The sequence below is a fragment of the Streptomyces sp. NPDC097617 genome (assembly GCF_044761485.1).
GTDB lineage: Bacteria > Actinomycetota > Actinomycetes > Streptomycetales > Streptomycetaceae > Streptomyces.
Genome location: NZ_JBIWCL010000022.1, coordinates 55,732 through 112,007, shown reverse-complemented (window position 1 = coordinate 112,007; position 56,276 = coordinate 55,732). Strand labels below are relative to the sequence as shown.

The window sequence follows — 56,276 nt, the reverse complement described above, 5'->3', positions numbered from 1 at the left end:
GCCCACGCCCAGCACGCCCGCGTACGCGAGCACGCTCAGCAGCCCGAACAGGTACATCGAGTCCAGCTTCGGTCCGGCGGGCAGAGCGGCGGCCGCCGCGGCCGCGACCAGCAGCAGCAACTGCGTGCGCGTGGCCTGCGTGGATTCCCGCTGCCGGGAGATCGCCGCCTGGTCGGTGTGGTGGAAGAGGGCCGGCAGGTCCTCGTTCCGAAAGGTCATGCTGTCGGTCACAGCGCCCCCCTGCTGTCGGGTGGCGGGCGGCGGGACCCCGCGGTCGCGGAGCCCCGCCGCCCTCCGTCGGATCAGACGGCGAGAGGCTCCAGGTCGCGGTGGACCCGCCGCTCGTCGCGCGCGTAGCGGGCCAGGCTGTGGTCCTCGCCCAGCAGCCGGGTCAGCTCGGACACCGCCTCCGCCCGCAGCCGGGCCGCCTCCTCCTTGCGGCCCATCGAGTCCAGGCTGATCGCCATGTTGGAGCTGCTCGCCAGGGTCTCGGGATGGTGCGCCCCGAGCGCTTCGCGCAGCCGCATCACGGCGAGCCGCTCCAGCTCCAGGGCGCCTTCCGGATCGCCCAGATCGGCCCGCGTGTTGGCCAGGTTGAGGTGGGCGAAGACCGTGTGCGGGTGGTTGTCGCCGAGCACGTCCCGCATGCCCCGTATTGCCTGGCGCAGCATCGTCTCGGCCGTCTCGGCCGCGCCCGTGCCCCAGTGGAAGACGGCCAGGTTGTTCACCGCCGCCAGCGTGTACGGGTGCCGCTCGCCCGGCACCTTTATGTACTCGTCCACCACCTCCTGCGCCAGGTCCCGCGCCCCGCCCGGGTCCCCGGTCGCGAACAGGTCCGAGGCCAGGTTGAGCTCGCAGGACAGCAGGTCGGGATTGACGGAGGTGTACTTGGCCCGGTAGCGGGCCCGGGTGGCCGTGGTCAGCCGGAGGGCGTCCTCCAGCTGGCCGGCCCGGCGCAGCGACACGGCCAGGTTCTTCGCGGCCGACAGGGTGCCGGGGAAGGCCCGGCCCAGCGTCCGCTTGTAGGTCTCGTACGTCCGGCTCAGCAGCTGCACCGAGTCCTCGTACCGGCCCACCTCGCGCAGGTCGCGGGCCAGGTTCTGCGCGGAGGACAGGGTGTACGGGTGCTCCGGCCCGAGCACCTCCGTCCGCAGGTCGTGCACCTCCTGGTCGATCTCGCGGGCCCGGGTGTACTGGCCGACGAGCCGCAGGTTCAGCGCCAGGTTGTTCGCGGCGGCCAGGGTGCGCGGGTGCGCCTCGTGGAAGATCTGGCTGAAGCCCTCGTGCGCGTCGGTCGCCAGCTCCATCGCCTGGCCGTACTGGCCCAGCGCGCCCAGGGTGTTGGCCAGACCGCTCATGGTCATGTAGGTGTGCGGGTGCGAGGGACCGAGCACGGCGCGCTGCCGCTCCAGCGTGACCTCGTCCAGTTCCTTCGCCTCCACGAACCGCCCCTGCGAACGCAGGATGTTCGACAGGTGGAAGCGCAGGTACAGGTACTGCAGGTCGTCGTTGCCCAGCATCTCCTTCCAGGACTCCCGCAGCTCCTCGCCGAGCGAGTACGCGGCCTTGAAGTCGCCGCGCTTCCACAGGTACCGGACCCGGTCGATCAGCAGCCGGCGCGTCTCGGGCTCCTTGCAGAACCGGGCCTCGGACGGGGTCAGATGGGACCAGATGGTGTTGAACCGCGGCCAGGTCTCCGGGTTGTCGATCGGCTCGTCGTCGTCCGGCCGGGCGCCGGCCAGGATCCGGTGGACCGCGTGCCGGGCCTCCCGCTGCTCCTCCTCGGTCAGCTGGGCCCGGATCACGGCCTGCACCAGGCGGTGCACCTGGATGCTGTTGCTGACCTGGTCGACCTTGGCCAGCGCGAACCGGCCGATCTCCCGGATCACCCGGCCCAGCACCAGCTTCTCCTGGAGCGAGGAGTCGTAGGGCTTGAGGGCGTCGATCATCTCCTTGCTGTAGAGCAGGTTCGCGGAGATCGGCTCGGGTGCGAGGAAGGCGCAGAGCTGGAGCAGCCGGACCGCGGCCGGGGAACGGGACTGGAGCCGCTCGATGGAGATGTTCCAGGTGGCGGCCACCGGCTCCGGATACCCGGGCGGCTGGTTCAGGGCGAGCACACGGGCGGCCTGCTGGGCCAGCTGCTCGATGTACGCGGACACCGGCGTCGCCGTCTCCGCGATCCACGCACCCGCCTGCTCGACGGCCAGCGGCAGGTCGCCCACCGCCACCGCCACCTGCTCGGCATCGTCCTTGCTGAGCCCGGGGGCCCGGCGCTGGAGGTGCTCGATGGACTCCTCGCGCAGGAACACGTCCACCGGCAGCGCGTCACCGTACTGCGACCAGGACTGATTGCGGGAGGTCACCAGGACATGGCCCGGACCGCCCGGCGGGAAGAACCGCTTGAGCGTCTCCGGATCGTCCGCGTTGTCGAAGACCAGCAGCCAGCGGGAGGACGGAACCCCGCGCCGCAGCAGGTCGATCGCCTCCTGCGAGGCGGCCGCCATGTCCTCGCCGGTCTGCGCGCCCAGCCGGACCGCCAGCTCCGCGAGGGCCGCGACGACGTCGTCGGTCTGCTCCGAGGAGATCCACCACACCAGGTCGTAGTCGGCCATGAACCGGTGCACGTACTCCAGCGCCACCTGGGTCTTGCCCACACCGCCGAGCCCGAACAGGGTCTGCGGCTGCGGCAGCACCACGGCCACGCCCCCGCCGAGCTGGTCGCGCATCCGCTCCAGCACGATGCTGCGCCCGGTGAACCCGGGGTTGCGGGGCGGCGCGTTCCAGATCTTCGGAACCGTCCCCGGGAAGCGCGGGCCGGGCCGGGAGGCGCTGTTCACGCTGTCGGGCAGGGCCATCGGCCGCTCCACCGCCCGCAGCAGGGCGGTGGTGGCGTGCACCTCGTCGAGCCGGAAGAGGTCCACCGGATTGCGGTCGATGTACGGCGTGGAGAGCCGTACGTCACCCACCCTCAGCGGCACCAGCTGGCGCCGGCCCCCGGTCGGGTCCTCGGCAGCCGCGCGCTCCCACACGTCCACGGCCCGGGCCGACTTGAGGTAGGCCGTGGAGAGCAGCACCACGGTCCGGGCGGCGGTGTCGCTGCTGATGCCCGCGCCCCCGAGGGTGTCCCCGGCGGCCGCTCCCGGGGGCCGCTCGGCCGAGACGTCCTTGGGTACGACCCGGAAACCGGCCCGGGTGAGCACCGACTCGATCCAGTCGGCCCACATCCGGTTCTCGGCGACGTAGGACAGGAACAGGTCGGCGGGCAGTGCCGGGCGGCGCCGGGTGAAGGCGTCCCTGATCCGCAGCCGGACCTCCTCGCCGATGACCGGCATGGAGGTGATGTCGCCCCCGGTGACCACGGCGGTGAGCCGTTCGAAGGCGGAGAGCAGGGAGTTGGTGAGCCCGGCCTCGTCGCCGAAGGTGGCGAGCGTCTCCTCGTAGGCGTAGTAGGGGCGGTACGGGATCTCCACCGCGCCCCAGTAGGAGGTGAGCTCGTCCCCCACCAGCCCGTTCGGGAAGCGGTCGAACTTGATCCGGGCCAGCGCCCGGCCGGCGTCCGCCTTCTCCTTCTCGCCCTCGTCGATGCGCATCGGAACCGGGTAGATCTTGATGCCGCGGTCGTTGAACCGCTCGTCGATCTGGCGGGCGACCGACGCGGCGCCGTCGATGGACTGGTCGGACAGGGTGAAGCAGTCGACCAGGACGTCCGGGAGGTGGACCGTGCAGATGTCCGCGATGTCGGACAGGCCGGTGCGGCTGTCGATCAGGACGTAGTCGTAGTTCCGCTTCATGTCCGCGCGTAAGGCGTCGAAGAAGAGCCCGCCGCCGAGCCGGTCGTAGAAGTTGTCCCAGTCGAAGGTGGAGACGGTCGCCGAGTACTCGCGGTTCTGCCGGCCCGCCGAGACGAAGTCCAGGGTGCCGCCGTCCGGGAACTCCCAGCCGTGGGTCTCCGGGGTGAGCGAGACGGCGTGCGGCTGTATCCGCGCGTAGTCCTTGTGCCAGTCGTCCGGCCGCTGCACCGGGCTGGTCGCCGCCCACGCGTACTCGCTGATCAGATCGATGACCCCGGTGGTGGCCCCGAGCGTGGAGGGGTCCAGGAAGGGGTGGAAGAAGCGGTGCAGGCCGGGCGCCTCCAGGTCCCAGTCCACGGCGAGGACCCGCTTGCCGTTGGCGGCCAGGATCCAGGCCGTGTTGGCGAGCGCCATGGTGCGGCCCGTACCGCCCTTGTACGAATAGAAGGTGACGATGCGTCCGTCACGGCTGTCGCTGTCACTGCTCGCTGTCATCCGCGTCCCCCCGGTCGGTGTCGTTGTCGTCGTTGTCGTGGAGGCCGGCTCCCGCTGCGCCGGTCCGATGCCGGTCGGAGTCGGGCGGGAAGGGGACTCGGGGCGATGGCGGCCCGGGCGGCCCGTTCATCCCCATCGGGCCGAGCAGCCGGGGCCGTTCGATGGAGGTGTCGCCCTTCGGCGGATACGGCTGCGCGTGTCTGAGGAATTGCTGGGCGGCGGCCTCGACCACCTGCGGCAGGATCTGGCCGAGGGTCTCCACGTTGGCCACGCCGTTGGCGGCGGCCCGGCAGGCGGCCCGGCCCTGGCTCATCGTCTTCGGCATGGCGGCCTCCAGCCGGTCGGCCAGCTCGCTCTCCTTCGTCCGGCTCTGGTGGTCGTACCGGTTCCACGGCACGACCACGTTGATCCACGGCCGGGGGTCCCGGTCGAAGGCGGCCAGGCGCCGGCGCCGGTTCTCGTCCTCCACCGCCCAGCGGTCGACGATCAGGATCTCCGGCCGGGTCGGCAGCTGCTTGCCGTCGAGGTGTCCCGCGTCGTCGTCGAAGGAGGACATGCTGGTCTGGTAGTTGAGGTTCTTGACCAGGTCCTCGGCGACGTAGGCGATGGGCCGCTGGGCGACCGGGTGGTACGGGTTCCACTCCAGTGCGGTGTCCCCGTAGTACTCGGGGGTCCGGCCCTCGGGCAGTTCGTGCCGGGAGGCCGCGGCCACGGTCACGTGCAGGGTGCGGGCGGGACTGCCGCTGGAGCCGAAGGCGCTGGGAACGTTCCGGTAGTCCAGCGGGCGGATGGGTTCCAGGTGGGCGGTCTCGGCGACCTGGACGATGCGCCGGGCGAGCTCGTACACCGCCTGCTCGTACTGCTCGGCGTAGCCACGCAGTTTGATCAGCCCGTACAGGCCGTCGGTGACGTAGCGCTCCCCGAAGGTGTTGTGGTTGAACTGCAACCGCTCGGCGGGGCCGGGTAGTTGCTCCGGCGGGACCGGCACCCATAAGGCGGGCACGATGGCCTCGGCCGGTGTGTTGCGGACCGCACCGTGCTGGACGGCGCGCTGCGCGAAGGCGAACCACTCCTTCCCGCACATCTCGCTCGCGAAGTACCGCGGCGAGAACAGGGGAACGAAGACACGGCAGTTGGCGAGTGCCCGGGCGAGCCGTTCGGACCAGCCCTCGCCGCTGCGTATCTCCCGGTCCATGAACCCGACGTCGTACCCGGCACGCAGATCCGTCAGCGCCATGACATGTCCGCAGAGGTCACGGAAAAGGCGCTCGACCCACATGTCCGGGTCGGGGCCCCCGGCCCCGAACCTCGGTGTATGTGCGTAACTGAGAAAAAAGTACGGCTCCCCTGATGCGGGCACACGACCCCCGTCCCGAAGATGCGAGCGAAGAAACATCATTCCGGAGCTGCTTCGCCACATCCCCTCATCGTTCGGTCAATCAGCGTCTGTTTTCAGTCATCCACTCAAGAGCGTGATCGACGGCTTCCGGGAGGGAGAAGAGCATGGCCGACGCCCCTCCCACCCGCCCCCTGCGCACCCGGGAATCCGGGAACGCCCCGCCGATCTCCGCGAAATCGCTGTCGTCCAGCGCGACGTCCTCGTATGCGGTCCACGCCCCCTCCTGCGGGTGCCTTTGCGGCCCCGGAAAGTTCACCTTCACCACACACTCGTACATGCGCAAGGGGGGCTTCGGAATTCGGTACTCCGCGAGATGGAAAGCGGTGCAGACCGAAAACCCCACATTGATCATGAGTACCTGCCCGCCCTCCGAGCACAGTTTCCCCAGGGGTGTCTCCTCCCCCAGATGACTTTCGAGGCGGTGACCGGAACAGATCCGTTCCGCCTCCGCGCCGAGGGCGGCGAAGGAGGTCTGCGGGTGGGCGCTGCGCGCGGCGCCCGGCGCCGTGCGGACGGCCTCGGCGAGGGAGCCCATGCCCTGGCTCGGGGTGCTCGCCGGGTCGAAGGCGGGCATCCGCTCGCGGAAAGCCCGCACTCCCGCCTCGTCCAGGCCGTGGATCCGCTCCAGGTGGGCGGTGGAGGTCTTGGAGTTCGCCGGGGTGAACGCGGGCACGACCAGTGTGCCGTGCGGGCCGAGGACGCCCATCAGAGCGTCGCGCAGCAGCTCCGCGCGCAGCCCGGTGCCGCCCAGGGCGGAGTGCACCAGGAGCCGCATACCGGGGCGGACCCCGAGCAGCCGCAACCGCAGGGCGAGCTGGAGCCTGCCGGTGCCGGGCGCGGGGGCGGGGGTGGTGCTCACGCGTCGACCGTCTTCAGTTCGTAGCGCAGCTCCGCGACCAGCCGCTTGCCGGTGACGGTCAGTTCGGCCGCCTCCGACAGGCGGTCCAGGGCCTGGTGGATCCGGTCCGAGCCACCCGGCTCGGGCGCCGCCGTGGCCCGCCGGTACGCCTCCACCGCCACCCGCTCGTGCACGTCGGCCAGCAGCCGGGACACCGGGACCGGCCGCTCCCGCCACGGCGAGCGGTGCTGCCACTGCCCGTCCAGCGCGTACAGGTCGGCCACCTCGGTCAGCGCCCGCAGCCGGGTCCGCCGCCGCCCGGTCAGCAGCGCGAGCGCCGTCTCCCGCACCCCCGCCGCGTACGGCACCCCGAGCGCCCCCGGCCCGTGCCGGCCGGCCTCGCCCCAGCCGCCCGCCCGCGGGCCGCCCGCGAGCGGCGTCAGGGTGGTCAGCCCGGTGGCCGCCGCCCGGGCGAACTCCGGCACCGCCTCGTGCAGCAGCGTCCACGCCCGGTCCAGCCTGCCGCGCCACTCCTCGGCCTCGCCGGTGCCGAGGCGCAGCCTGGGCGGGCGGGCGAAGCAGTTGCGGTACGGGTCGAGGTCCTCCAGAGCCACCGGGGCCACCGGGGCCGCGTCCGGCCCGGGCGACCAGGTCCGTACGGGCTGCCAGCGGGCGTCCCCGGCCGCGGGCCCGAAGCGGTGCTCGGCGCGGCCGTCCCGTACGGCGTACCCCTCGTCGGTGACGTGCAGCGCGGCCCGGCCCTCCGTGCCGGGCTCACCGAGCCGCAGCAGGCCCAGCGTCGGCAGGTACACCTCGCCGTCCCGGTAGGCCACCTCGGCCGGCAGCTCCAGCCCGCCGCGCAGCACGGCCGCGGCGGCCAGGGCGGTCAGCCTGCGCGCCGCCTCCGGGGCGTCCCGGGTGCCGGTACGGGCGGCGTCCAGGGCGGACAGCACCCAGGTCCGGGTGAACGGGTGGTCCAGTACGGCGTCCAGCGCGTCCGCGCCCGCCGCCCCGGCCTGTTCCACGGCGCCGAGCAGCTCCCAGGCGCGCGCCCAGTCGGGGTCGGCGGCGAGGTCCGCGTGCAGCCGCGCCAGCAGGATCCGGGTCAGCTCCTCCTGGGACCGGGCGAGTTCGGCGGGGTCGGACAGCTGCGGCGCGGTCTCCCGCGGCGCCGCGCGGCCCTCGACCCCGTCCACGAGCTCGCGCAGGTCGCTGCAGTACACGGAGGGGTTGTCGAAGCCGTTGCGGTCGCGGTAGCGGTGGGTGTAGAGCCCGCCGCCGCACGAACGTACGACGGGGCACCGGCGGCACGCGTCGCTGACGCCCTCGAGGCCCAGCTGCCGGGCGCGGACCCCGGGATGGGTCGCGACCTGGTCAAACGCGTGCTCGAAGACATTGAACCCGGTGGCGGCGGCCCCCTCGAAGGCGCTCTTGAGGGAGTCCACCTGCTCCAGGGTCCCGTCGGTTTCGACGACGACGAGGTCGGTGGGCGCGAGGCCGAGCGACTCGGTGAGGCTGGGGCCGCCGCGCAGGGTGGAGCGCAGGGACTCGAAGAGCCGTACGGGTACCGGGCGTCCCAGCCGGTCCCAGTGGTCGAAGACCCGCAGGAGCCAGCGCGCATACGCGTCGGGGGCGCCGTCGGGCCGGGCCGGGGGCGTCTCCCAGGTGGCGTGCGGGAGGAGGAAGTCCACGCGCGGGGGCTCGAGTTCGACCAGCGCGTCCAGGACGGCGACGGGGTCGTTGGCCACGTCCACGGTGCAGAGCAGTCCCTGGTACAGGTGGCGGTAGGGCTCCGAGCGGAGCAGCGCGACGGCGGAGAGGACCAGCGGGTGGCTCGTGCGGCCGTCGGCGAAGCGGCGGTGGCGGTCGTTGGCGGCGCGGTCCCCGTCGAGGGAGATGCCGACCCGGACGCCGAACTCGTCGAAGAGGTCGAGGTAACGAGTGCTGAGCTGGAGCCCGTTGGTGTGGATCCGCAGGTCGAGGGCGGCGATCCCGCTGAGCGCCCGGCCGAACTCCTCGCACACGAGGCGGAGCCTGGCCGTACCCGCCAACAGGGGTTCCCCTCCATGGAGAATCACCGTGACGGAGGGGAGTGCATGGTCACGGGCATGTTCGGCGAGTCGCGACGCGGTATGCGAAATAACCTCGGGGGAGATCACTTTCGGCCGGGCCCGCCAGCTCTGATCTGCGTGTTCGTAGACATAGCAATGATCACAAGCAAGATCGCATCTGCTGTGAACTTTCAGGACGATCTCGCGAAATGGGATCAGGCCGGTCATTCCACCAGTCTAGAGCTCATACTTCGGTGTCAGAGCGCGGAGTTGAAGATCGGTGCCTGAACCGGACGAGCAGATTCGGCCGGCAGCACGCGACCGAGCGTCGTGGCCGCGGACGCGGTGTGGACGTCGATCCTGGTGAGCGGGACCCGGTGGGCCTTGACCGAGCTGGTCGCGGGGGTCGTTGAAGTGTTCACGGCACCGTCCTTGGGGAAGCCATGTGGAATGGGCATGTGAATGACAAGAGCGACATGCTGTTGTCAAGCGTGGACTTTACTCGGCCACACCCCATTCGCAACACGAGACATGACGCCTGGTCATGACTTCCCTCGAGGCGCGGTGGATTTCTCGAGGTGGCTGATTCGGTCGTTTCCCGCAAAGAAAGATCCTTTTCATCGCCGGGAGGCCGGAAGGAGCTCCGACCGGACCGGCCCGGCACCGGTTGCCGCTCGCTGACCTGGGGCGATACGGGCGTGCGTCGGGTCGGGCGGGGGTCCGGCCCGGCGGCCGCCGCAGAGGTGCGCGATCGGAGGGGCGGCCGCCGTGGTCCATGGAGACCCGAGGGGCACCCCGCGGGAGTCCGCGGGACACCCCCAGGAGAGCAACATCCCTTATGCGGGCTGCTGTTCGTTGAGGTCCGGCGCCGGGAGGTCGCGCAGCAGCCAGTTCAGTACGTCGGGCAGCGCGCGCAGAGCGGCGAAGTGCGCGGCGGCGGGGACGATATTCGTGGTGGCCCCCGGAATGCGGCGGGCCAGCCAACGGGAGTGGCCCACGGGGGAGAAGACGTCGAGCTCCCCGTGCCAGATGAGCACCGGGCAGCGGATGTCGGCCGGGTCGAAGCCCCAGGGACGGCTGAAGGCGAGGACGTCGTCGATCCATCCGTACGCCGAATGGCGCAGCCCCTCGCGGTAGTTCCGCAGGAGCATCGACCGCAGGCCGGCGTCCGAGACGATCATGCGGTCGTTGTCGGTCAGTTCCCGGCGCAGCTCGTCGAGCAGCCGGCCGGGGTCCTTGCGGATGCCGGCGGCGCGCGGGATCAGGCGGGCCGCCAGTTCCTCGGGGTCGTCGGTGGCGGTGGTGTACTCCCGTACGTTCGACGCGGCCATTCCGGCGAACCAGTCCAGGTCCTCCGCGTCCCGGGGGGCGAGGCCGACCATCGCCGCGGTCCGGGTGACCCGGTCGGGGAGGAGGGCGGCGCAGGCCAGTGCGCCGGCGGCGCCGCCGGAGCGGCCGGCGACCGCGAACGTGTCGATGCCGAGGGCGTCGGCGATGGCGGCCACGTCCTGGGCCACGTCGGCGACGGTGCGGCCCGGGTGGCGGTCGGAGCCGCCGTAGCCGGGTCTGTCATAGGCGATGAGCTGCATTCGGCGTTGGTAGAGGACCATGCCCCGGGGGGCCGGGCCGAGGCGGCTGCCGGGCATGCCGTGCAGCAGAAAGACGGGTTTACCGTCCGGATCGCCCCAGCGCTCCACAGTCAGAGCGCGCCCGTCCGCTGTGCGCACCTGATTGCGCACGCGCTCCCTCCTTCACGGTCGATGGGAGTCGTCACCGCGATTGTGCTCGCTGGGGGAGGAGTGCGGTAGGGCGCACTTCCGGCGGAATTCTCGTGAAAGCGTTCACGAGAATGAGAAGCGCCTGGATGTGCCTGCATATGCCCTGGTCAAGGGGGCGCATAAGGGGGCGTGAGCGAGCCCGGACGGCCCTTCGCGTCGCCTCGAAAGGGATTTCGGTGCGACTGCTTCCGTTTTTGGGCGGCGAATTGGGGCCGAGGTTCGAGCCGTAGGGAAAAGGCCGGTCGGTGGTTCGGGCCGGGTTCGATCCGGTTCGGTCCGTTCGGGCCGGTGGGAAAGGGAGGATTTCTGCCGTTCGGGCGACTCGGGCGGCTCGGGCGGCTCGGGTGTCGGGCCTGTTACGGCTCGGCGCGGGGGATCAGCAGGGCCGCCGCCGACCGGGCCTGCTCCAGGGCCCGGGCGCGGTCCGCGCCGCGCTGGCCCAGGACGACCCGGGTACTCAGGCCGTCGAGCAGGGCGAGCAGCTCCGAAGCCCTGGCGGGCACGTCCATCGGCGCGAAGCGGCCCTGGTCGACGCCCTTGGCCAGCAGCGCCTCCAGGTCCCGCTGCCAGCTGTCGTCGATCTCCTCCTGGGCGGCCTTCAGCGGCTGGTTGGAGGCGGTACGGGCCCACAGCTCGATCCACAGCGTCCAGCGCGGGTCCCGGGGGCCCTGGGGGAGGTACAGCTCCAGGAACTGGTCCAGCTTGCGCGCCGCGGTCACCCTGCGGCCCAGCAGCGCCCGGCGCTCCCCGGTGAGCTGCTCCTCGCTCCAGCGCAGGGCCTCCAGCAGGAGCCGGTCCTTGCTGCCGAAGTAGTACAGGATGTGGCCGCCGCTGGTGCCGAGCCGTTCGGCCAGCGCGGACATGGTGAGCGCGGCCAGTCCGTCCTCGGCGATGGCCGCCATGGCCTCTTCCAGCATCCGCTCCTGGGCGATCTGCCCGTCGCGCCGCCGTGCTGCTCCCGCCACCGCTTCCGCCCTCCGGATCTTCGTGGGCCGACCTTATCCCGGACAGGGTCTTGACGGGGTCGAGGTCCACCCTTCATCTTGAATGCCATTCAAGAAGTTAGAACGCCATTCAAGATCGTTCAAGTCAGGGGTCCACCATGGGGCAGCAGGAGACAGCCGACGTCGACGAGGTGTTCCGGGTCGAAACACACGGGATCGACCCGATTCCCGACGCCGAGCGCCACGGCAGCGCCAAGGACCTCTTCTGGCTCTGGTTCGGCTCCAACCTCACCTTCACCTACGTGATCAACGGCGCCCTCGCCGTCGCCTTCGGGCTCTCCTTCTGGCAGGCCACCGCCGTGGTCGTGATCGGCGGGCTGTCCTTCTTCGCCATCAGCGCCGCCGGACTCAGCGGCATCCGCACCGGCACCGCCACCCTGGTCATCTCCCGCGCCGCCTTCGGTGTGCGCGGAAACTTCCCGGCCGGCGTCCTCAACTGGGTGGTGAGCATCGGCTACACCATCGTCAACACCGTGGTGGGCACCCTCGCGCTGGAGGTCTTCTTCGCCGAGATCGGCTGGCAGAGCGGTACCGCGGGCCGTGCCGTCGCCCTCCTCGTCACCCTCGCGCTGACCTTCGCCGTCGCCATGTGGGGCCACGCCACCGTGCAGTTCGCCGAGCGCTGGATGGCCTACGTACTCGCCGCCGGCTTCGGTGTCCTGCTCCTCTTCGTCCTGCCCGGCACCGACACCGCCGCCCCGGCCGCCGCCGCACCCGGCCTCTCCGGCTGGAGCCTCGCCTTCGTCGTCATGCTCGCCGGCCCCTTCTCGTACCTGCCGATGCCCGCCGACTACACCCGCTACCTGCCCCGGACCACCTCGCTGAAGTCCATCACCTGGATGGGCGCCCTCGGCGGCTTCCTGTCCTCCGTGGCCCTCGGTGTCGCGGGCGTCGCCGCCGCCACCCAGACGGACATGACCGACGCCGTCGCCGGCGCCGAGAGCCTGCTCCCCGGCTGGTTCCAGCCGCTCTTCCTGGCCCTCGTACTCGGCGGCTCGGTCACCAACTCGATCATCACGCTCTACTCCTCCAGCCTGAACCTCCAGGTCCTCGGCATCCCGTGGAGCCGCTCCCGGGCCATCGTGATCAGCGCCGGCGTCACCGCCCTCGGCTCGCTCGCCGCGCTCTTCCTCACGGACTTCACCACCTCCCTGCTCTCCTTCCTCTCCCTGCTGATCATCGTGTTCGCCCCCTGGGGCGGGGTCTTCCTCGCCGACATGCTGCTGCGCCGCTGCCACTACGACGCCGACGCCCTGCACGCCGGGAGCGCGGGCGCCTACTGGTACCGCTCCGGCTACCACTCGGCGGGCATCACCGCCCTGCTCAGCGGAATGGCCTTCGCCGCCCTGACCTGCGACTCCGAGCTGTGGACCGGGCCGCTGGTCGCCCCGCTCGGCGGGGCCGACCTCACCCTGCTCGGCTCGGTCGTCTCCGGACTCACCTACTGGGCCCTCACCCGCCGCCGGGTCGCGGCGTACGCCCCGGCCGCCTGACCGACACCGCACACCGCACACGCAAGGGAGCACCCCCCGCATGGCACGCCACCCCTTCCCCACCGACCTGCTGCTCACCGGAGCCCGGATCCACACCGTCGATCCCGACCTGCCCGCCGCCGAGGCCCTCGCCGTCCACGACGGACTGATCGTCTGGGTCGGCCCGGACACCGAGGCCGCCGCCTGGGCCGGACCGGACACCGAACGGATCGACGCGGGCGGCAAGCTGGTCCTGCCCGGCTTCATCGACGCCCACAACCACGTCCGGCTCGGCTCCGACGCCGACTGCGTCCAGCTCGCCGGGGTGCGCACCCTGGAGGGCATCCACGAGCGGATCCTGGCCTGGCGGGAAGCCAACCCGGACGCCGGGTGGATCGAGGCCGAGGCCTTCGACTACTCCGCGATCCCCGGCGGGCGGATGCCGTGCGCCGCCGACCTGGACCCCGTCACCGGGGACACCCCGGCGATCGTGCTCTCGTACGACGTGCACACGGCCTGGCTGAACACGGCGGCCATGCGGCGGCTCGGGGTCTCCCGGGACCGCACCGACCTCGCCTTCGGAGCGGCCGCGGTGGACCCGGAAACCGGTGAACCCACCGGATTCATCAAGGACTTCGCCATCAAGGGACTCTCCCGCGACGGACACCGCGCCCTGCGCGAGCTGGGCGTGCCGTGGGCCTCGCCGGACCGGCAGTACGGGCGGCTCGCCAAAAGCCTCGACGACGCCATCGGCTTCGGCATCACCACGGTGGTCGAGCCGCAGAACTCCCTCGACGACCTCGAACTCTACGAACGGGCCCGGTCCGAAGGGCGGTTGCGCTCCCGGATCGTCGCGGCGCTGTTCCATCCGCGCGGCACCGGCGACGCCGACCTGGACGAATTCGCGGACACGGCCCGGCGGTTCGCCGGGGACCGGCTGCGGGTCGGCCCGCTCAAGCTCTACATCGACGACGTGGTGGAACCGCGTACGGCCGCCCTCCTGGAGCCGTACACCGGCTGCGGCGCGCACCGCGGCGAGACCTTCTACCCGGCGGAGGAGTTCGCGGACCTGCTGGCGAAACTGGACGCGCGGGGCTTCCAGTGCTTCGTGCACGCGACCGGCGACCGCGGCATCCGGACCGTCCTGGACGCGGTGGAGCACGCGCGGACGCTGAACGGCCCGCGCGACGCCCGCCACCAGGTGGTTCACGTTGAGTGCCTGGACCCGGCGGACGTACCGCGCTTCGCGCAGCTCGGCGTGATCGCGTGCATGCAGCCGAGGCACTGCGCCCCGGAGATCGCGGGACCCGGCCAGGACTGGGCGGAGAACGTGGGCGAGGACCGCTGGCACAAGGCCTGGCCGATGCGGAGCCTGCATGAGGCGGGTGCGGTGCTGGCGTTCTCCAGCGACTGGAACGTGGCCGAGATGGACCCGATGGTCGGCATCTACACGGCGGTGACGCGCCGCCCGCTGTCCGGCGGCGGCCCGGCCTGGCAGCCGGCCGAGACGGTGGACGTGGAGACGGCCGTGTACGGCTACACGATGGGCTCGGCCCACGCCAACTTCCTGGAGGAGGAGCGCGGTTCGCTGACCGTGGGCAAGGCGGCGGACTTCGTGGTCCTGTCCCGGGACATCCTCACCGTCCCGGCGGACGAGATCCCGGGCACGGTCGCCGAGACGGTCGTGGTGGCGGGCGAGGTGGTCCACCGGGCCTGACCCCGACCGGCCGGCGCTTCGGCCAGTACCTCTGGGCTTGCCCTGTCCGGGGGCGCCGGGTGCGCTGCGGGCGGGCTCTGGGGTGTGCGGCCGTGCCCTGTCCAGGGGGGCGCCTCAATCTCCGGCGAGGCTCAGGGTGGTCCGTACTCGGCGGGGTTCGGTGGGGTGGGTCGGTGCCCCGCAGGAGGGTCTCCTCGGCTCGGCACCACGCACCGACCCGGGCCGACAGGCCCGCACACATTCAGCCTCGCCGGCGTTTGAGGCGCGGGTCCGGGCAGCGCCCGGCACACCACACCGGCCACCACACCGGCCGAGCCGCCCGCAGGGCACACGGTCGAGTGGGTGATCGAACAAGTGTTTCGCACGGGTATTCGAATTGCTCTATGGTGGAGAGCGGGGGAGGTGTTCATTCGAGCGAAGCAGGAGGCCGCGGGTGCCTGGTTTCACGCATCTGCACACCGTTTCGGGGTTCTCCATACGCTACGGAGGCTCGCACCCGGAACGGCTGGCGGAACGTGCCGCAGAGCGGGGCATGGACGCCCTCGCCCTGACCGACCGCGACACCCTGGCGGGTGCGGTGCGGTTCGCGAAGGCGTGCGCGCGGGCGGGCATCCGGCCGCTGTTCGGAGTGGACATGGCCGTATCGCCGGCGGCGGGCCCGGCCGGGCCGGGGGGCTCGACCGGGGCCGGCGCGGACGGCGGGCCCGGCGGGGCCTCGTACCGGCGGCGCACCCCCGTCAAGGGAGGGGCCTTCGTGGACGAGTCCGCCGCACGGGCCGTTTTCCTGGCCCGGGACGGGGCCGCCGGGTGGGCCGAGCTGTGCCGGATGGTCACCGCCGCCCACGCGGGGGCCGCCGAGGTTCCGCTCGTACCCTGGGGTGCCCTGCGCGGGGAGGGCGTCTTCGTTCTGCTCGGGCCCGACTCCGAGGTGGGGCGGGCGCTCGCCGCGGGCCGCCCCGACCGGGCCGCCCGGCTGCTCGCACCCTGGCGGGAGGTCTACGGCGACTCCCTGCGCCTGGAGGCCGTCCACCACGGCCGCACCGGTACCGGGCCCGGGTCGCTCCGGCTGGCCGCCCGTACCGTCGGCTTCGCTGCTGAGCAAGGCGTCCCGGCCGTGCTGACCAACGCCGTCCGCTACGCCGACCCCGTTCAGGGCCCGGTCGCCGACATCCTCGACGCGGCCCGCCGCCTGGTCCCCATCGACCCGCGTAACCCGGCGTACCCGCTCGACAGCGGCGAGCGCTGGCTCAAGGACCCCGCCGCCATGGCCGAGGCCGCCGACCGGATCACGCAGGCGGCCGGCCTGCGTCCCGCCGACGCCAGACGGCTGCTCGCGGAGACCCGGCGTACCGCCGAGGCATGCTCCGTGGACCCCGAGGACGACCTCGGCATGGGTTCCGTGCACTTCCCCGAGGCCCGGCTCGTCGGCGCGGCCCACCGCAGCGCCCAGCGGGTCCTCGCCTCCCGGGCCTCGGCGGGCATGGTGCTGCGCGGGTACGCGGGCGACCGCGTGTACTGGGAGCGGATGCACCAGGAGCTCGACATCATCGCCTACCACGGGTTCGCCTCGTACTTCCTGACGGTCGCTCAAGTAGTCGACGACGTGAAGGAGATGGGTATCCGGGTGGCCGCCCGCGGCTCCGGCGCCGGCTCCCTCGTCAACCACCTGCTCGGGATCGCGCACGCCGACCCCGTCGCCCACGGCCTGCTGATGGAGCGCTTCCTCTCCAAGCGGCGGCGCGTCCTGCCCGACATCGACATCGACGTGGAGTCCGCCCGCCGGCTGGAGGTCTACCGGCGGATCATGGACCGGTTCGGCACCGCGCGCGTCGCCACCGTCTCCATGCCCGAGACCTACCGGGTCCGGCACGCCATCCGCGATGTCGGCGCCGCCCTGTCCATGGACCCCGCCGTCACCGACCGGCTCGCCAAGGCCTTCCCGCACATCCGGGCCCGCGACGCCCGCGCCGCGCTGCAGGAACTGCCCGAACTGCGTGACGTACGGGGGGAGTCGTACGGGCGGCTGTGGGAGCTCGTCGAATCGCTGGACGCGCTGCCGCGCGGGATCGCCATGCACCCGTGCGGGGTGCTGCTCTCCGACGACTCCCTGCTTGCCCGTACGCCGGTGGTGCCCACCAGCGGCGAGGGCTTCCCCATGTCCCAGTTCGACAAGGACGACGTGGAGGAGCTCGGGCTGCTCAAGCTGGACGTGCTGGGCGTGCGGATGCAGTCCGCGATGGCGCACGCGGTCGCGGAGATCCGGCGGGGCACGGGGCGGGAGCTCGACCTGGACGACCCGGCGCAGGTGCCGCCGGGCGACCGGGCGACGTACGAACTGATCCGCTCGGCCGAGACCCTGGGCTGCTTCCAGATCGAATCGCCGGGCCAGCGGGACCTGGTGGGGCGGCTGCAGCCGGCCACCTTCCACGACCTGGTCGTCGACATCTCGCTGTTCCGGCCGGGGCCGGTGGCCGCCGACATGGTGCGGCCCTTCATCGAGGCCCGGCACGGGCGGGCCCCGGTCCGCTTCCCGCATCCGGACCTGGCCGACGCGCTGCGCGAGACGTACGGGGTGGTGGTCTTCCACGAGCAGATCATCGAGATCGTGCACGTCATGACCGGCTGCGGCCGCGACGAGGCGGACCGGGTGCGGCGCGGGCTGTCCGACCCGCAGTCGCAGGCGCGGATCAAGGTCTGGTTCGCGGCGAAGGCGGCCGAGCACGGCTATCCGGTGGAGGTGATCGGCCGGACCTGGGAGATCGTGGAGGCCTTCGGCTCGTACGGCTTCTGCAAGGCGCACGCGGTGGCCTTCGCGGTGCCCACGTACCAGTCGGCCTGGCTGAAGGCGCACCACCCGGCGGCCTTCTACGCGGGCCTGCTCACCCATGACCCGGGGATGTACCCGAAGCGGCTGCTGCTGGCGGACGCGCGGCGGCGGGGCGTGCCGGTGCTGCCGCTGGACGTGAACCGGTCGGCGGCCGCCCATCGGATCGAACTGGTGTCTGATATCGGAGGGGCGTGGGGGCTGCGGCTCGGGCTGTCGGACGTCCACGGCATCAGCGGGGCCGAGGCGGACCGGATCGAGTCCGGGCAGCCCTACGCCTCCCTGCGCGACTTCTGGGACCGCGCCCACCCGGGCCGCCCGGTCGCCGAACGGCTCGCGCAGGTCGGGGCGTTGGACGCCTTCGGCGCCAACCGGCGGGACCTGCTGCTGCACGTGTCCGAACTGCACGGCGCGCAGCGGGCCGCAGGTGTGCGCGGACCCCAACTCCCGCTGGAAGGAGGCCGATCCACGGCCTCCGTGGGACTGCCCGACCTGACCGACGCGGAGCGGCTCAGCGCCGAGCTGGGCGTCCTCGGCATGGACGCCTCGCGGCACCTGATGGGCGACCACCACGCCTTCCTGGCCGAGCTGGGAGTGACCCCGGCGCGCCGGCTGCGCGACACCGAGCACGGGCAGACCGTACTCGTCGCGGGGGCCAAGGCGGCCACTCAGACCCCGCCGATCCGCTCCGGGAAGCGGGTCATCTTCACGACGCTGGACGACGGGACGGGCCTGGTCGACCTGGCCTTCTTCGACGACAGCCACGAGCGCTGCGCGCACACCGTCTTCCACTCCTTCCTGCTGCTGGTACGCGGTGTCGTGCAGCGGCGGGGCCCGCAGAGCCTGAGCGTGGTCGGGGCGGCGGCGTGGAACCTGGCGGAGCTGGTGGAATTGCGGGCGGCGGGCGGCCTGGACGCGGTCGCGGCCCGCCTCGCGGAGCCGGCCGAGCCGGCCTCCCCGGGGGACGGCACGGCCGAGGGCGGCGACGGTGGCGGCGTCGACGGGGAGCCGGGGGCGAAGGCGCCCGGCCGCAGGATCCGTATGTCCACGGGGTACGAGATGAACCCCTGGGCCGACCTCCAGCCGCCCGGTACCGGCCCCGCGACCGGCCGCAAGCTGTGGCACTCCAGCCCGGGGAGCGCGGGATGACCACCGCCGAGCGGGTCGTGATGTGCCTGCGCCCGCACTCCGCCGACGGGGGCCCGCTCGGGGCGCCGGAGTACGCCGGGGTGCTGGCGCTGCTCGGCGGGATCACCCCGGCCGTGCAGGCGCTGCCACCCGACACCGTCCTGGCCGATGTCCGGAGCGCGCTGCGCTACTTCGACTGCGACGCCACCCGGCTCGCCGCCGTGATCCGGGTCCGGGCCCTCGCCCTGTACGGCGTGGACGCCACCGTCGGCGTGGCCGGCAACCCCATGCTGGCCCGGGCCGCGGCCCGCGCGGCCCGGCCCGGGGGGACCCTGGTGATCCCCGGGGAGCCCGCCGCCGTAAGGGAGTTCCTGGCGGGCGAACCCGTCACCGTCCTCGACGGGGTCGGGCCGAAGGCCGCCCGCACCCTGTGCTCCTACGGCCTCGACTCCGTCGGCCGGGTCGCCGCCGCCCCGCCCGCCGCCCTGCGGCGGATCCTCGGCGCCCGGCTCGGCCGCGAGGTGCACGAGCGCGCCCTCGGGATCGACCGGACCCCCGTCCGGCCGGGAGCCGCCGCCCGCGCCATCGCCGCCGAGCGGCTCTTCGATCTGGACGAGCTGGATCCCGCACGGCACCGGCGGGCGCTGCTCTCGCTGACGGAGGAGCTCGGCGCGAAGCTTCGTACACAAGAACAGGGCCGCGGGCAGGTCTGCCGTGCCCTCTCGCTCACCGTCCGCTGCGCCGACCGCACCACGCTCACCCGGACGCGCACCCTGGCCGAACCCACCGCGCACTCGGCCGTCCTGACCGCCACGGCCTACGCCCTCTACACGGGCCTCGGCCTGCAGCGGGCCCGGGTCCGGGCGCTGTCCCTGCGCGCCGAGGACCTGACCTCGGCCGAACGGGCCGCGCGGCAGCTCAGTCTGGACCCCGAGGACGAGAAGGCCCGCCGCCTGGAGGCCGTCACGGACCGGGTCCGCGCGCGCTTCGGCCCGCAGGCCATCGCCCGCGGCACGCTGGCCGCCTGACGGTCCGTCGGGCCGTTTACAGGGAGTCGGCGGGGCGACGCGCGATTTTTTACCGACGCGTAACTTCCCTGTGTTCCTACTCACCCGTAATTTAGCGGCAGCAGCTCCCCTTGTGATCCGGATCACGGGACGAATCCCCACGCTCATCCCCTTGAGTCGACCCGCAAGGAGATCACACGATGCTGCCCTGGAGACGCCTGCTCCGCCCGCTCGCCGTCCTCACCCTCACCGCCGCCGCACTCGTCGCCCCCACCGGCGCGGCGCAGGCCGCGTCCGCCCCCAGCAGCGGCTGGAACAACTGGTCCTGCAAGCCGTCCGCCGCGCACCCGCGCCCCGTCGTGCTCGTGCACGGCACCTTCGGCAACTCCGTCGACAACTGGCTCGGCCTCGCGCCGTACCTCGTGCACCGCGGGTACTGCGTCTACTCCCTCGACTACGGCCAACTGCCCGGCGTGCCCTTCTTCAACGGGCTCGGCCCCATCGACAAGTCCGCCGGGCAGCTCGACGTCTTCGTCAACCGGGTGCTCGCCGCCACCGGCTCCGCGAAGACCGACATCATCGGGCACTCGCAGGGCGGCATGATGCCCCGCTACTACCTGAAGTTCCTCGGTGGCGCCTCGAAGGTCAACGCGCTGGTCGGGCTCGCCCCCGACAACCACGGCACCACGCTGCTCGGGTTCACCAAGCTCCTGCCGTACTTCCCCGGGGCCGAGGACCTGATCAGCACCGCGACCCCGGGCCTCGCCGACCAGATCGCCGGATCCCCCTTCCAGCAGAAGCTGAACGAGGGCGGGGACACCGTGCCCGGCGTCAAGTACACGGTCATCGCGACCAAGTACGACGAGGTGGTGACGCCGTACCGGAGCGCCTTCCTGGAAGGGCCGAACGTACGCAATGTCGTCCTCCAGGACCTGTGCGTCCTGGACCTCTCGGAGCACGTCACGATCGGGCTCACCGACCGGATCGCCTGGCACGAGGCGGTCAACGCCCTCGACCCGTCCCACGCCGAACGGACCACCTGCGCCTCGGTCTTCAACTGACCGAGGCACGGGCGGTCCCGACCGGCTAGCGGCCGTGGCGGCCCGTCACCGTACGCGCGGTGCGGCGGCGGGCGGCTGCGAACAGCGCCGCCGCACCGACGGCCAGGGCGGCGGCCCCGGCGATCGCGATCGTCGGGGTGGCGCTGCTGCCGCCCGTCTCCGCGAGGTTCTCCTTGGCGGCCCCGGACGGTGAGGAGGACGACCCGGCCGCGAGCGGGGCACCCGCCGCGCTGTTCGTCTTCGGGTCGTTGTCGCCGTGGCCGTTGTGCTCCACCGAGGACTTGTCGGCGCCGCCGGCGATCTGCTCGTCGGTGGGGGCCGAAGGCTTGTCGGCGGGCTTGTCGGACGGCTTGGTGCCCGTCCCGGTGCTGGGCCCGGTGCTCGGCCGGGTGCTGGGCGCCGTGGTCGCAGGCGCACCGGTACCGCTGCCGCCGTTGTCCTTGCCGAAGACCACGTCCGAGCAGGTGTAGAAGGCCTCCGGGCTGTCGGAGCGCTGCCAGATGCTGTAGATCAGGTGGCGGCCGGACTTGTTCGGGACGGTCCCGGAGAAGACGTAGTCGCCGTTCTGCATGCCGGGGTCGGTGGCCTTCGCGAACGGTGCGGGCTCCAGGTCGGACCACTTCAGCGGCTTGGCCGGGTCGTAGCCGTCCTTCGTCACGTACAGCTCGAAGGACCCCTTGTGCGGGGCGGTGCCCTTGTAGCGGAAGGTGTGCGCGCCGGCGGACATCGGGCTGGCCGGCCAGTCGGCACGGGCCAGGTCCAGGCCCCGGTACTTGTCGTTGCCGGCCGAGCAGAGCTGTCCGTTCGGGATCAACGAGCGGTGGTTCCCGGCGGCGTTGGCGATGTTCACCGCGTTCCAGTCGTAGAACGCCTGCGCCCCGCCGGCCCCGACCGCCGCCTTGCAGGCCGCCGATTTCGGGGACTCCGGCCCCTCGGCGTAGCACGCCGCCACCCGGCTGACCGGGTCCGTCATCGAGCCGTGCGCGACCGCGGGGACCGCCGCGTACGCGGCCAGCGCGAGCGGAGCGAGACCGGCGGAGGCGATACGGGTCAGGGTGACGGCGGTACGGCGGCGTGCGGGCATGGTTGATCTCCTTCGGGCACAAGGCAGGGGCGTGCCGGCGGAAGCGGACCCCGCGGTGCGCCGCCCCCCGGCGGCGCCCGGCGGGCCCTTCCTGTCCTGGCCCGGCCAAGCTAGCCCGCCGCACCACGCCTTTTGCCTCCTCGACCCCCCTGGAGCGGATCTTTAGGGTCCCCTTAAGGTCGAGGTAAGAGGGGCCTCAGGAACCGGCGCTGCGGAACCCTCGCACCCCAAGGATTCTGGCTCCCCACCGTCCATGACAGTCCAGGCAGATCCGCCCTGTGCTGCCTCCGGTGGCTCCCCGACTGGCTCCCCGCGCCCCACCTGTGGCCTTCAAGCGTCGGGGCGCTTCCACACGTCGGGCCCGCCGCCCTCCCAGGTGATCGGCCCGTCCTCGCTCAGGTCCACGTCCTCCAGGCCGGCGCGACGCAGGAACTCGGCAACATCCCTGGGGGTGTGCGCACGGCCGAGGTCCGCGTCCACCCCGAGCGCATGCACCGTGACCTTGCGGCCGCCCTGCGGTGACACCGGGTGCACGATTATCTCCGTCTCGTCCGACATGCCCCCAGCCTGCCGCTCCGCCTTCAGTCCAGCACCCCGAGCGCACTGTCCGGCGGACAGTGGATGCAGACCTCAACGCCCTTCGGCGAGGCCCGGTGGGCGGTGTCCCGCTCGACTGGCAGGCAGCGAGACCGGGCGTCCCAGCAGCTTCCTACGTGGGTGCGGATGGGCGCCCGGCAACATCGATCCCGTGCTCGATCAGCCAATCAGGCGGAGCGGGAGGCCGGATACGCATGGCCGCGGCGGTCAGACTCTGTTCCTCCGCCCGCGCCCGTGAGGCGCGGGTGCCCTCGCGCTCGGTGCGCATCTCTGGATATAAGAGCATCACCCTCTGTTATGTCCCGAGCGTGCACGGTAGGGTCGATGGCGCGCCAGGCATGGGAGGGGCTGATGGCCACGAAGAAGTGGGAGCTCTACCGGTCATCGGTGGAAGCGGATGTGGTCCAGAAAGAGATCGCCAAGTGCGGTTTGAGGCGGCACGAGCTTGTCCGTCTGCAGAAGATCATGGAGCGGGCGGCCGCGAACGAGCTGTTGCCTAAAGATCGCAAGTCGTTGGGCGAGGGGCTGTGGGAGCTGCGGCTCAACTGCGGTGAGCGCATCTTCCGTCTGTTCTACAGCGAAATCGAGGGCGCTGGGCCGCTTCTGCTGGCGCTCAAGTTCGTCAACAAGAAGTCGACGCAGGGGATCAAAACCGATCCTGGCGATATCGACACTGCGCGTAAACGGCTGTCTGAGTGGCAAACCAGACAAAGTGGTGACGACTCTGCTGTCGAAGCGTTGAAGTGATATCGGTCCTGAGCGATACTCGGTAGCCAGGGAAGGAGCGCTATGGACGAGCACCTGGCAGGGCTGCTTGGCCTCGACCTCGATGACGCACAGATGGGCGCCGCAGCCAGTGATACTGACGCGGTGATGATGCTTGTCGAGACCTTGGTCAGGCATCGCAAGGCGTGTCGGATCACTCAAAAGCAGGTCGCGCAAGCGATGGAGACAACCCAGTCCGCAGTCTCGGACTTTGAGCGGCTAGGGGGGGATCCCAGGCTGTCTACGATTATGCGCTATGCCAGAGCGGTCGGAATGGCGATTGCAACCAAGGCTCACGTGGTAGAAGAGCCGCCGCTGAGCACCTCTTCCTGGGAGCCGCTGGCGCACAGTGCCGAGTCTGTACCGGTGGCGCGCACTCAGCGTGGTGCCGCATGAGCGCAAGCTCAGTACGTGCGGTCTCCTCGTTCGAGGAGTTGCAACAGATCGCTGAGCTGATCGACATCGTCTACTACGAGGTGAGCGGACGCAGGTCCGATGGCTTTGAGCAGCCGTCGGCTGATCCAGAAGATGGGGTTGGCGATGACCAGGCGGACATCCAGCTCATGCAGCGGACGGACGGGAAGCATTTGGCGGTGCGGACACGCGCCGTAGTGGTCACGTCGGAAGGGCGGATGATTGCCGACGTGGCTGCTGTGTTCCGCACGCCAGAGCCTGTTCGCATCCCGGTTGCAATTGCGAAGCGCTTTGCTGCCGTCATCGCGACTCCAGTGATGCGCCCGTATGTGAGAGAGGCGATCCACCAATCTGCCGTGAAGCTGGGCATTGCTGCTCCTCTCCTCTCGGTCTTGGATCTTGAAGATGTGGGTCTGTCGCCCTCGGCTGGTGAGAGCAAGGCCTTGTCTTGACGGCCTCCCGCCATCCTGCTGCTAGCCCCGCTGTCATCCCGTCTGCCGTCGCCCTACGCGGGATGGCAGCTCCCCACCCCGAGCACGAGACCGGCCTGCACCCGCACGGCCGGGTCTTCGTCACTCTGAAGCCGGAGCGTCCCCGCCTGAGGCAAGGGCTCTGACCCGTTGGAGTTAGCACGGTTGGTCGCGGCGCTGCTCCCGAGGTACCGCTCGACCGGGGCTCAGACCTGGCAGGCAGAGGTGGAGCCTCAAGAGAAGTTGGTTGAGGGAGGCTCGACACGACTCCGAGCCAGAGGCTGGTGCAGCCGCAGGTGCCGACTATCGCCGGTCGCCTCTAGGGCCTCTCGACATAAGACCCGCACTGTCTGGCGCGCGGACGGCGGTCGCGGGTGGAGCGGGACGGAGGCAGGAGCAGCAGGCCCGTGCGGCGGGCGCACTCGCCCGCCCAGGTGCGGCGAGTGCCTTGATGAGTTAGGGAACTCTTGGCGTCGGGCTCGGGCGGCCTCGAACCGCCTGAGCTTCCCCGTGAGTCCATATCTTGGGCTCTGGTCTGGCAGCAGGGTGCTCAACCGAGATTCTCAGTAGCGTCGTTAGAGCTACTGCCGTTCCCCTGAAGGGTTCAGAAGCTGATGACTGTTGCACCGCCCACGCCGGCTCTGTGCGCCAGGTGCAGCACGAGGTTGAGCCGCAGCAACGCCGACACCGTGTGCAGTCCCTGCCGCCGTGCTATCGGTCCCGCAGCCTCGAGCAGCCCCTTGCGTGCCGTATCGACCGGTGCCGAGCCCCACTGGCTCGTTGGTAACACCGAGCGGAGCGCCCCCCCGGACGGCTCGAACCTGGCCGATGTGCTCAAGGCGTACCGAGCCCTCCACAAGCTCAAGCAGCAGGATCTCGCCGACTTGCTCGGCTACGACCAGTCGTACGTGTCGTTACTCGAACGCGGGAAGCGCAACATTCGGGACATGGTCGAACTTCGCAGGCTTGCCCACGCTTTGGCGTTGCCTGAAGACGAGCTGGGCCTGCTACCGCCGGCCGAGGCCGCGGTCACCATCGGGCGGTCTGCTGGTGAATCGGGCGAGCGGAGTCCGGAAGATTTCAAGTCCAGTGAGACGGTCGTGAGGCTATGAGGTTTGTGGTGTGGGTTCCCGGCGCTTGGCCGGGTCGTTGATCCATGCTTTCTGGGGTATCTCGGGTGGTCGGGGGCGTCGGCCGAAGCGTTCGGGGTGGCGTGCGTATGCCTGGGCGAGGGTGACGGCCCGCTGGTCGCGGACCTCCTCGGCTGTCCCGAAGTGGACGGATGCCGGCGTATGCCAGCCGATGCCCGAATGCCGGTGCTCGTGGTTGTAGTACGCGGTGAACGCGTCGAACCACTCGCGGGCGTGGGCCAGTGAGTCGAACCGTTCGGGATAGTCGGACATGTACTTTGTGGTCTTGAACTGGGCCTCGCTGTAGGGGTTGTCGTTGGAGACCTTCGGCCGCGAGTGTGAACGCGTGACGCCCAGGTCGATCAGCAGCTGGGAGACCTTCTTGCTGGTCATCGAGGTGCCGCGGTCGGCGTGCACGGCCTCGGGCACGATGTGGTTGCGGATGATGGCCTCCCGGATCAACTCCTCAGCCCGGTCGGCCGATTCGGCGGCCTCGACGGTGTGGCCGACGATGTAGCGGCTGAAGATGTCGATGATGACGTAGGCGTGATACCAGACGCCCTTCGCCGGTCCGGCAGCCTTGGTGATGTCCCAGGTGAACACCTGCGAGGGGGCGGTGGCGACCAGCTCGGGCACCGTTTGGGCGGGGTGGACGGCCTGGCGGCGGCGTTCGCCGGACTGGCCCCGCTCGCGCAGGATCCGGTACATCGTGGAGATCGAGCAGTGGTAACGCCCGGCGTCCAGCTCGCGGGCCCAGATCTGCGCGGGCGCAAGCTCGGCGTACTCGTCACTGTTCATCAGCTCCAGCACCGAGGCCCGCTCTGCGGCCGCGAGGGCCGAGGGCTGGGCCTGCGGCTTACGGGGTCTGCGCGGCGTGGGGGGCCGCAGCCGGCGATAGTGGGTGGCGCGGGAGCGGCCGGTCAGACGGCACGCGGACGTGATGCCCAGCTCGCCCTCGATGCCGGTGAACGCGGTGTCGACGACCGGCTCGGCGGTGTGCTTCAGTCCGCGCTCTCGGAGATCATTTCCAAGAGCGCCGAAGCTTTTCCCAGGATTTCCAGTGCGGCCTTGTTCCTGGCCAGTTCCTTCTCCAGCCGTTCCACCTGACGGCGCAGCTTCTCGTTCTCCACCTCGGTGGCGGACCGCTTCGGCCTCGCCGGGCTGGTGCGCCTGTCGACGAGGTTCTCCAGGGCGCCGGCATCCCGCGCGGCCCGCCACTCGGTGACGTGGGAGTGGTAGAGGCGCTCACGGCGCAGGACCGCACCCTTCTCGTTCTTGGGTGCGGCGTCGTACTCGGCCACGATCCGCAGCTTGTACTCGGGGCTGAAACTGCGACGCTTCGGCCTGGGTGCCGGGTCGGATCCGGCGGGCTTGGTACTGGTCATGAGGGGTGGGGTCTCCTGTCGTGCCCTCTCAGGCTAACCCGACAAAGCGGGATGTCTCACCCAAGGCTGACAGAGAGGGATGTTCGCTACCGGCTGCCGTAGGTGGTGAGCAGGGCCTTCACCTGTGGGGCCGTCCAGTGGCCGGCGGCGCCGGGGCGGTCCGCCAGGTATGCGGCGATGTCGTGGTCCTCCCAGGGGCCTGATTCCAGGAGGCCGCCGGCCAGGTAGCGCAGGTACGCGGCCGACGGGTTGCGCACCTCGACGTCCTGAAGGCTCCACGGCGCGGTGAACGTCAGCAGGGGGATGCCCTCGACCGTGCCCGGGCAGATCAGGGTCTCGTACCGCCCCGGGCCCAGCTCGGCGCGGCCGTCCCGCAGGACCGCGGTCAGGTCCAGGTCCCGGCCGGGCTGCTCGTACATCTCCTGCGCGGCGATGTCGGACATCTGGCCGACCGTCAGCAGGTGCGCCCGGCAGCGCGTTCGTCCGGGGGCCGTCGGGTCGTAGAACGCGCGGCCGCCCGTCCACACGGGGGACTCCGTGGCGAAGTACAGGCAGCCGCGCAGCTCCACCGGGATCGAGCGTTCCGGTGCCCGGTGGTCGCGGCAGCCCGGGTAGGTGCGGGTGGCTCCCGGCGGGGTTCCGCCGGCGAGGTACGCGGCGAGGCGGTCCATGTGCATGTTGGACCCGTAGGAGGCGTACCAGACCCGCTCCGGCGGGGAGACTGTGCCGGCGAGCGGTGCGATGGTGTGGACGGGCATGCTCAGATCCTAGGAAGCGAGCCGGGCGGCGGTACGGGCGACCGGGTGCAGGGCCGCGTACTCCAGGGGGGCGGACGGGTCGATCGAGACGTCGAGCGGGGCCGGCTCGGCGCCCGCCCGGACCAGCAGGTCGCCGACCGCGGCGATCATCGCCCCGTTGTCGGTGCACAGTTTCAGCGGCGGTACCCGCAGGGTGATCCCGGCGGACCGGCAGCGGGCCTCGGCGAGCGCCCGTACGCGGGAGTTGGCGGCCACCCCGCCCACCACGACCAGCGTTCCCACCCCGTGCTCGCGGCAGGCGGCGACCGCCTTGCGGGTCAGGACGTCGGCGACGGCCTCCTGGAGCGAGGCGGCGCCGTCGGCGAGCGGGAGCCGCTCACCGCGGATGCGGTGCTGCTCGGCCCAGCGGGCGGCGGCGGTCTTCAGCCCGGAGAAGGAGAAGTCGTACGGGGCGTCGCGCGGGCCGGTCAGCGGCCGGGGGAACCGCACGGCGCGCGGGTCGCCCTCCCGGGCGGTGCGGTCGATGGCCGGCCCGCCCGGGTACGGCAGCCCGAAGACCCGGGCCACCTTGTCGAAGCACTCCCCGGCGGCGTCGTCGACGGTGTCCCCGAGGTGGGTGATCGGGTCGCGCGCCAGGTCCCGTACGAGCAGGAGCGAGGTGTGCCCGCCGGAGACGATCAGCACCACGCACGGGTCGGGCAGCGGTCCGTGCTCCAGCGTGTCGGCGGCGACGTGCCCGGCCAGGTGGTGCACCCCGTAGAGCGGCACCCCGAGCGAGAACGCCAGGGTCTTCGCCCCCGCCAGCCCCACCTGGAGCGCGCCGGAGAGGCCGGGTCCGGTGGTGACGGCCACCGCGCCGATGTCCGCCATCCGCAGGCCGGCCCGGTCCAGGGCCTCCCGTACGACAGGGGTGAAGGAGTGGACGTGCGCCCGTGCGGCGATCTCGGGCACCACGCCGCCGAAGCGGGCGTGCTCGTCCATGCTCGATGCCACGGCGTGGCCGAGCAGCCGCCCGTCCCGCACCAGCCCCGCGCCCGTCTCGTCGCACGACGACTCGATCCCGAGCACCACCGGAGAGCCCACGACGGCCCCTTTCGTACCAGTCAAGTAATTGCAAGTCCTGTGCAATAAGGTACGCCGTCGCGGGCGTGCGCCGTGGCGGGGGAGCATGTGGCCGGCGATCCGGAATCCCCTCTGTCATATGCCTATCGGCCCGCCGCGGCCCGTGCGTATGGTGTGCCCCCGGACCATCCCCGGGCCCGGCGCCCTCCCGGCTCCCCACGGGAGGGCCGCCGTGCGCCCCCGTACTCCTACGCGAGGAGGGCGGACAGGCCGGCCGCCGACCGGGCCTGGTCGTCCAGCGCGTCGAGGGCCCGTACTGCCTGGCCGGCCGCCTCCGGGTCGCTCGCGGCGAGCCCGCTCTCCGCGAACTCGTCCTCGTCCAGCCGCAGCACGGAGCTCCCGTCCGCCGACACCCACAGGTCGAGGTCCAGGTCCTCCACGAGGACCTCCCCGTTCTGCACCAGGGCCGGGCGGGTGACATCGCAGTACCAGCCCTTGAGGACGCCGTCGCCGGTCCACACCTCCTTGACCGCGTACCAGCGCGTGCGCCAGAAGTGCTCGACGAACACGTCGCCCGGCTCGAAGCGCACGAAACCGAAGTCCCGTACGCCCTCCGCCGCCCACGGGGCGCGTACGGAGATCCGGTCGCCGTCGTCGGCGATCTGCGCGGCCGGATAGCGGATCTTGGTCCGGCCGGCCTTGGTCAGGACGACGGTCAACTGCGTGGTCACAGGTTCTCCAGTTTCCTCGTGAAGCGGGTCTCGGTCGCGCATATCTCGTAACCGAACCACTCGTTGATGGCGAGCATCGGGCCGTTGCCCGCGTCGTTGCCGGTGAACGCCTCCGTGTAACCGGCCGCGCGGGCCCGGTGCAGCGAGGCCGTCTTGGCGAGCTTGGCCAGCCCCCGGCCGCGGAAGGCGCGCCGGGTGCCGGTCATCGCCGAGGCGTAGCGGGTGGCGCCGTCCGTCTGCGCCGCGGCGAAGGAGGCCACCACACCGTCGACCAGGGCGACGGTGGTCAGCTCCTTGTCGAGGGACGGGCTGTTCCAGGTGTGCGCGAGCCAGTCCTCGTAGTCGTCGAACTCGGCCGCCACATCGCCCGGTTCGTCGGAGGTCGTCTCGGCGTCGGCCTCGAAGAGCGGCCGCGGGTCGGCGGCGAAGGCGGATCCGGACCGCAGCTCGACCCCGGCCGGAAGGTCCCGGTCCCGCGGCGGCTCGGGCAGCGTCGCCGCCGTGAGGTCCAGGCGAAGGAAGTGCGCCGAGCGGCTGGAGCGGTAGCCGTGCCGCTCGGCGAAGGCGCGAGGGGCGGGCTCGTCGAGGACCCAGGCGTACACGTCCACCGCGCCGTGCGCGGCGAGGTGCGCCTCGGCCGTGCGGAGCAGGAGGGCGCCGGCGCCGAGACCGCGGTGGGCGGGGTCGACGTAGGCGTTGAGGTACGCCTGGCCGGGTTCGGGGCTGTCGTGCACGATGCCGACCTGGGCGGTACCGATCACGTGGCCGTCGCCGGTCTCGGCGACGAGGATCCTGTGGTGCTTCGCCGGGTGGGCGGAGGAGAACTGGTGGGCCACGCCCTCGGCGGTTGTGATCAGGAAGGGCAGAGCGGCACGGCACACCCGTACGACGGACTCCACGTCCGAGGGGTCGCCGGGACGCAGATCACGGATCGTTGCGGTCATGCGGCAGACGCTACGGGCGCCTTCGCGCCGGGCGCCTCCCAATTAACCGCCGATGGGGGACAATCAGCCGCGTGACCTCGACAAACCTGAAGATCACCATCGACGGCACGGCCGGTTCGGCCGCCCCGTACGAACAGCTGCGCGCGCAGATCGCCGACCGGGCCCGGACGGGGAAGCTGCCGGCGGGCTTCAAGCTGCCGACCGTACGGGGCCTCGCGGAGGAGCTGGGGCTGGCCGCGAACACCGTCGCGAAGGCGTACCGGGCGCTGGAGGCGGACGCGGTGATCGAGACGCGGGGGCGCAACGGGACCTTCATCGCCGCCGCGGGGGACGCGGTGTCCCGCGAAGCGGCGGCGGCGGCGCAGGCGTATGCGGACCGGGTCCGCCGCCTCGGCCTGACGCAGGCGGAAGCCCTCGCCGCGGCCACGGACGCCCTCCGGGCCCGGTACGCAGCCGAGTAGCCCCTGCGGTTCGGCCCCGTACTCAGTCTCGCCGGCGTTGCTGAATTTTGCGCCGGAGGCTAGAGGTACAGGCCTGCCTCCGCGGTGTGCGGCTGCGGGGGGAGGATCGCCGCCGGGCCGGTGCCACGGCGCAGGGCGAAGAGTTCGGCCAGGCTGGCGCCCTCGCGGGAGACGCCCTCGTCCGTGCCCAGCCAGTCCACCGCTTCCCGGTGGGTCAGCCGGCCGACCTCGATCCGGGCCAGGCAGCGCCCCGGCCGGACGACCGCCGGGTGGAGCCGTTCCAGGTCCTCGTTGGTGGTGACGCCGACCAGGACGTTGCGGCCCTGGCCCAGCAGTCCGTCCGTCAGGTTCAGCAGCCGGGACAGCGCCTGCCCCGCCGTGTGGCGGGCCTCGCCCCGGATCAGCTCGTCGCAGTCCTCCAGCAGCAGCAGTCGCCAGCGGCCCTTCGCCGTGCCCTCGTCCTCGCCGATCGCGATGTCCATCAGGTAGCCCACGTCGTTGAACAGCCGCTCCGGGTCCAGGACGCAGTCCACCTGGCACCAGTCCCGCCAGGACCGGGCCAGCGTGCGCAGCGCGGAGGTCTTTCCGGTGCCGGGAGGCCCGTGCAGCAGGAGCAGCCGGCCCGCGATGTCGTCCGGGGTCACCTTCATCAGCCGGTCCATCGCCCCGGCCACCGGCGCCGTGTAGTTGGGCCGCACGTCCGCCCAGGTCCCGGCCGCGATCTGGCGGGTCGTCCGGTACGGGCCGCGGCGCGGGGAGACATACCAGAAGCCCATCGTGACGTTCTCCGGCTGCGGTTCGGGCTCGTCCTGGACGCCCTCCGTGGCCTTGCCGAGTACTCCGGCGGCGAGTTCGTCGCTGACCGCCGTCACGGTGACGTCCGCGCCCCGGCTCCAGCGCGAGACGAGCATGGTCCAGCCCTCGCCCTCGGCGAGGGTGGCGCTGCGGTCGCTGTCGCGCGCCGAGCGCAACACCCTGGCTTCGGGCGGCAGGAGGGTGGCATCCGCCTTGACCCGCTCGATCGACACGCTGTGCGAGTACGGCTGCTCACCGGACGCGAACCGGCCGAGGAACAGTGCGTCGACAACATCCGACGGCGAGTCGCTGTCGTCGACGTTGAGCCGGATCGGCAGCGCGTCATGCGGGTTGGCTGACATGGCGCCCATGATCCGGCACACGGTGCCCTCGTGCACCCGTGTTTCGCTGGATCGGGTGCCCAAGTTCCCTCTTCAAACGCATTCGGGGTGAAGGTTCGCTTTCCAACTCCGCCCCGAACATTCTTGGCATGGACACTTCCAACGAGTCCCGGCTCCTTGTACCACGGACTCAGGAGTAACCCCCACAAGGAGCCGCACACATGAGCATGAGACTGTCGCGCTTCGCAGCCCTGTCCTCCTCCCTGTTACTCGCCGCGGGCGCCGCCCTGTTCGGAGCCGGCCAGGCCGCCGCCGCCCAGGCCGACTTCGGCTACGTCGCCCTCGGCGACTCGTACTCCTCCGGCGTCGGCGCCGGCAACTACGACAGCGGGAGCGGCAACTGCAAGCGCACCACCCGCGCCTACCCGGCCCTGTGGGCCGCCGCCCATTCCCCCCAGACCTTCTCCTTCACCGCCTGCTCCGGCGCCCGTACGGGTGATGTCCTCGCCAACCAGCTCACCCCGCTCAACTCGGGCACCGACCTGGTCAGCATCACCATCGGCGGCAACGACGCCGGATTCTCCGACGTCATGACGACCTGTGTGCTCCAGTCCGAATCCACCTGCGTCAACCGCGTGAACCAGGCCAAGGCCTACGTGGACTCCACCCTCCCCGGCCGGCTCGACCAGGTCTACAACGCCATCGACAGCCGCGCGCCCGGCGCACACGTCGTCGTCCTCGGCTATCCCCGCTTCTACAAGCTGAACGGCACCTGCACCACCGGCCTGACCGAAGGGGAGCGGGCCGCCATCAACGGCGCCGCCGACCACCTCAACGCCGCCATCGCCAAACGCGCCGCCGACCACGGCTTCACCTTCGCCTCGGTCGCCGGCGCCTTCACGGGTCACGAGATCTGCTCCGGCAACGCGTGGCTGCACAGCGTCAACTGGCTGAACATCGGCGAGTCGTACCACCCGACCGCGGCAGGACAGTCCGGCGGCTACCTGCCGGCCTTCACGAACGCCGCCTGATCGGCCGACTCCGTCCGCTCTGTCCGATCCACCTGGTCCGTCCGGTCCGTGCGGTCCGGGTCCTCCATCTGATCAGTGCGATCAGTGCGATCAGTGCGATCCGTACGATCGGTACGTTCCGGCTCACCGCTCGCGGGCTCCGCCGGAACGCTCGCCGTCGGTGACGCACTCGGTCCGGGGGAGGGGGCCTCGCTCGTCGGGGTCTCCTTCCGGCAGGTCACCGAGGTGGCCACCCACTGGGTGGCCACCTCGGCCGGTCCCCGCACCTCCAGCCGGACCGCGTCCTCGAAGGCCGCGTCCGGCTCGTGCGTGAGCTCCGTGTGCTCCAGCCGCCGGCTCCTCGGCCCGGCCTCCTCGTACGTGACGGACTGCCAGCCCGGGCCGGAGGTCCGCCCGCTGCGTGTGGCCCAGCGGTACTCCAGTACGACCGGGGTGCGCTCCACCTCGACGGTGGCCGTGAAGGCGGGCGCGTACGCGGCGGGCGGCGGACAGCTGCCCGTGTAGGAGGTGCGCACGCTGTCCACGTACACCGAGACGTGCTGCCCCGCGGCGCCCGTGGCGGACGCCGACACCGGGGCGGACGGCGCCGTCGAAGGGGTCGTGGTGACGGTGCGGGTCGTACTCGCGGAGCCCGTCGGGGCGCCGTTCCCACCGCCCGTCCCGCCGCCGTTCCCGCGGTCCTTGAGCAGCAGCCACCCCACCGCGACCAGGGCCAGCACCATCAGCACGATCCCGACCGTCAGCACCAGCCCGGCGTTCCCGTCGCGCGCCCCCGCCGCCGATGGTGGCGTCCCGTACGGGGCCGAGTGCGCGGGCCGCGTCGGCTGCGCCCCGTACGGCTCGGGCGGCGCGTCCGTCCCCTGCCGCCCGGGGTACGCGACGGCCGTCGGCGCGTCCGGCCCCGACACCGGCCCGCCGGAGGCCCGTACGGTCCCTCCCGCGCCCACCAGCCGCAGTATCCGGGTCGCCTCCGCCGCGGGCAGCCGCTCCGCCGGGTCCTTGCGGAGCAGTCCCTCCAGGACGGGCTCCAGCGCCCCGGCCCGGCGCGGCGGCGGCAACTCCGCGTCCACCACCGCCCGCAGGGTGTCCAGCGGGGTGGCCCGCCGGAACGGCGTGACCCCCTCGACGGCGGCATAGAGCAGGACCCCGAGCGCCCACAGGTCCGACGCGGGGCCCGGGTCACGCCCCAACGCGCGCTCCGGTGCGAGGAATTCGGGGGATCCGACCACCTCGCCCGTCATGGTGATGGCCGAGGAGCCCTCCAGGCTCGCGATCCCGAAGTCGCCGAGCACCACCCGGCCGTCGTTGGCGATCAGTACGTTGGCCGGCTTCACGTCCCGGTGCAGTACTCCGGAGTCGTGCGCCGAGCGCAGCGCTGCGAGCACCTGTTCCCCGATGTGTGCGGCCCGCTGAGGGGGCATCGGCCCCTCGGCCTCCAGGATGTCCGCCAGCGAGAGGCCGCGCACCAGCTCCATGACGATCCAGGGCCGCCCGTCCTCGGACGCCACGTCGTAGACGGTGACGACCCCGCGGTGCGAGACCCTGGCCGCGGCCCACGCCTCCCGTTCCAGCCGCCGGTACAGCCGCTCCAGTTCGGCGGGCTCCAGTCCGGCCGGGGCCCGGACCTCCTTGACGGCGACATCGCGGGCGAGTACCTCGTCCCGGGCCCGCCACACGATGCCCATTCCGCCGCGGCCGATCGGTTCGAGCAGCCGGTAGCGGCCCGAGATGACACGATCGGAGTTCGATTGCTCACTCACGCGCGCCCCCGAGTGTGTTCCCGTGCGCCCACGTGTCATCGGGCGATCACTCCAAGTTAGCGCAGTGCGAGCCGTGTGACCCCTATCGTGACGGGACTCGCGCAAGGGCCTTCCGCAGCGTGACGTCTGTGCGGAGAGTAATCGTCGACTCCGTTGAGTAATCGTCAACTCCCCGCCGCCACAGGGGTAATTCACACCACCGGGATACCCGGGGGCGACGCTGGGGCGATAGGGTTAACCTGCCCGGGCCGGGTGCCCTCGTACGGGTGGGGAGAGAACATGGAACAGATAGCAATGCGCAGCAGGCCGCCTCGCGTGCCTGCCATCACCTGCGGCAGCGGTGCGACCAGCTCGCGCCTCGACCGCCACCTCTCTGTGCTGGGCGGTCCCGCCGTCCCGCACCGGGAGGCCGCCGAGGCGACGCTGCTGATGCGCGAGCTCACCTCCCGCGATCACACGCACCGTCTGCGGAGCCGGAGCGCGCGCGTCTCGCTCTTCGCGCCGCTGCGCCGTCTGCGTCGCACGCTCTTCGGCAGCCGCCGCTCGTAACCGTCCCCGTAGCGCAGCCGTCGGCCCTTCGGTCTCCGGCTACCCGGCCCTACCCGATCACACCGTCCCGGCGCAGTTCCGAGATCTGTGCGTCCGCCATCCCCAGGGCGTGCAGCAGGGACTCGGTGTGCTCGCCCAGCGCGGGCACCGCACCCATGTGCGGTGCCGCGCCGCCCGGCAGTCCGATCGGCGGCAGCAGTGCCCGTAGCGGACCGGCCGGCGTCTCCACCTCCCGCCAGCGGTCCCGGGCCGCGAGCTGCGGATGCCCGGCCAGCTGGGCCACCGAGTTCAGTCGCGCACAGGCGATGCCCGCCGCCTCCAGCCGCCCGATCGCCTCGTCCGCGTCGAGCCGGCCCAGTGCCTGTGCCACCACCGCGTCGGTCTTCTCCCGGTTCCCGGTGCGCGCCGTGTTCGTCGCGTACGCCGGATCCTCGGCCAACTCCGGCTGCTCCAGTACCTGTTGGGCGAGCCGCCGCCACTCGCGGTCGTTCTGCACCGACAGCAGCACCCGGTCCCCGTCGGCCGTCGGATAGGCGTCGTAGGGTGCGATCACCGCGTGCGCGAGGCCGGTGCGCACGAGTTGCTCGCCGCCGTGCATCGTGTGGTGCAGCGGGTGGCCCATCCACTCGGCGAGCGAGTCCAGCATGGACACCTCCACCCGGCCCCCGCGCCCGGTGATCCCACGGCGCAGCAGTGCGGCCAGCACCCCTGAGAAGGCGTACATGGCCGCCGCGATGTCCGCCGCCGGGATCCCCGCCTTGACCGGCTGCTCCGGGGTGCCCGTCACCGACACCAGGCCCGCCTCGCACTGCACGAGCATGTCGTAGGCGCGCTTGTGGGCGTACGGGCCCTCGGCGCCGTAGCCGGACACGTCCACGGCGACCAGCCGGGGGTAACGCGCGCACAGCGCGGCCGAGTCGAGCCCGAGCCGGGCCGCGGCCCCCTGCGCGAGGTTCTGCACGAAGACGTCGGCATCGGCGAGCAGCCCGTGCAGGACCTCCCGGCCGCGCGGGTCCTTCAGGTCGAGTGCGATCGACTCCTTGCCGCGGTTGGCCCAGACGAAGTGCGAGGCGAGGCCGTGCGCGGCCGTGTCGTAGGCCCGGGCGAAGTCGCCGCCGTCGGGGCGCTCGACCTTGATCACCCTGGCGCCCAGGTCGGCGAGCTGGCGGGTGGCGAAGGGGGCCGAGACGGCCTGTTCGACGGCGACGACGGTGATGCCGTCGAGGGGGAGTGGTTCGGTAGCCATGACCCCTGCCTACCGGGTCGGACGGGCGGCTGTCACTACCGGCCGCGCGCGAACCTGCGCGTGGCCAGCGGTACGAACAGCGCGAGCAGCAGCCCCGACCACAGCAGCGCCCCGGCCACCGGGTGCGCGGCCGGCCAGGCGGCGCCCGCCGCGGCCTCGCCCCCGGCGTTCCCGCACAGCTCGCGCACCGCGGTGGCGACGGCGCTGATCGGGTTCCACTCGGCGACCGCCCGCAGCCACCCGGGCAGCCCCGCGGTCGGCAGGTACGCGCTGGAGAGCATCGGCAGGATGAAGGTGGCACTGCCGAGTTGGCCGGCCGCCTCCTCGCTGCGGCTCAGCAGGCCGAGGTACGTGCCCACCCACGCGGTGGCGAAGCGGAACAGCAGCAGCACACCCAGGGCGCCGAGCGCGCCGGGCAGGCCGTTCTCGATGCGCCAGCCCATCGCCAGCCCCACCAGCATCAGCGGCACCATCGACAAGCCGGTGGTCAGCAGGTCGGCGGCCGTCTGCCCGAGCGGTACGGCGGTGCGGCTCATCGGCAGGGTCCGGAAGCGGTCCATCACGCCGCGGTGGGCGTCCTGCGCGGCCGTGAACATGCCGGTCATCAGACCGTTCGCGGCGGTGGCGGCCAGCAGCCCGGGGACCAGGAACTCCCGGTACTCCGTGCCCGGCATGGCGAGCGCGCTGCCGAAGACGTAGCCGAAGAACAGCAGCATGGTGATGGGCATGGTCTGGGTGAGGATCAGCAGCGCCGGGGCGTGCCGGGCCTTCTGGAGCTGGCGGGTGAAGACGGCTCCGCCGTCGTACAGCAGGGTGCTCATGCGGCGTACTCCTGATCGGCGGTGGCGGCCTCGACGGCGGTGCCGTGGGCCTTGGTGAGGCGGAGGAAGACCTCGTCGAGGGTGGGCGGGCGCAGGCTCGCGTCCGTGACCGGGACCCCGGCGGTGTCGAGTTCCCGGATGATCCGCGGCAGGGTCAGGGCGCCGTCCAGCACGGTGACGCCGACGGCCAGCCTCTCCTCGTCGAGCAAGGGGCGGCCGCCGGTGAGCTGGTCGAGTACGGCGGCGGCGCGCGCGAGCGCCCCGCGCTCCGCGACCGTGACCTCGGCGCGGGCGCCGATCCGGGCCTTCAGCCGGTCCGGAGCACCGGTGGCGGCGACCCGGCCGCGATCGACGACCACGATCTCGTCGGCCAGCCGGTCGGCCTCCTCCAGGTACTGGGTGGTGAGCAGCACCGTGGTGCCCGCTTCGGAGAGCGCGCGCACCGCCGTCCAGATCTGCTCGCGGGCCGCCGGGTCCAGGCCGGTGGTGGGCTCGTCGAGGAACAGCACCCGGGGGTGGGTGACCAGGCCCGCGGCCAGGTCCAGGCGCCGCTTCATACCGCCGGACCATGTGCCGGTCACCCGGTCGGCGGCCTCGGTGAGCCCGAACTGCTCCAGCAACTCGTCGGCGCGGGCCCGGCCGGCGCGGCCGCGCAGTCCGGCCAGCCGGGCGAAGAGCCGGAGGTTCTCGCGGCCGGTCAGGTCCCCGTCGACGGAGGCGTACTGGCCGGTGACGCCGATCGCGCGGCGGACGGCCGCGGGATCCCGGGTGACGTCGTGACCGGCGACGAGGGCGCGGCCGCCGGTGGGCGCGGTGAGGGTGGTGAGGATCCGCACGGCGGTGGTCTTGCCCGCGCCGTTGGGGCCGAGGAGGCCGCAGACCGCGCCCTCGGGGACGGCGAGGTCGAGGCCGCGCAGGGCGTGGACCTCCCCGTAATTCTTCTCCAGGCCCTCACTAAGTACAGCGTACGTAGTTGTCATGTGCGCCACCTTACCTCACCACGTACGGTGTACGTAACTAAGATGGTGGCGAGACGACGAGGTGATCTGAGCGATGACAGCCGGCGGGCGACCCGCTGAACCCGAAGTGATCTGGTCCCGCCCCCAACGGGCCGGCCGCGGACCGAGGCCCGCGCACAGCCGTGAGTCGATCGCGTCCGAGGCGGTGCGGATCGCCGACGAGGAGGGGATCGAAGCCGCCTCCATGCGGCGCGTGGCGGCCGGGATCGGCGCGGGCACGATGTCCCTCTACAACTACGTGCCGCGCAAGGAGGACCTGTACGAGCTGATGGTCGACGCGGTCAGCGGGGAGTACGAGCTCCCGTCGCCGACCGGCGACTGGCGGGCGGACCTGCTCGCACTGGCCCGCGGGACGCGCGCGCTGATGCATCGCCATCCCTGGCTGCCGCGCCTGCTGAGCCCCGTCTACGGCTTCGGCCCGAACGCCCTGCGCTACCTGGAGTACAGCCTGGACTGCCTGGCTCCGCTCGACGTGGCGGACGGGGAGAAGCTGGAGCTCGTCGCCGCCGTCAACGGCACCGTCGCGACCTTCGTGGCGAGCGAGCTGGCGCTGGCCGAACGGGCCCGGTCGCTACCCTGGAGCGAGGCGCAGGAGCAGCGCGTACGGACGGCCTGGCTCGTCTCCCGCCTGACCACCGGGGAGTACCCGCGGCTGGCGGCGGCCCTCACCGGCGGCGGGCCGGTCCCGGGAGCCGGGCTCGACATGGACGAGGTCTTCGACCGCACGATGTCCCGGCTGCTGGGGGCCTGGGGAGTCTAGGGCCGGCCGCTGTGCGCCCTCCTCACAGGAGGGCGAACTGCCCGCCCGGGCCCTCCTCCTGGTGGTCCAGCACCGAGGCCGGGCGCCGGGCCCAGGCCGGCGGCGGCAGCACCCCGGCCTCGCGCAGGGCCTCGGCCGGCAGCGCCGGCCCGGGCTCGAACGCGGCGCGCTCCGGGGCCAGTTCGGCCAGCAGTGCCAAGGTGGTGACCAGGGCCAGCAGTTCCGAGGTCCAGCTCTGCGGCCACTCGGCGGGCCCCAGCGCCGCGAGCCCCTCGGCCTCCGGGCCGCGGTGCGCGGTACGCGCCGCGAACCAGGCCGGCAGTACCCGTACGCCCTGTGCCTCGTACTCCCAGGCCGCGGCCGGCACCGGGGACACGGTCCCGCTCCCGAGGCTCAGCGTCTCGCTCTCGGCGTCGTACGCGAGCTCGTGCGGCCGGCCCGCGACCGCCGAGCGGACGTAGGGGCGGCGGCCGCCGGGCAGCCGGGGCGGCTCGCCGCCGCGCGCCCCGCGCAGCTGCACGGTGAGCATCCGGTGCCCCAGCTCCAGCCCGGCCCGCCAGCGCGCGGGATCGGCGGCGAGCGGGACCTCGTAGCCGTGCGGGCCCGGGCGGCCCGCCGCGAGGATCCAGCACAGGACGTCCTCGGGGGTGACCCAGCCGCCGTGGCGCGCGCCCAGCAGGGGCAGGAGGCCGGGGGCGAGGTTCGGTTCGGCGCCGCCGGGGCGCCGGTGCAGAGGCCGGATGCGGCCGAGCCTGCCGACCGGGAGGTGTGCGGTGACCAGCGGGTCCGGGGTCTCGACGAGGAACAGCTGGTGCTCGTCCCGGACCCGCCAGAGCTCGGGGCGGGCCATGTCGATGAGCCGCTGGTCGGGCAGCAGCCACTGCTCGTCGAAGGGCTCGCGGAGCACCCGTACGGGGTCGGGGCAGGGGCCGGGGGCATCGGTGAAACGGGCCGTGGCCGCCGAGCGCTGCCCCGGCAGGGCGGCCGCCCCGGCGTCGGGCCTGCGACTGCGGCTCGGGCGGAACAGCCGCTCCCGCTCGGCCCCTTCGGCGCCGGTCAGCGCGGCCCAGCGGGCGCGCAGGGCCGCCGGATCGGGTGCGGTCACCCAGTCCCGGCCCAGGCGCAGGCCGCCCACGGCCCAGGGCATCAGGTCCGCAAGCAGCGGTACGTCTTCGCTCACGCCGCCGATGGTAGCGACGGGATCCGGGGGCCGGGCTGCGTCCAGGCCGAAGAGCTACGCTCGTTATGTACGCATAGGTGCGTTATCGACCGAGGAGGCCGAGGAGTCGGTCATGAGCCACTACGACGAATACACGACCCCGTCGCAGGCCGAGGGCGAGCGCCTCGACGAGGACATGGACGAGGCCCAGCGCAAGCAGCGCCAGCACCCCCACACGATGCGCACTACGCCGTCCCAGGCGGAGGGCGAGCGCACCCGGGAGGACGACGAGAAGTAGCCGCGCGGGGCAGTGTCCACGCGGGGGAGCAGTCGCGCGGGGAAGCGGTCGGGTGCGGAAGCAGTCGGGCGGAGAGGCGGCCGCGCGGCGGTTCCGCGCGCCGTCAGTGCGTGTCGCCCGTCAGTGCGCGTCGACCGTCACGGTGAAGGAGAAGCGGTCGCCGCGGTAGCGGATCCGGGCCACGTCCACCACCCGGCCGTCCTCGTCGTAGGTGACGCCCGTGTAGTGCAGGATCGGGCTCAGCAGGGGAACCTGGAGCAGCTCGGCCGTCTCCGGGTCGGCCAGCCGCGCCTCCACCGTGTCCGTGATCCGGCTGATGCGCACCCCCACGATGTCCCGCAGGACCTTGGTCATCGGCCAGCGCTCCAGATCGGCGAGGTCCACGGCCTCGGCGACCTCCGGGAGGACCGCGTTCTCCACCCAGTTGGTCGGCTCGCCGCTCTCCCGGTCGTGGCGCAGACGCCGGTACGCGACCACCTCGGGCGTTCCCGGGAAGTGCTCCAGCAGCTCCCCGGACACGGCCGTGCGGCCGTGTCCGAGGATCGTCGTACGGTCGCCCGACTGCTGGGCCACGATCGCGTCGACCGAGCCCAGCAGCCGGACCGGCGCGCTGCGCAGCGCGCCCGGCTCGATGAAGGTGCCGCGCCGCCGGTGCCGGCTGATCAGGCCCTCGCCCTCCAGCTCCTTGAGCGCCTGCCGCATGGTCAGCACGCTGACCCCGTAGTGCTCGGCGAGCTGCTCCTCGGTGGGCAGGCGCAGCGAGGCGTCCGGGGTGCGCCCCAGTATCGAGGCGCGCAGTGACTGCGACACCTGGTACCAGAGCGGCAGTTTCCGGTTCAGTACCAGCGAGTCGGGGGCGAAGGCGGTCACGGGTGGATCTCCGAACGGCTGGACAGGGGTGACGTACGGCGCATGCAGGGTATGCAGTGCAGGTCAGGCACGGAAGTGGCGCTGCAGACCCTGCCACACGTCGTCGTAGCCGCGCTGGAGGTGATCGGCGCCGGCGGCCTGCTCGGTGGCGGTGATCGGCCAGCGGGTCTCGAACATGAAGGCCAGGCCGTCCTCGATCTTCTGCGGCTTCAGCTCGGCGGCGCTCGCCCGCTCGAAGGTCTCGTGGTCGGGGCCGTGCGCGGACATCATGTTGTGGAGCGAGCCGCCACCGGGGACGAAGCCTTCGGCCTTGGCGTCGTAGGCCCCCTCGATGAGGCCCATGTACTCGCTCATCACGTTGCGGTGGAAGTAGGGCGGACGGAAGGTGTCCTCGCCGACCAGCCAGCGGGGTGCGAAGACCACGAAGTCCACGCCCGCCAGCCCCGGGGTGTCGGAGGGCGAGGTCAGGACGGTGAAGATCGACGGGTCGGGGTGGTCGTAGCTGATCGAGCCCAGGACGTTGAAGCGGCGCATGTCGTACACGTACGGGACGTGGCTGCCGTGCCAGGCGACCACGTCGAGCGGGGAGTGGTCGTAGGTGGTGGACCAGAGGTTGCCGCAGAACTTGTTGACCACCTCGGTCGGGCGCTCGCTGTCGTCGTACGCGGCCACGGGGGCCTGGAAATCCCGTGCGGCGGCGAGGCCGTTGGCGCCGATCGGGCCCAGGTTCGGCAGCTCGAAGGGCTGGCCGTAGTTCTCGCAGACGTAGCCGCGGGCGTCGGCGTCGAGCAGCTCGACGCGGAAGCGGACACCGCGAGGGATGAGGGCCATGTCGCCGGGGCGGGCGGCGAGCAGGCCCAGCTCGGTGTGCAGGAGCAGCCCGCCGCGCTCGGGGACGATCAGCAGCTCGCCGTCGGAGTCGCTGAACACCCGGTCGGTCATGTCGGCGTTGGCGGCGTAGAGGTGGATGGCCATACCGGCGCGCTGGGCGGCGTCGCCGTTGCCGCCGAGGGTCCACAGGCCGGACAGGAAGTCGGTGCCGGGGGCGGGGGAGGGCAGCGGGTTCCAGCGGAGCCGGTTCGGGTCGGGCACGGCCTCGGTGAAGGGCGCGGAGCGCAGGGCCCCGTTGGCGATCCGGGTGAAGGGCGGGTGCGCGGCCGAGGGGCGGATCCGGTAGAGCCATGAGCGGCGGTTGTGGGTGCGGGGCTCGGTGAAGGCGCTGCCGCTGAGCTGCTCGGCGTAGAGGCCGAGGGGGGCGCGCTGGGGCGAGTTCCGGCCGATCGGCAGTGCGCCGGGCACGGCCTCCGAGCTGTGCTCGTTGCCGAAGCCGGTGAGGTACTCCAGTGCCTCTGCCGTCTTCCTGGCCTGCTCGCTCATGTGCTGCTCCCGCTCCGTCGAAGGAATCCTATGGTCGACAGTAGGATTCCGTGGCCCCCGCGTCAACGGCAGACCCGGGGCGGGGGCGGGGGATCGGTGGGGGGTCGGTGCGAGATCAGTGGGAAAGGCGGGAAAGGTCCCGTGGTTTTCGGCCGGGCGGGAACGTGGAGGAACGCGGATTCGGTCGAGGGGGATCCTAAAAGATGAACATTGCTCTACTCTCACGCGCATGTCGTGGACCCGCAGGTTTCCTGCCGTGCCGGCGGCGCTCCTCGCCGCCCTCCTCGCCCTCCTGTCCCTCCTCGTCGCCGCGCCCGCCGCCAGCGCGCACGAGGAACGCCCGATCGCCCTCCCGGACGGCTCCGGATCAGTACCCGAGTACCGCAGGGCGGAGCCCGACCTGATCGTCTGCAAGACCGACCGGCCCGCCTTCGAACGCCGGATATCCGCCTTCCCCGAAGAGCTCCGACAGCGCAACATCGCCCTCTATGAGCGGTGCGAGCAGAGCGGCTACCGGCACCTCCAGGAGGCCGTCGACGCCGTCGACCGGCCCGGGATGAACATCGCGATCCTCCCCGGCCTGTACGAGGAGGAGCCCTCGCTCCCCCGGCCGACGGGGGAGTGCGCCGCCCTGAAGGCCCCCCAGTCGTCGCTGGGCTACCAGATCCTGTCCTACGAGCAGCAGGTGCAGTGCCGGCACAACCAGAACCTCGTCGCGATCCTCGGCAAGACGGACCTGCAGATCGAGGGCACCGGCGCATCACGGCTCGACGTGGTCGTCGACGCCAAGTACCAGAAGCTGAACGCCCTCCGCGCGGACAAGTCGAACGGCATCTACTTCCGCAACTTCACCGCCCAGCGCACCACCTTCAACTCGCTGTACGTGCTCGCCGGCGACGGCTTCGTCATCGACGATGTACTGACCCGCTGGAACGACGAGTACGGCTTCCTGACCTTCGCCAGTGACCACGGGCTCTACAAGAACTGCGAGTCCTACGGCAACGGCGACTCCGGCATCTACCCGGGCAGCGCCTCGAACATCAACGACGGCCGCGGCTACGAGGTCCCCCGCTACTCCATCGAGATCACCGGCTGCCGCAGCCACCACAACATGGTCGGCTACTCCGGCACCGCGGGCGATTCGGTGTGGGTGCACGACAACGAGTTCGACCAGAACATGGGCGGCGCCTCGATGGACAGCGCCTTCCCCGGACACCCCGGACTCCCTCAGAACCACGCCACATTCGAGCGGAACCTGATCCACGACAACAACCAGGACTACTACGGCTTCGTCGCCGACGGCACCTGCGCCAAGCCGCCGATCGAACGCGGCTACGAACGCGGCGTCGTCTGCCCGCAGATCTCCATGCCCCCGGGCACCGGCATCATCACCGCGGGCGGCAACTGGAACCTCTACGAGGGCAACTGGGTGTACGGGCACCGGCGCGCGGGCTTCTTCCTCAGCGCCGTCCCCGCCTTCATCCGCGGCGAGGAGGCGTGGTCGAAGCAGACCGACACCTCCCACCACAACCGGTACGCCGGGAACGTCATGGGCAAGGACAAGTCCGGCGCCGCCCGCCCCAACGGCATGGACGTGTGGTGGGACGGCCAGGGGCGCGCCAACTGCTGGCAGGACGGGCCCGACGGCTCCACCCCGGGCACGGTCCCGCAGTGCGGTGACCGCCGGGGCGAGGTCTCCGGGGCGTCCGCCCGACTGGTCGGCGAACCGGTCAAGCTGGTCCAACTCCTCGTCTGCGCGGACTACAACGTCCAGGCGCGCAAGCTCCCGGCCGGCTGCGACTGGTACGGCGCGCGCGGCCTGGAACGGGTGGAGACCCAGCTCGCGCTGGCCGTGGCCGCGGTGCTGCTGCTGGTCGGCGGCGTGCTGTGGTGGCGCCGCCTGCGCGGCTCGCGCCTGGGCACGGCCGCCTCGCTCGCCGGCCTGGCCGGGCTGGTCCTGGACGTGGCCGGCTCCACGACGGCCCTGACCGCCTCTTTCGTCCCCGCGCTCGCCCTCCTGCTGCTCGGCCTGTGGTGGACGGGAGCCGGCCTGGTCCTGCGCAGCGGCCGACCGTGGCTGGCCCGCCTGACCCTGCTGCTGGCCGGGCTGACCCTGCTGGACGCCTTCGACAAGGCCGTCCTGATGATCCCGTGGACCCCCCTGAGCCCCGCCTGGGTACGGGCCCTCGCCGCCGTGGTCTGGGTCCTGTGGGCGGTGGTGGCCTCAGCCCGCCCGGGAACCCCGGCCCACCCGTCCGGCCCCGGCGGCGACCCCGCGGGTGACCGCGCCCCCGCCCCCGAGGGCCCCGCCCCGGCGCTGCGCGCGGCGGCCCCAGAGCCCCCGACGACCCCGGAGCCCCCGACGACCCCGGAGCCCGCCCCATGAGCCCCGCCCAGGCCGCCCCGACCCCAGGAGCCCAGCCGTGACCGACCGGCCCGAGCGCCTGCCCGACCGGCTCGACGACGAGAGCCGGTGCGACGCCTGCGGTACGCCGCCGCCCCGCGCGACCCGCAGGCTCCGCCGAGCCGCCCGCGCCACGGCCCTGCTCGCCCTCGCCCTGCTCCTCGCAGGCGGCGCGGCGACAGGCTGCGGCGGGCGGGCCACCACCCACCACAAACCCGGCACCAGCCACGAGCAGGCTTCCGGCAACGTGGGCAACCTGCTCACCGCGACCGACGCCACCGGCCACCGGCTCCGCGAGGTCCCGGCCGAGGGCGCGCCGGAGGTCCAGCTGACCGTCCGCTCCGACAGCGAGGACGGCTGGAACCTCCAACTTGCGGTGAAGAACTACCGCTTCACACCCGACAGCACCGGCGGCGCCGCCCTCCCGGGCGCGGGCCACGCCCACTTGGAGCTGGACGGACGCAAGCTGGCCCGGGTGTACGGCCCCTGGTTCCACCTGCCCGCGGCACAGGTCCCCGAGGGCGCGCACACCCTGACCGTCCGCCTCTACGCGGACGACCACACCGCCTGGGCCGTGTCGGGCAAGCCGGTCGAGGGCGCGACCCGGCTCACCGCCACAGCCACCGCCCCGGGCCAGGCGAGCGGCCACAGCCACGGCGAGACGCCGAGCCCGCCCCCGCCCTCGGTGCCGGAGCAGGCCGAGGCCGACCGGACGGTCACCATCACCGTCCGGGACGGCAAGGTCAGTCCCGCCCCCGCCCGCACCGAGCTGCGGAAGGGAGAGCGCGTGGCCCTGCGCGTCACCAGCGACCGCGCGGACACCCTGCACGTCCACGGCTACGACAAGGAACTCGCCCTGCCGGCAGGCCAGGAGGCCACCCTGATCCTGACGGCCGACCGCACGGGCCTCTTCGAGGTCGAGACCCACGAGTCCAACCTCGTCCTGACCCAACTCCTAGTCCGATGACCCGACCCCGCCCCGCCCCCGTACCCGCCCCCTGGCCGCCACCCGGGCCCGGCGCCGGGCACGGGTCCGGGCACCGGCATGGGGTCAGGTGCGGGTCCGGGTCCGGGCATCGGCATGGGGTCAGGTGCGGGTCCGGGTCCGGGTGCGGGTCCGGGCATCGGTACGGGTCCAGGCCCGGGCACGGGCCAGAGCAGGGGCACGGAGCCAAGTCCGGGCACAGGTCCAGGCACGCGCCGGAGCGCGGTCACGGTCACGGGCCGGAGCGTGGGCGCGGGCCGGAGGACGGGCATGGGCGCGGGCACGGGCATGCCTCCGAGTCCGTGTCCGGGGCGGCCGGTGGCGTCGTCGGCGGGGCGACGCCGCCTCGGGCGGGGCGAGGGTGAGCCCCTTCGGGCCGGGCCCGGACCCGGGCGGCGACGGTGGCCACGGCCAGGGCGTGGTCCTTCACCCGGCTGATCCGCTCACCTCGCTCGCGCACGGGATCGGGTCCCAGCACGATCTGCCGATCTCTCCCTTCTACGCCTTCGCCGGCGCCTTCGCCGCGCTGTTCGTCTCCTTCCTGGCCCTCGGCCTGCTCTGGTCCACCTCCCGCTTCCGCGGAGAGCGCTCGGGTCTCGCCCTGCCCGCCGCCCTCCAGCGGGTGGCCGACGCGCCGGCCACCCGAACCGCCCTGCGCGCGCTGGGACTCGCCGCCGCGCTCACCGTCCTGCTGTACCTCCTCCTCGGTCCCGACGACCCCGCGCACAACCCCGCTCCCGGCGCCGTCTACGTACTCCTCTGGGTCGGCCTGGTCCCCGCCTCCCTCCTCCTCGGCCCCGTCTGGCGCCTGCTCAACCCGCTCCGCGCCCTGCACCGCCTGCTCTCCCGGGCCCTGCCGGGCCGCGACCCCGGCCGTCCCCTGCCCGGCCTTCCCGCCCGTCTCGGCCAATGGCCCGCCGCCGTCGGGCTGTTCGGCTTCACCTGGCTCGAGCTCGTCGCTCCTGATCCCGCATCCACCACCACCCTCCTGATCGCGATCACCACCTACGCCGCCGTCCAGCTCCTGCTCGCCGCCCGCTTCGGCGAGCGCTGGTTCGAAGACGGCGACGCCTTCGAGGCGTACTCGGTACTTCTGGCCCGGCTCTCCCCCCTCGGCCGTCGCAGCGACGGCCGCCTCGTTCTCCGCAACCCCTTCCACGGACTCGACGCGACACCCGAGCGGCCCGGACTCGTCGCCACCGTCTGCGTCCTGCTCGGGTCCACCGCCTACGACGGCTTCTCCGACAGCCCCTCGTGGATCAATGTCCTCCAGACCTCCCCCCTCGGCCGCACCCCCACGGCCACCCTCGGACTGCTCGCTTCCGTCGCCCTCGTCGCCACCCTGTACTGCCTCTGCGCCGCGGCCACCCGCCTCGTCAGCGGCCCGCACCCCGGCCTGCTGACCGCCTTCGCCCACTCACTCGTCCCGATCGCGCTCGGCTATCTCATCGCCCACTACTTCTCCCTCCTTGTAGTCGAAGGACCACGCACAGTAAGCATGGCACTCGGCACTGACAACGCCCCAGAACCCTTGCCGCCACTGGGTCCTGGCGGTCTCGCCGCCCTTCAGGTCATCGCCGTTGTCACAGGGCACGTACTCGGCGTCATCGCCGCCCACGACCGTTCCGTGCGCCACTTCCCACCCGCGAAGGCGGTGGCCGGGCAACTTCCGCTGCTGGCGCTGATGATCACTTACACCATCGGGGGGATCGGACTTCTGCTGAACTGAGGCCCCCACCGAACCCCGAAGCGAGGAGCGGCATGATGGACCCCGTGCCTCCCGCCCACTCCCTGCGCCGTACGCCGATCCAGCAGCGCAGCGCCGACCGGCTCGCCCGGATCCTCGACGCATGCGCCGAGCTGCTCGACGAGACCGGGTACGAGAACCTCAGTACCCGCGCCGTGGCCCTGCGCGCCGGCGTGCCGATCGGCTCCGTCTACCGTTTCTTCGGCAACAAACGGGCCATGGCCATCGCCCTCGCCCACCGCAACCTGGACCGCTACGTCGACGGCATCGCGGACCGGCTCGCCGACCTCCCGGCCACCGACTGGCGGCCCGCCGTGGACGCGGTGCTGGACGAGTACCTGGCCATGAAGCGCAGCGTGCCCGGCTTCGCCCTCGTCGACTTCGGCGTGCCCGCGCCGCCGGCCGAGGGGCCGGAGGCGGACCCGAACCACCAGGTCGCCGCCCGGCTGACCGCGCAGCTCTCGGCGCACCTCGGGCTGACGCCCGACGCCACCTTGGAACGGGCCGTCCTCGTCGCCGTCGAGGCCACCGACGCGCTGACCCAGCTCGCCTTCCGGTCGGACCCGGCCGGGGACCCCGGCATCGTCGACGAGACCCGCGCCATGATGCACGCCTACCTCGCCCGCGTACTCGACTGACCCCTCCCCGCCCCCTCCCCTCCGTGCGTACCGGTCGGTATGCTCGGGTGCGCCTCGCGTCCCCGTGCCGCAGACCGCCGCCCCTGGAGGGCCCATGTCCCGCACCGCCCTGCGCATCTGCCCGCTCTGCGAAGCCACCTGCGGCCTCACCCTCACCCTCGAAGGCGGCGCGGTCACCGGCGCCCGCGGTGACCGCGAGGACGTGTTCAGCCGCGGCTTCATCTGCCCCAAGGGAGCCGCCTTCGGAGGGCTCGACGCCGACCCCGACCGGTTGCGCGGCCCGCTCGTGCGCCGAGACGGCCGACTGCGGGAGGCCACCTGGGAGGAGGCCTTCGACGCCATCGCCGCCGCCGTCCCCGCCCTGCTCCAGGAGTACGGATCCCAGTCCGCCGGCGTCGTGCTCGGCAACCCGAACGTCCACACCATGGCCGGCGCCCTCTACCCGCCGGTGCTCCTCAAGACCCTCGGCACCCGCAACCTCTTCACCGCCAGCACGCTCGACCAGATGCCCAAACACGTATCCAGCGGACTGCTCTTCGGGGACCCGTTCGCCATCCCCGTCCCCGACCTCGACCGGACCGACTTCCTGCTGCTCCTGGGCGCCAACCCGGTCGAGTCCAACGGCTCCCTGTGCACCGCCCCCGACTTCCCGGGCCGGCTGAAAGCACTGCGGGCCCGCGGAGGCACCCTGGTCGTCGTCGACCCGCGCCGTACGCGCACCGCCGCCCTCGCCGACCGCCACCTCGCGCCGCGCCCCGGCAGCGACGCGCTGCTGCTCGCAGCCCTCGCGCACACCCTGATCGAGGAGAAGCTGGCCGCCCCCGGCGCGCTGGAGGAACACATTGAGGGCATCGGGGAACTCGGCGCCGCGCTCGCGAGTTTCACTCCTGAGGCCGTGGCACCCGCATGCGACCTCACCGCCGCCGAGATCCGCACCCTCGCCCGCGAGCTCGCGGCCGCCCCCGCCGCCGCCGTCTACGGGCGGATCGGCAGCTGCACCGTCGAGTTCGGCACGCTGGCGAGCTGGCTGGTCGACGTACTCAACATCCTCACCGGCAATCTGGACCGGCCGGGCGGAGCACTCTTCCCGCTCTCCGCGACGGCTCCGGCGCCCCGCCCCGCGGGCCCGGGCAAGGGATTCGCCCTCGGCCGCTGGTCGAGCCGGGTCGGCGGCCACCCGGAGGTCAAGGGCGAATTTCCGATGGCTGCGCTCGCGGAGGAGATCGAGACCCCGGGCGACGGGCGGATCCGGGTGCTGCTCGCCATCGCCGCCAACCCGGTCCTGTCCGCACCCGACGGCGACCGGCTGGACCGGGCGCTGGCCGGGCTCGATTTCATGATCTCGATCGACCCGTACCTGAACGAGACCTCGAGCCACGCACACGTCGTCCTGCCCCCGCCGCCGCCCTCCCGGAGCGCGCACTTCGACTTCGCGTTCAACGGGTTCGCCGTCCGCAACCAGGCCCGGTACTCGCCCGCCGCCGTCCCGCTGGAGGACGGGCAGATGGACGAGTGCGAGATCCATGCGCGCCTGATCCTCGCCGTTTCCGGGCTGCACGGAGCGCCGCCGGAGGCCGTCGACGAGCGCGTCATTGCCGACAGCCTGGCCCGGGCCGTCGCCGATCCCCACTCACCGCTCCACGGCGGCGACCCGCAGGAACTCGCCCGCCGGTTGACGGGCGTCACCGGCCCCGAGCGGCGGCTCGACCTGATGCTGCGCACAGGGCCGTACGACCTGACCCTCGAGGATCTGCGGCAGGCGCCGCACGGCATCGACCTCGGCGCGCTGCGGCCCCGGCTCCCGGGCGTGCTCAAGACCCGCAGCGGCAGGATCGAGCTGCTCCCGGACCCGATCGCGGCCGAACTGCCCGGGCTGCGCGCGGCGCTCGCCGACCGCCCCGCCGCCCTGGTGCTCGTGGGCCGCCGCCACCTGCGGTCCAACAACAGCTGGTTGCACAACGTCCCGGCCCTCGTCGGAGGTTCCAACCGCTGCAGCCTCCACGTCCATCCGCAGGACGCGGACCGCCTCGGCCTCGTCGACGGAGGACAGGCCAGGATCACCGCCGACGGCGGCAGCCTGGAGGTGCCGGTCGAGGTCACCGACACCGTCCGGAGCGGAGTGGTGAGCCTCCCGCACGGGTGGGGCCACAACCGTGCCGGCTCGCGTCTGTCGGTGGCCGCCGCAGTGCCCGGCGTCAACGTCAACCAGCTGCTCGACGGCACCCGCAGGGACCGGCTGTCCGGCACGGCGGTGCTCAACGGCTTCCCCGTCGAGCTGGCACCCCTGCCCTGAGCTGGGGTTTTGCTCGTATTGCTCACGCGCAGACGTCTTGTTGGCGTACCGAGGGGGCACCTACCTTCCCCACATGCTGACCTTCCTCGGTTTCGCCATGATCGCGACTTTCCTGGTCCTGATCATGCTGAAGAAAATGTCGCCCATCGCGGCGCTCGTCCTCATCCCGGCACTCTTCTGCGTGTTTGCAGGTAAGGGCGCGCACCTCGGCGACTACGTCATCGACGGCGTCGGCAAGCTCGCTCCGACCGCCGCCATGCTGATGTTCGCCATCGTCTACTTCGGCGTGATGATCGACGTCGGCCTCTTCGACCCGATCGTCCGCGGCATCCTGCGCTTCTGCAAGGCGGACCCGATGCGGGTGGTGGTCGGGACCGCCGTCCTCGCCGCGATCGTCTCGCTCGACGGCGACGGATCGACCACCTTCATGATCACCGTCTCGGCCATGTACCCCCTCTACAAGCGCCTCGGCCTCAGCCTGGTGGTCATGACCGGCGTCGCCGCCACGGCCAACGGTGTCATGAACACCCTCCCCTGGGGCGGTCCGACCGCCCGCGCCGCCACCGCCCTCAAGCTCGACGCCGCCGACATCTTCGTCCCGATGATCCCGGCCCTCGCGGTGGGGCTCCTCTTCGTGTTCGTCCTGGCGTACGTCCTCGGCGTGAAGGAGCGCCGCCGGGTCGGCATGCTGGTACTGCCCGGCCAGGTCGAGCGGGAGCCTGCCGAGGAGGAGCTGGTCCCGGCCGCTCCCGTTGCCTCCGGTGCCTCTGCCTCTGCCTCGGCCTCTGCGCCTGCCCCTGCCCGCGCCTCGGCCCCCGCACCTGCCGAGGGCGGCGCCGTTTCTTCCGTCGAGGGTCCCGGGTCCGCGGCAGGCCTCGCTCTCGCCTCCGCCTCCGCCTCCGCCTCCGCCTCCGCCGCGCACGGGAGCGGCGAGGCCCCCGCCTCCGAGGAAGGCTTCCAGGGCCTGGACCCGCACCGCCCCACCTTGCGCCCCCGCCTGTACTGGTTCAACGCCGGCCTGACCATCGCCCTCCTCACCGCGATGATCATGGAGCTGCTGCCCATCCCCGTGCTGTTCCTGCTCGGCGCCGCCCTCGCGCTCACCGTCAACTTCCCGCACATGCCCGACCAGAAGGCCCGGATCGCGGCCCACGCCGACAACGTCCTGAACGTCGCCGGCATGGTCTTCGCCGCCGCCGTCTTCACCGGTGTCCTCACCGGCACCGGCATGGTCAAGCACATGGCCGACTGGCTCGTCGGCGCCATTCCCGAGGGGATGGGCCCGCACATGGCGCTGGTCACCGGCCTGCTCAGCCTGCCGCTCACCTACTTCATGTCCAACGACGGCTTCTACTTCGGCGTCCTGCCCGTCCTGGCCGAGGCCGGCGCCGCCCACGGGGTCTCCCCGCTCGAAATCGCCCGCGCCTCCCTCGTCGGCCAGGCGCTGCACATGTCGAGCCCGCTGGTTCCGGCCGTCTACGTCCTCGTCGGCATGGCCAAGGTCGAGTTCGGCGAACACACCCGATTCACCGTGAAATGGGCGGCTCTGACCTCGCTGGTGGTCCTGGCGGCAGGAATGCTTTTCGGCATCATCTGAGATCCCACGCCCCTGGCAGCCAAAAACTACCGGCGCTAGTTTGTAGGGTGTTGGAGAGGTCGGACCTACGCGCTCGTGCGTGCTCGGGAGGAATGCCATGAAGGCCCACGACGGGATGTACATCGACGGCGCGTGGCGGCCCGCCGCCGGTGGCGAGCTGATCGAGGTCGTGAACCCGGCCGACGGCCAGGTCATCGGCACGGTCCCGGCCGGTACGGAGGAGGACGTGGACGCGGCCGTACGGGCGGCCCGTGCGGCCTTCCCCGGCTGGGCGGCCACGCTTCCGGCCGAGCGGGGCGCCCTGATCGGCGCGCTGCGCGACGCGCTGCTGGCCCGCAAGGGCGAACTGACCGACACCATCACCGCCGAGCTCGGGTCCCCGCTCGGCTTCTCCAAGGCGGTCCACGTCGGATCGCCGCTCGCGGTGGCCGCCTCCTACGCCGAACTCGCCTCCTCGTACGCCTTCGAGGAGCGGATCGGGAACTCCACCGTGCTGCTGGAGCCGGTCGGGGTGGTCGCGGCCATCACGCCGTGGAACTATCCGCTGCACCAGGTCGTTGCAAAGGTGGCGCCCGCTCTCGCCGCCGGCTGCACCCTCGTCCTCAAGCCGGCCGAGGACACCCCGCTGACCGCGCAGCTCTTCGCCGAAGCCGTGCACGAGGCGGGCATTCCGGCCGGAGTCTTCAACCTTGTGACCGGTACCGGTCCGGTCGCGGGCCAGGCCCTCGCCGCGCATGAGGGGGTCGACCTCGTCTCCTTCACCGGCTCGACCGCGGTCGGCAAGCAGATCGGCGCCACGGCCGGCGCCGCCGTCAAGCGGGTCGCTCTCGAACTGGGCGGCAAGTCGGCCAACGTCATCCTGCCCGGCGCCGACCTGGCCAAGGCCGTCGCGGCAGGCGTCGGACACGTCATGAACAACAGCGGCCAGAGCTGCAACGCGCTCACCCGGATGCTCGTCCACCGGGACCAGTACGAGGAAGCCGTCTCCCTCGCGGCCGCCGCCGTCGCCGACTACCCCACCGGTGACCCCCGTGAGGCCGGCACCCGCGTCGGCCCGGTTGTCAACGCCAAGCAGCACGAACGCGTCCGCGGCTTCATCGCCCAGGGCGTGAAGGAAGGCGCGCGCCTGGTCGCCGGCGGGCCGGACGCGCCGCGGGAGCAGGGGTACTTCGTGGCGCCCACGGTGTTCGCCGACGTCACGCCCGACATGACCATCGCCCAGGAGGAGATCTTCGGCCCGGTGCTGTCGATCCTCCGCTACGAGGACGAGGAGGAGGCCCTCAGCATCGCCAACGGCACCGTCTACGGCCTCGGTGGCGCCGTCTGGGCCGCAGACGAGGCGACGGCCGTGGCTTTCGCGCGCCGTATGGACACCGGGCAGGTGGACATCAACGGCGGCCGCTTCAACGTGCTCGCGCCCTTCGGCGGCTACAAGCAGTCGGGCGTCGGCCGCGAGCTGGGCCCGCACGGTCTGGCCGAGTACCTCCACACCAAGTCCCTGCAGTTCTGATCCCACCGCCGGCTTCTGGTCCCACCGCCGGGATCCCAGCCCGGATCCCAGCCCGGATCCCAGCCCGGATCCCGGCCCGGCCCACCGCCGGGCCCGACACCCGGCCCGCCGCCCCGCCCGATCGCTTGCGAGCCCCGCCGCACCCGCCCAGTACCGGAAAGACGAGATGACGACCATGGTCCGCGCCGCCGTCCTGCCCGCCGTCGGAGCCCCGCTGGAGATACGGGACATCGTGCTTCCGAATCCCGGCCCCGGGCAGGTCCGGGTACGGCTCGCCGCCGCCGGGGTGTGCCACTCCGACCTTTCCCTGACCAACGGCACCATGCGGGTCCCCGTACCGGCCGTCCTCGGCCACGAGGGCGCGGGCACGGTCCTCGCGGTGGGGGAGGGCGTCACCCACGTCGCCCCCGGCGACGGCGTGGTGCTCAACTGGGCCCCGTCCTGCGGAGCGTGTCACCACTGCACGATCGGCGAGGTCTGGCTCTGCGCCACCGCGCTCGCCGGGGTCGGCGCGGTCCACGCCCACGACGCGCAGGGCACTGCACTGCACCCCGGGCTGAATGTGGCCGCCTTCGCAGAGGAGACCGTCGTCGCGGCCCACTGCGTGCTGCCCGCCCCCGACGGGATCCCGCTCGCCGAGGCCGCCCTCCTCGGCTGCGCCGTCCTCACCGGATACGGGGCCGTTCGGCACAGCGCCCAGGTCCGCCCCGGCGAGTCGGTGGCCGTCTTCGGAGTCGGTGGGGTCGGCCTCGCCGCCCTGCAGGCCGCCCGGATCGCGCAGGCGGGCCCGGTCGTCGCCGTCGACGTGTCCCCGGCCAAGGAAGAACTGGCGCGCGCGGCCGGGGCCACCGAGTTCGTCGTCGCCTCCGACACCACCGCCAAGCAGATCCGCGCGCTGACCGGCGGGCAGGGCGCGGACGTCGCAGTCGAGTGCGTCGGCCGGGCGGAGACCATCCGCGGAGCCTGGGAGTCGACCCGCCGCGGCGGCCGCACCACGGTCGTCGGCATCGGCGGCAAGGACCAGCAGGTCACCTTCCACGCCCTGGAGATCTTCCACTTCGCCCGCACCCTCACCGGCTGCGTCTACGGCAACAGCGATCCCGCCCGCGACCTCCCGGTGATCGCCGAGCACATCCGCGCCGGCCGCCTCGACCTCGGCGCCCTGGTCACCGACCGCATCACCCTGGACGACATCCCGGCGGCCTTCGACGCCATGCTCGCGGGCAAGGGCGGCCGCTCGCTCGTCGTCTTCTAGGGCGAGTCCTGGCCCTGTCCGAGGCGGCCGCCCGCCGTCGTGCGCCGCCCCCGGTGCCGGCGGGCGTCGTACAGGGACCAGTAGCCGTGCCCGTCGGCGGGGTACCCGTGGCCGAGCCGGTCCAACGCCTCGTCGCCCCGCGCGTCATCGAGCAGGACGAGGGCCCGTACCGCCTCGATCTGCATCTCGATCGACGCCCCGTGGCGCTGCAGGGCATCGACCATCGGGTAGGTGCCCGGCCGCCTGCAGGAGTGCGCGCGCCCGCACCACGTCGCCGGCTCGCACCGCGGTGATCAACTCGGTGTCCGTGTGCGTTACGCCGTTCCCTTCAACGCCTCGTACTGGAGGGCCAGCCCGTCCAGCAGCGCCGCCAGGCCCGTCTCGAAGGCGCCCTCGTCCACCTCGCGCCCGCGCTCCGCCAGCAGGTGGGCCTGGCCCAGGTGCGGGTAGTCCGCCGGGTCGTATGCCGCCCGGTCGTCCACGAAACCCCGGGCGAAGGAGGCCACCGCCGAACCCAGGATGAAGTACCGCATCAGCGCGCCGATCCTGGTCGCCTGCGCCGGTGACCATCCGGCCTCCGTCATCGCCCCGAACACCGCGTCCGCCAGCCGCAGTCCGGCCGGCCGGCGGCCCGGCCCGCGCGCCAGTACCGGCACGATGTTGGGGTGGTCCGCCAGCGCGTCCCGGTACGAGTGGGCCCACGCGTGCAGGGCCCCGCGCCAGTCCTGGCCGCCGTCGAACATCGACAGGTCGACCCGCGCGCTCACCGAGTCCGCCACCGCGTCCAGGATCTCGTCCTTGGTGCGGAAGTGGTTGTAGAGCGAGGGCCCGCTGACCCCGAGCGCGGCCGCCAGCCGTCGCGTCGACACCGCCTCCAGCCCCTCGGCGTCCACCAGGGCGCCGGCCGCCTCGACGATGCGGTCCCGGCTGAGAAGGGGCTTGCGCGGTCTGGCCATGCGCCACATAGTAGGGCCTGCCCGCCATAAACTACCGGTGCTAGTTAAAGGCGCCGAACCCGCCCCGGAGGTGCCCGGTGAACATGGAGCTGAGCGAGGAGCAGACCGCCGTCCGCCGGCTCGCCCGCGAGTTCACCGAGCGCGAGGTCGTCCCGTACGCCGCCGAATGGGACCGCGCCGAGAGCGTGGACCGGGGCATCGTGAAGAAGCTGGGCGCGCTCGGCTTCCTCGGCCTGACCGTCCCCGAGGAGTACGGCGGCTCCGGCGGCGACCACCTCGCCTACGTCCTGGTCACCGAGGAGCTCGGACGCGGCGACTCCGCCGTGCGCGGGATCGTCTCCGTCTCCCTCGGCCTGGTCGCCAAAACCATCGCCGCCTGGGGCACCGAGGAGCAGAAGCGCGCCTGGCTGCCCCGCCTGTGCTCCGGCGACGCGCTCGGCTGCTTCGGACTGACCGAGCCCGGCACCGGCTCCGACGCCGGCAGCCTCACCACCCGCGC

At 72.3% G+C, this 56,276-nt stretch carries 50 protein-coding genes (2 of these 50 only partly in view); 23 read left to right on the top strand and 27 right to left on the bottom strand.

Going from position 1 to position 56,276, the window contains the following annotated elements; all coding sequences use genetic code 11:
• The 8 genes from ACIQZO_RS29525 to ACIQZO_RS29490 form a co-directional block, all read right to left on the bottom strand.
• Positions 1–219, bottom strand: the 5' end (the start) of a protein-coding gene (locus tag ACIQZO_RS29525; RefSeq protein ID WP_403631813.1) for a DUF4231 domain-containing protein. It extends 678 nt beyond the left edge of the window; only the first 219 of its 897 coding nucleotides appear in the window; its start codon is at positions 217–219; its stop codon lies off the left edge, out of view.
• Between the two features lie 83 nt (positions 220–302).
• A complete protein-coding gene (fxsT, locus tag ACIQZO_RS29520; protein ID WP_403631665.1) occupies positions 303–4,286 on the bottom strand; it encodes an FxSxx-COOH system tetratricopeptide repeat protein in 3,984 nt (1,327 codons plus the stop codon).
• On the bottom strand, positions 4,270–5,682 hold the full coding sequence (locus ACIQZO_RS29515) for a TIR-like protein FxsC (protein WP_403631810.1): 1,413 nt from the start codon (positions 5,680–5,682) through the stop codon (positions 4,270–4,272). The genes fxsT and ACIQZO_RS29515 overlap by 17 nt, the downstream gene beginning before the upstream one ends.
• A gap of 43 nt (positions 5,683–5,725) precedes the next feature.
• A complete protein-coding gene (locus ACIQZO_RS29510; protein ID WP_403631662.1) occupies positions 5,726–6,544 on the bottom strand; it encodes an aminoglycoside N(3)-acetyltransferase in 819 nt (272 codons plus the stop codon).
• The gene (fxsBH, locus tag ACIQZO_RS29505; protein ID WP_403631659.1) at positions 6,541–8,802 is read right to left on the bottom strand and encodes a radical SAM/SPASM protein FxsBH, inactivated beta-hydroxylase extension form; all 2,262 of its coding nucleotides are present in this window, start codon (positions 8,800–8,802) and stop codon (positions 6,541–6,543) included. The genes ACIQZO_RS29510 and fxsBH overlap by 4 nt, the downstream gene beginning before the upstream one ends.
• A gap of 29 nt (positions 8,803–8,831) precedes the next feature.
• Positions 8,832–8,996 (bottom strand): FxSxx-COOH cyclophane-containing RiPP peptide, encoded by a 165-nt coding sequence (fxsA, locus tag ACIQZO_RS29500; protein WP_403631656.1) that lies wholly within the window; start codon positions 8,994–8,996, stop codon positions 8,832–8,834.
• A 414-nt stretch (positions 8,997–9,410) separates the two neighbouring features.
• Positions 9,411–10,313, bottom strand: a complete 903-nt coding sequence (locus ACIQZO_RS29495; RefSeq protein ID WP_403631654.1) for an alpha/beta fold hydrolase — start codon at positions 10,311–10,313, stop codon at positions 9,411–9,413.
• 395 nt (positions 10,314–10,708) lie between these two features.
• Positions 10,709–11,317: a TetR/AcrR family transcriptional regulator gene (locus ACIQZO_RS29490; RefSeq protein WP_403631652.1), complete on the bottom strand. Its 609-nt coding sequence runs from the start codon at positions 11,315–11,317 to the stop codon at positions 10,709–10,711.
• Between the two features lie 137 nt (positions 11,318–11,454).
• Here ACIQZO_RS29490 and ACIQZO_RS29485 point away from each other — a divergent pair, with 137 nt between their 5' ends.
• The 5 genes from ACIQZO_RS29485 to ACIQZO_RS29465 all read left to right on the top strand — a co-directional run bounded on the left by ACIQZO_RS29485 (position 11,455) and on the right by ACIQZO_RS29465 (position 20,565).
• Positions 11,455–12,849 (top strand): purine-cytosine permease family protein, encoded by a 1,395-nt coding sequence (locus ACIQZO_RS29485; RefSeq protein ID WP_403631649.1) that lies wholly within the window; start codon positions 11,455–11,457, stop codon positions 12,847–12,849.
• Between the two features lie 40 nt (positions 12,850–12,889).
• A complete protein-coding gene (locus tag ACIQZO_RS29480) occupies positions 12,890–14,545 on the top strand; it encodes an amidohydrolase (protein WP_403631646.1) in 1,656 nt (551 codons plus the stop codon).
• 433 nt (positions 14,546–14,978) lie between these two features.
• Entirely contained in the window at positions 14,979–18,518 is a 3,540-nt protein-coding gene (locus ACIQZO_RS29475; RefSeq protein ID WP_403631643.1) for a DNA polymerase III subunit alpha, read from the top strand.
• Positions 18,515–19,525, top strand: coding sequence for a hypothetical protein (locus ACIQZO_RS29470; RefSeq protein ID WP_403631640.1), 1,011 nt, complete (start codon positions 18,515–18,517; stop codon positions 19,523–19,525). Before ACIQZO_RS29475 ends, ACIQZO_RS29470 begins: the two co-directional genes overlap by 4 nt.
• A 179-nt stretch (positions 19,526–19,704) precedes the next feature.
• Positions 19,705–20,565: an esterase/lipase family protein gene (locus tag ACIQZO_RS29465; RefSeq protein ID WP_403631638.1), complete on the top strand. Its 861-nt coding sequence runs from the start codon at positions 19,705–19,707 to the stop codon at positions 20,563–20,565.
• 25 nt (positions 20,566–20,590) lie between these two features.
• On the opposite strand, the gene ACIQZO_RS29460 is transcribed toward ACIQZO_RS29465, so the two are convergent.
• From ACIQZO_RS29460 to ACIQZO_RS29450, 3 genes are all read right to left on the bottom strand, one after another.
• Positions 20,591–21,649 (bottom strand): lytic polysaccharide monooxygenase, encoded by a 1,059-nt coding sequence (locus ACIQZO_RS29460; RefSeq protein WP_403631636.1) that lies wholly within the window; start codon positions 21,647–21,649, stop codon positions 20,591–20,593.
• A 330-nt stretch (positions 21,650–21,979) separates the two neighbouring features.
• Positions 21,980–22,207: a hypothetical protein gene (locus tag ACIQZO_RS29455; RefSeq protein ID WP_403631633.1), complete on the bottom strand. Its 228-nt coding sequence runs from the start codon at positions 22,205–22,207 to the stop codon at positions 21,980–21,982.
• Positions 22,208–22,230: 23 nt separating this feature from the next.
• Positions 22,231–22,413: a DUF6233 domain-containing protein gene (locus ACIQZO_RS29450; RefSeq protein WP_403631631.1), complete on the bottom strand. Its 183-nt coding sequence runs from the start codon at positions 22,411–22,413 to the stop codon at positions 22,231–22,233.
• 184 nt (positions 22,414–22,597) lie between these two features.
• Between ACIQZO_RS29450 and ACIQZO_RS29445 the strand changes: the two genes are divergently transcribed.
• The 4 genes from ACIQZO_RS29445 to ACIQZO_RS29430 all read left to right on the top strand — a co-directional run bounded on the left by ACIQZO_RS29445 (position 22,598) and on the right by ACIQZO_RS29430 (position 25,007).
• Positions 22,598–22,993 carry a type II toxin-antitoxin system RelE/ParE family toxin gene (locus ACIQZO_RS29445; RefSeq protein WP_403631629.1) on the top strand — a complete coding sequence of 132 codons (396 nt, stop codon included), beginning with the start codon at positions 22,598–22,600 and terminating at the stop codon, positions 22,991–22,993.
• A 42-nt stretch (positions 22,994–23,035) separates the two neighbouring features.
• Positions 23,036–23,407: a helix-turn-helix domain-containing protein gene (locus tag ACIQZO_RS29440; protein WP_403631627.1), complete on the top strand. Its 372-nt coding sequence runs from the start codon at positions 23,036–23,038 to the stop codon at positions 23,405–23,407.
• The gene (locus ACIQZO_RS29435) at positions 23,404–23,877 is read left to right on the top strand and encodes a hypothetical protein (RefSeq protein WP_403631625.1); all 474 of its coding nucleotides are present in this window, start codon (positions 23,404–23,406) and stop codon (positions 23,875–23,877) included. The genes ACIQZO_RS29440 and ACIQZO_RS29435 overlap by 4 nt, the downstream gene beginning before the upstream one ends.
• Before the next feature lie 683 nt (positions 23,878–24,560).
• Entirely contained in the window at positions 24,561–25,007 is a 447-nt protein-coding gene (locus ACIQZO_RS29430) for a helix-turn-helix transcriptional regulator (protein WP_403631624.1), read from the top strand.
• Here the strand turns inward: ACIQZO_RS29430 and ACIQZO_RS29425 are convergent.
• From ACIQZO_RS29425 to ACIQZO_RS29400, 6 genes are all read right to left on the bottom strand, one after another.
• Entirely contained in the window at positions 25,002–25,985 is a 984-nt protein-coding gene (locus tag ACIQZO_RS29425; RefSeq protein ID WP_403631807.1) for an IS3 family transposase, read from the bottom strand. The genes ACIQZO_RS29430 and ACIQZO_RS29425 overlap by 6 nt on opposite strands.
• Before the next feature lie 41 nt (positions 25,986–26,026).
• Positions 26,027–26,410, bottom strand: a complete 384-nt coding sequence (locus tag ACIQZO_RS29420) for a transposase (RefSeq protein ID WP_403631623.1) — start codon at positions 26,408–26,410, stop codon at positions 26,027–26,029.
• An 86-nt stretch (positions 26,411–26,496) separates the two neighbouring features.
• Complete coding sequence (locus ACIQZO_RS29415) at positions 26,497–27,168, bottom strand: histone deacetylase (protein ID WP_403631622.1); 672 nt, start codon at positions 27,166–27,168, stop codon at positions 26,497–26,499.
• Between the two features lie 9 nt (positions 27,169–27,177).
• Complete coding sequence (gene tsaD / locus ACIQZO_RS29410; protein ID WP_403631621.1) at positions 27,178–28,251, bottom strand: tRNA (adenosine(37)-N6)-threonylcarbamoyltransferase complex transferase subunit TsaD; 1,074 nt, start codon at positions 28,249–28,251, stop codon at positions 27,178–27,180.
• A gap of 227 nt (positions 28,252–28,478) precedes the next feature.
• Positions 28,479–29,003: a DUF402 domain-containing protein gene (locus ACIQZO_RS29405; protein ID WP_403631620.1), complete on the bottom strand. Its 525-nt coding sequence runs from the start codon at positions 29,001–29,003 to the stop codon at positions 28,479–28,481.
• Complete coding sequence (locus tag ACIQZO_RS29400) at positions 28,958–29,905, bottom strand: GNAT family N-acetyltransferase (protein ID WP_403631619.1); 948 nt, start codon at positions 29,903–29,905, stop codon at positions 28,958–28,960. Before ACIQZO_RS29400 ends, ACIQZO_RS29405 begins: the two co-directional genes overlap by 46 nt.
• Positions 29,906–29,976: 71 nt before the next feature.
• Between ACIQZO_RS29400 and ACIQZO_RS29395 the strand changes: the two genes are divergently transcribed.
• Positions 29,977–30,366, top strand: a complete 390-nt coding sequence (locus ACIQZO_RS29395; protein ID WP_403631618.1) for a GntR family transcriptional regulator — start codon at positions 29,977–29,979, stop codon at positions 30,364–30,366.
• Between the two features lie 59 nt (positions 30,367–30,425).
• On the opposite strand, the gene ACIQZO_RS29390 is transcribed toward ACIQZO_RS29395, so the two are convergent.
• Entirely contained in the window at positions 30,426–31,523 is a 1,098-nt protein-coding gene (locus ACIQZO_RS29390) for a DUF5925 domain-containing protein (RefSeq protein ID WP_403631617.1), read from the bottom strand.
• A 206-nt stretch (positions 31,524–31,729) separates the two neighbouring features.
• On the opposite strand from ACIQZO_RS29390, the gene ACIQZO_RS29385 reads away from it, so the two are divergent.
• Positions 31,730–32,533, top strand: a complete 804-nt coding sequence (locus ACIQZO_RS29385) for an SGNH/GDSL hydrolase family protein (RefSeq protein ID WP_403631804.1) — start codon at positions 31,730–31,732, stop codon at positions 32,531–32,533.
• Here ACIQZO_RS29385 and ACIQZO_RS29380 read toward each other — a convergent pair.
• The gene (locus tag ACIQZO_RS29380; RefSeq protein ID WP_403631616.1) at positions 32,503–34,293 is read right to left on the bottom strand and encodes a protein kinase; all 1,791 of its coding nucleotides are present in this window, start codon (positions 34,291–34,293) and stop codon (positions 32,503–32,505) included. The genes ACIQZO_RS29385 and ACIQZO_RS29380 overlap by 31 nt on opposite strands.
• Before the next feature lie 279 nt (positions 34,294–34,572).
• On the opposite strand from ACIQZO_RS29380, the gene ACIQZO_RS29375 reads away from it, so the two are divergent.
• Positions 34,573–34,842, top strand: a complete 270-nt coding sequence (locus ACIQZO_RS29375; RefSeq protein WP_403631615.1) for a hypothetical protein — start codon at positions 34,573–34,575, stop codon at positions 34,840–34,842.
• Between the two features lie 49 nt (positions 34,843–34,891).
• Here ACIQZO_RS29375 and ACIQZO_RS29370 read toward each other — a convergent pair whose 3' ends face one another.
• Genes ACIQZO_RS29370 through ACIQZO_RS29360 form a run of 3 tightly spaced genes read right to left on the bottom strand, consistent with a single transcriptional unit; the run spans position 34,892 to position 37,889 of the window.
• Positions 34,892–36,088, bottom strand: a complete 1,197-nt coding sequence (locus tag ACIQZO_RS29370; RefSeq protein WP_403631614.1) for a CaiB/BaiF CoA transferase family protein — start codon at positions 36,086–36,088, stop codon at positions 34,892–34,894.
• 35 nt (positions 36,089–36,123) lie between these two features.
• Positions 36,124–36,909: an ABC transporter permease gene (locus ACIQZO_RS29365; protein WP_403631613.1), complete on the bottom strand. Its 786-nt coding sequence runs from the start codon at positions 36,907–36,909 to the stop codon at positions 36,124–36,126.
• The gene (locus ACIQZO_RS29360; RefSeq protein ID WP_403631612.1) at positions 36,906–37,889 is read right to left on the bottom strand and encodes an ATP-binding cassette domain-containing protein; all 984 of its coding nucleotides are present in this window, start codon (positions 37,887–37,889) and stop codon (positions 36,906–36,908) included. Before ACIQZO_RS29360 ends, ACIQZO_RS29365 begins: the two co-directional genes overlap by 4 nt.
• A gap of 73 nt (positions 37,890–37,962) precedes the next feature.
• On the opposite strand from ACIQZO_RS29360, the gene ACIQZO_RS29355 reads away from it, so the two are divergent.
• Complete coding sequence (locus tag ACIQZO_RS29355; protein WP_403631611.1) at positions 37,963–38,688, top strand: TetR/AcrR family transcriptional regulator C-terminal domain-containing protein; 726 nt, start codon at positions 37,963–37,965, stop codon at positions 38,686–38,688.
• Between the two features lie 22 nt (positions 38,689–38,710).
• On the opposite strand, the gene ACIQZO_RS29350 is transcribed toward ACIQZO_RS29355, so the two are convergent.
• On the bottom strand, positions 38,711–39,835 hold the full coding sequence (locus tag ACIQZO_RS29350; RefSeq protein ID WP_403631802.1) for a type ISP restriction/modification enzyme: 1,125 nt from the start codon (positions 39,833–39,835) through the stop codon (positions 38,711–38,713).
• 145 nt (positions 39,836–39,980) lie between these two features.
• Here ACIQZO_RS29350 and ACIQZO_RS29345 point away from each other — a divergent pair, with 145 nt between their 5' ends.
• Entirely contained in the window at positions 39,981–40,145 is a 165-nt protein-coding gene (locus ACIQZO_RS29345; RefSeq protein WP_403631610.1) for a hypothetical protein, read from the top strand.
• A 120-nt stretch (positions 40,146–40,265) separates the two neighbouring features.
• On the opposite strand, the gene ACIQZO_RS29340 is transcribed toward ACIQZO_RS29345, so the two are convergent.
• Together ACIQZO_RS29340 and hmgA are read right to left on the bottom strand one after the other, a co-directional pair.
• Positions 40,266–41,015 carry a GntR family transcriptional regulator gene (locus tag ACIQZO_RS29340; RefSeq protein ID WP_403631609.1) on the bottom strand — a complete coding sequence of 250 codons (750 nt, stop codon included), beginning with the start codon at positions 41,013–41,015 and terminating at the stop codon, positions 40,266–40,268.
• Between the two features lie 63 nt (positions 41,016–41,078).
• The gene (gene hmgA, locus ACIQZO_RS29335) at positions 41,079–42,392 is read right to left on the bottom strand and encodes a homogentisate 1,2-dioxygenase (RefSeq protein WP_403631608.1); all 1,314 of its coding nucleotides are present in this window, start codon (positions 42,390–42,392) and stop codon (positions 41,079–41,081) included.
• A gap of 229 nt (positions 42,393–42,621) precedes the next feature.
• Between hmgA and ACIQZO_RS29330 the strand changes: the two genes are divergently transcribed.
• The 8 genes from ACIQZO_RS29330 (at position 42,622) to ACIQZO_RS29295 (ending at position 54,821) form a co-directional block, all read left to right on the top strand.
• The gene (locus ACIQZO_RS29330; protein WP_403631607.1) at positions 42,622–44,778 is read left to right on the top strand and encodes a right-handed parallel beta-helix repeat-containing protein; all 2,157 of its coding nucleotides are present in this window, start codon (positions 42,622–42,624) and stop codon (positions 44,776–44,778) included.
• Between the two features lie 157 nt (positions 44,779–44,935).
• Positions 44,936–45,763: a hypothetical protein gene (locus tag ACIQZO_RS29325; RefSeq protein WP_403631800.1), complete on the top strand. Its 828-nt coding sequence runs from the start codon at positions 44,936–44,938 to the stop codon at positions 45,761–45,763.
• Positions 45,764–46,199: 436 nt separating this feature from the next.
• Positions 46,200–47,510, top strand: a complete 1,311-nt coding sequence (locus tag ACIQZO_RS29320) for a hypothetical protein (RefSeq protein WP_403631797.1) — start codon at positions 46,200–46,202, stop codon at positions 47,508–47,510.
• 35 nt (positions 47,511–47,545) lie between these two features.
• A complete protein-coding gene (locus tag ACIQZO_RS29315; RefSeq protein ID WP_403631794.1) occupies positions 47,546–48,166 on the top strand; it encodes a TetR/AcrR family transcriptional regulator in 621 nt (206 codons plus the stop codon).
• A 94-nt stretch (positions 48,167–48,260) separates the two neighbouring features.
• On the top strand, positions 48,261–50,459 hold the full coding sequence (locus ACIQZO_RS29310) for a molybdopterin oxidoreductase family protein (protein WP_403631606.1): 2,199 nt from the start codon (positions 48,261–48,263) through the stop codon (positions 50,457–50,459).
• Positions 50,460–50,532: 73 nt separating this feature from the next.
• The gene (locus ACIQZO_RS29305; RefSeq protein ID WP_403631605.1) at positions 50,533–52,056 is read left to right on the top strand and encodes a CitMHS family transporter; all 1,524 of its coding nucleotides are present in this window, start codon (positions 50,533–50,535) and stop codon (positions 52,054–52,056) included.
• 97 nt (positions 52,057–52,153) lie between these two features.
• Positions 52,154–53,566, top strand: coding sequence for an aldehyde dehydrogenase family protein (locus ACIQZO_RS29300; protein WP_403631604.1), 1,413 nt, complete (start codon positions 52,154–52,156; stop codon positions 53,564–53,566).
• Positions 53,567–53,741: 175 nt separating this feature from the next.
• Positions 53,742–54,821: a Zn-dependent alcohol dehydrogenase gene (locus ACIQZO_RS29295; RefSeq protein ID WP_403631791.1), complete on the top strand. Its 1,080-nt coding sequence runs from the start codon at positions 53,742–53,744 to the stop codon at positions 54,819–54,821.
• Here ACIQZO_RS29295 and ACIQZO_RS29290 read toward each other — a convergent pair.
• A complete protein-coding gene (locus ACIQZO_RS29290) occupies positions 54,818–55,045 on the bottom strand; it encodes a hypothetical protein (protein ID WP_403631603.1) in 228 nt (75 codons plus the stop codon). The two genes, ACIQZO_RS29295 and ACIQZO_RS29290, sit on opposite strands and share 4 nt — an antisense overlap.
• Positions 55,046–55,135: 90 nt before the next feature.
• Positions 55,136–55,786 carry a TetR/AcrR family transcriptional regulator gene (locus tag ACIQZO_RS29285; RefSeq protein ID WP_398677041.1) on the bottom strand — a complete coding sequence of 217 codons (651 nt, stop codon included), beginning with the start codon at positions 55,784–55,786 and terminating at the stop codon, positions 55,136–55,138.
• 68 nt (positions 55,787–55,854) lie between these two features.
• Here ACIQZO_RS29285 and ACIQZO_RS29280 point away from each other — a divergent pair, with 68 nt between their 5' ends.
• A protein-coding gene (locus ACIQZO_RS29280) for an acyl-CoA dehydrogenase family protein (RefSeq protein WP_403631602.1) crosses the window boundary here: on the top strand, positions 55,855–56,276 show its beginning. Its footprint extends 730 nt past the window's final position; 422 of the gene's 1,152 nt are visible here — the first part of the coding sequence; its start codon is at positions 55,855–55,857; its stop codon lies off the right edge, out of view.

What these genes read in the sequence shown, in the direction of transcription:
- fxsT (WP_403631665.1), bottom strand. Translation starts at nt 4,286, where the DNA reads ATGACAGCGAGCAGTGACAGCGACAGCCGTGACGGACGCATCGTCACC.
- ACIQZO_RS29515 (WP_403631810.1), bottom strand. Translation starts at nt 5,682, where the DNA reads ATGTTTCTTCGCTCGCATCTTCGGGACGGGGGTCGTGTGCCCGCATCA.
- fxsBH (WP_403631659.1), bottom strand. Translation starts at nt 8,802, where the DNA reads ATGACCGGCCTGATCCCATTTCGCGAGATCGTCCTGAAAGTTCACAGC.
- ACIQZO_RS29485 (WP_403631649.1), top strand. Translation starts at nt 11,455, where the DNA reads ATGGGGCAGCAGGAGACAGCCGACGTCGACGAGGTGTTCCGGGTCGAA.
- ACIQZO_RS29480 (WP_403631646.1), top strand. Translation starts at nt 12,890, where the DNA reads ATGGCACGCCACCCCTTCCCCACCGACCTGCTGCTCACCGGAGCCCGG.
- ACIQZO_RS29470 (WP_403631640.1), top strand. Translation starts at nt 18,515, where the DNA reads ATGACCACCGCCGAGCGGGTCGTGATGTGCCTGCGCCCGCACTCCGCC.
- ACIQZO_RS29465 (WP_403631638.1), top strand. Translation starts at nt 19,705, where the DNA reads ATGCTGCCCTGGAGACGCCTGCTCCGCCCGCTCGCCGTCCTCACCCTC.
- ACIQZO_RS29460 (WP_403631636.1), bottom strand. Translation starts at nt 21,649, where the DNA reads ATGCCCGCACGCCGCCGTACCGCCGTCACCCTGACCCGTATCGCCTCC.
- ACIQZO_RS29455 (WP_403631633.1), bottom strand. Translation starts at nt 22,207, where the DNA reads ATGTCGGACGAGACGGAGATAATCGTGCACCCGGTGTCACCGCAGGGC.
- ACIQZO_RS29445 (WP_403631629.1), top strand. Translation starts at nt 22,598, where the DNA reads ATGGCCACGAAGAAGTGGGAGCTCTACCGGTCATCGGTGGAAGCGGAT.
- ACIQZO_RS29440 (WP_403631627.1), top strand. Translation starts at nt 23,036, where the DNA reads ATGGACGAGCACCTGGCAGGGCTGCTTGGCCTCGACCTCGATGACGCA.
- ACIQZO_RS29435 (WP_403631625.1), top strand. Translation starts at nt 23,404, where the DNA reads ATGAGCGCAAGCTCAGTACGTGCGGTCTCCTCGTTCGAGGAGTTGCAA.
- ACIQZO_RS29420 (WP_403631623.1), bottom strand. Translation starts at nt 26,410, where the DNA reads ATGACCAGTACCAAGCCCGCCGGATCCGACCCGGCACCCAGGCCGAAG.
- ACIQZO_RS29415 (WP_403631622.1), bottom strand. Translation starts at nt 27,168, where the DNA reads ATGCCCGTCCACACCATCGCACCGCTCGCCGGCACAGTCTCCCCGCCG.
- ACIQZO_RS29405 (WP_403631620.1), bottom strand. Translation starts at nt 29,003, where the DNA reads ATGCGCGACCGAGACCCGCTTCACGAGGAAACTGGAGAACCTGTGACC.
- ACIQZO_RS29400 (WP_403631619.1), bottom strand. Translation starts at nt 29,905, where the DNA reads ATGACCGCAACGATCCGTGATCTGCGTCCCGGCGACCCCTCGGACGTG.
- ACIQZO_RS29390 (WP_403631617.1), bottom strand. Translation starts at nt 31,523, where the DNA reads ATGTCAGCCAACCCGCATGACGCGCTGCCGATCCGGCTCAACGTCGAC.
- ACIQZO_RS29385 (WP_403631804.1), top strand. Translation starts at nt 31,730, where the DNA reads ATGAGACTGTCGCGCTTCGCAGCCCTGTCCTCCTCCCTGTTACTCGCC.
- ACIQZO_RS29375 (WP_403631615.1), top strand. Translation starts at nt 34,573, where the DNA reads ATGGAACAGATAGCAATGCGCAGCAGGCCGCCTCGCGTGCCTGCCATC.
- ACIQZO_RS29370 (WP_403631614.1), bottom strand. Translation starts at nt 36,088, where the DNA reads ATGGCTACCGAACCACTCCCCCTCGACGGCATCACCGTCGTCGCCGTC.
- ACIQZO_RS29365 (WP_403631613.1), bottom strand. Translation starts at nt 36,909, where the DNA reads ATGAGCACCCTGCTGTACGACGGCGGAGCCGTCTTCACCCGCCAGCTC.
- ACIQZO_RS29360 (WP_403631612.1), bottom strand. Translation starts at nt 37,889, where the DNA reads ATGACAACTACGTACGCTGTACTTAGTGAGGGCCTGGAGAAGAATTAC.
- ACIQZO_RS29355 (WP_403631611.1), top strand. Translation starts at nt 37,963, where the DNA reads ATGACAGCCGGCGGGCGACCCGCTGAACCCGAAGTGATCTGGTCCCGC.
- ACIQZO_RS29350 (WP_403631802.1), bottom strand. Translation starts at nt 39,835, where the DNA reads ATGCCCTGGGCCGTGGGCGGCCTGCGCCTGGGCCGGGACTGGGTGACC.
- ACIQZO_RS29345 (WP_403631610.1), top strand. Translation starts at nt 39,981, where the DNA reads ATGAGCCACTACGACGAATACACGACCCCGTCGCAGGCCGAGGGCGAG.
- hmgA (WP_403631608.1), bottom strand. Translation starts at nt 42,392, where the DNA reads ATGAGCGAGCAGGCCAGGAAGACGGCAGAGGCACTGGAGTACCTCACC.
- ACIQZO_RS29330 (WP_403631607.1), top strand. Translation starts at nt 42,622, where the DNA reads ATGTCGTGGACCCGCAGGTTTCCTGCCGTGCCGGCGGCGCTCCTCGCC.
- ACIQZO_RS29315 (WP_403631794.1), top strand. Translation starts at nt 47,546, where the DNA reads ATGGACCCCGTGCCTCCCGCCCACTCCCTGCGCCGTACGCCGATCCAG.
- ACIQZO_RS29310 (WP_403631606.1), top strand. Translation starts at nt 48,261, where the DNA reads ATGTCCCGCACCGCCCTGCGCATCTGCCCGCTCTGCGAAGCCACCTGC.
- ACIQZO_RS29305 (WP_403631605.1), top strand. Translation starts at nt 50,533, where the DNA reads ATGCTGACCTTCCTCGGTTTCGCCATGATCGCGACTTTCCTGGTCCTG.
- ACIQZO_RS29300 (WP_403631604.1), top strand. Translation starts at nt 52,154, where the DNA reads ATGAAGGCCCACGACGGGATGTACATCGACGGCGCGTGGCGGCCCGCC.
- ACIQZO_RS29295 (WP_403631791.1), top strand. Translation starts at nt 53,742, where the DNA reads ATGGTCCGCGCCGCCGTCCTGCCCGCCGTCGGAGCCCCGCTGGAGATA.
- ACIQZO_RS29290 (WP_403631603.1), bottom strand. Translation starts at nt 55,045, where the DNA reads ATGGTCGATGCCCTGCAGCGCCACGGGGCGTCGATCGAGATGCAGATC.
- ACIQZO_RS29285 (WP_398677041.1), bottom strand. Translation starts at nt 55,786, where the DNA reads ATGTGGCGCATGGCCAGACCGCGCAAGCCCCTTCTCAGCCGGGACCGC.